Raw genomic sequence first — 56274 nt, 5'->3', positions numbered from 1 at the left:
CTATGTTTTCTTCACGAACCCCTCACGGGCCCGACGGCCCCTGGTCCCCCGCTACTCGCTGGCTCGGGTTGTGGAGCCCGCCAGGGGGTGAATACAAGCGCCAAGGGGACGACCACGAACCAGGCGAAGCAGAGAATGACCGGGAAACGGATCGCTCGGGCCAACTAACCGCGATGGGCGGGCAAGATGTGAGGCGGCACACATTTGGTTGACTTGTCAAGCATTAGTGGCGGACTATATGCATACGCATATAAATGCGCATCGCGGCGCCCGACAGGGCAGCGGCCGCAAAATCGCTTAGAGATTGGACTGACTCATGCAACTCGAGAACAAGGTCGCATTCATCACCGGCGGCGGATCGGGGCTCGGTCTCGCGACCGCAAAGACCTTCATCGCCGAAGGTGCGAAGGTCATGATCTTCGATTTCAACCCCAAGTCGCAGGAAGTCGCCGACGAGATCGGTGCGAAGTTTGTCCAGGGCGACGTCTCGAAGGCCGAGAGCGTTGAAGCCGCCGTCGCGAAGACGGTCCAGGAATTCGGCAGCCTTGACATTGCCGTCGCCTCTGCGGGTGTCGGCGGCGAGGGCGACGTCGTCACCTCGACCGTCGAAAACTGGGAGCGCACCAACGGCATCGACTACTCGGGCGTGTTCTACACCAACAAGTACGTCATCGAACAGCTCCTCAAACAGGGCAACGGCGGCGTCGTCGTCAACCTCGCTTCGATGTTTGGCCTCGTGGCCATCTCCAACAACATCGCCTACTCGGCCTCGAAGGGTGGCGTCGTGAACATGACCCGCGCCGCCGGGACGATGTACGCGAAGGAGGGCATCCGTGTGAACGCGGTGGCCCCGGGCGTCATCCGTACCCCGCTCATCGACGAGCCGACCCTGGAACAGTATGCAAAGCTGCACCCGGCCGGTCGCGTCGGCGAGGCGCAGGAAGTCGCCGACCTCATCACCTTCCTCGCAAGCGACAAGGCGAAGTTCATCACCGGCGCGACCATTCCGATCGACGGCGGCTACACGGCCGTCTGATCCGAAACCCGCAGCACCCGATAGGCGCCCCCTCCATCCGAGGGGGCGCACCTCGTTCCCGGGACGCGCGCGGGCGGCGTGCCGCCGCAGTGGGAGCCATCCGCGACTACCCGATCAGGCCCAGCACCGCTCCAGCAATAACCACGGCGCCGGCCTCCACGCGCAGGCCGGTCACGGTCCCGCCGCGGTGCGCGGACACCTGGGTTTCCATCTTCATCGCCTCCAGCACGACGACGGGGTCCCCCGCCAAGACTTCGGCGCCCGGTTCGACCAGCCACTTCACCACGGTCCCGGCCATGCCGGCGCGCAACTCCCCGGGGTCGTCGTCGGATGCCCCCTCCTCGGACGCCCTGCCCACGGAAACCCCCGCGGGCAGGACCCCGGCGGGCAGCGTCCCGCCGGAACGCGCCCAGCCGTCCAGAAGGTCCGCCGGCAGTCCGACCGCCATCCGGCGGCCGTCCACCTCGACGGTGATGGTGCGGCGTTCGCCGTCGGGCATGGCAGTGCTGTAGCCCGGATCGGCGGCGATGGAGTCCGCGAAGTCGGTTTCGATCCAGCGGGTGTGGATCCCAAGGCCGGTTTCGGAGCTGAAGTCCGGGGAATCCACCACGGCCCGGTGGAACGGCAGCACGGTGGCAACGCCGGTGATGCTGATTTCGGCGAGGGCGCGGCGGGCGCGGCGCAGCGCCTGCTGCCGGTCCGCGCCGGTGACGATCAGTTTGGCCAGCAGCGAGTCGAACTGCGGCGGGACGAAGGAGCCGGAACGGACGCCGGTGTCGAGCCGGACGCCGGGGCCGGTGGGGCCGTGGAATTCCGCGACGGTGCCGGGCGAGGGCAGGAAGCCGCGGCCCACATCCTCGGCGTTGAGCCGGAATTCGAAGGAGTGCCCGCGCGGCGCGGGGTCTTCCGTGATGCGCAGCGGCTCACCCGCGGCGATGCGGAACTGCTCCTGCACCAGGTCGATCCCGGTGGTTTCCTCGGTAATGGGGTGCTCCACCTGGAGCCGGGTGTTCACTTCGAGGAATGCCACGGTGCCGTCGGCGGCGACGAGGAATTCCACCGTGCCGGCGCCGGAGTAGCCGGCTGCGCGGCAGACGGCCTTGGCGGCGTCGTAAATCTGGCGGGTCTGCTCGTCGCTGAGGAAGGGCGCCGGCGCTTCCTCCACGAGCTTCTGGTGCCGGCGCTGCAGCGAGCAGTCGCGGGTTCCGACGACGACGACATTGCCGTGGACGTCCGCGAGGACCTGCGCCTCGACGTGCCGGGGACGGTCGAGGTAGCGCTCCACGAAGCATTCGCCGCGGCCGAAGGCGGCGACGGCCTCGCGGACCGCGGAGTCGAAGGCTTCCTCGACCTCATCAAGGGCCCGGACGACCTTCATGCCGCGGCCACCCCCGCCGAAGGCGGCTTTGATGGCGATCGGCAGCCCGTGCTGCTCGGCGAAGGCGCGGGCATCGACGGCGGACTCCACCGGGCCGTCGCTGCCGGCGACGAGCGGGGCGCCGGCCTCGACGGCGGTCTCGCGGGCGGTGATCTTGTTGCCGAGCAGCCGGATGGCGTCCGGGGTGGGCCCGATCCAGGTCAGGCCGGCGTCCAGGACGGCCTGCGCGAAGTCGGCGTTCTCGGAGAGGAAGCCGTAGCCCGGGTGGAGGGCGTCGGCGCCGGATTCCGCGGCGGCGGCAAGGAGTTTCGGGATGTTGAGATAGGTGTCCGCGGGCGAGTTGCCGCCCAGGGCGTAGGCCTCGTCCGCAGCAGAGACATGCAGGGCGTCGGCGTCGATGTCGGCGTACACGGCGACGGAGGCCAGCTGCGCGTCATCGCATGCCCGGGCGATCCGGACGGCGATTTCACCGCGGTTGGCGATCAGGACCTTGCGCATCAGTTACTCGCTTCTTCTTTGGGGGTGCTGGCGTGTTCGGCGGTGCCGGATCCGGGGGTTGCGGCGTGGGCAGTGGCGGCGGCGGTGTCGATTGCGGCCGGGACCCAGCGGAAGCGGATTTTGCCGCCGATCGGGATCTGGGCGGCCCGGTCCAGCTGGGAGTCGACCACCACGGCGATCACCGGATAGCCGCCGGTGAGCGGGTGGTCGGCCAGGAAGAGCACCGGGAGCCCGTCCGGCGGGACCTGCAGGGCGCCGGCGACGGTGCCCTCGCTGGCGAGTTCGCCCTGGCGGGTGCGCTGCAGCGGGGTTCCCTGCAGGCGCATGCCGACCCGGTTGGACTGAGGCGTCACGTCCCAGTCCTGGCCGGCGAAGGATGCCAGCGCCGCGGCGTCGAACCAATCGGCGCGCGGGCCGGGGACGACGTCGAGCACGGTGACCCCGGCGTCCGGGAAGTCCGGCTGCAGTTCAGGGTCCCCGACGACGCCGGATTCGGCCTCCCCGCCGGCGGCGAGAAGCCGGCCGGCCGCGAGCGGTGCGGGGCCGATCCCGGACATGGTGTCGGTGGAGCGGCTGCCGAGGACCGGGGCGGAGTCCACGCCGCCGCGGACGGCGAGGTAGCTGCGGAACCCGGCCTGCGGGGCGCCGAGGGTCAGAGTTTCGCCGTCGAGCAGCGCGAAGGGGGTAGCCATCGGGACAGTCCGCCGGGCCGGGCCGCCCTCGTCGTCGATACTGGACGGCGACGCGATGGTCAGCGCGGCGGGCGCCCCGGCGACGGCGAGGACCTGGTCCCCGACGGCCTGCACCGAGAGTCCGCCGGCGACGGTCTCCACCGCGGCGGCCGACGGCGCGTTCCCGACAAGGCGGTTGGCCCGGCGCAGTGAGGCGCGGTCCAGCGCCCCGGCGGCGGAGACGCCCAGGCCGGAGTGGCCGTGCCGGCCCAGGTCCTGGATCAGGCTCTGCATTCCCGCCGACACGACCCGCAGCCCGGACGTCACGGCCCGAGCAGGTTGCTGGGCAGGCTGGGTGGCGGGCTGCTGGGAAGGCTGCTCCGTGGCCAGCGCCACGACCTCCCGGACTGCACGGAACTGGACCCGGTGGCCGGGGGCTGCCAGCGCGGGCTGCTCCCGGTCCAGGTCCCACATCCGGGCGCCGGTGCGGCCGATCAGCTGCCAGCCGCCGGGCGAGCGGCGCGGATAGACGGCCGAGTAGTTCCCGGCCAGCGCCACCGAACCCGGTGGGACGGCGGTGCGCGGCGAGCTGCGCCGCGGCACTTCGAGGGCCTGGTTTTCCCCCACCATGTAGCCAAAGCCGGGGGCGAAACCGGCGAAGGCCACCGTCCAGATCTGGCCGGTGTGGGCGGCGATGACGCCCTCGGTCCCGAGGCCGGTCAGCTCCCCCGCCTCGGCGAGGTCCGCGCCGTCGTACACGGTGTCGATGACGACCAGCTGGCCGTCCCGCTGGACGGGGGCGTTGAGGTCGAGCTGGAGCAACTGCGCGGCGATCCGCCGCGCTGCCGCCGGCGAGTCGGCCGTGACCAGCACGGTCTCGGCTGCCGCGAGCACGTCCTGCTGGCCCGGCAGCGGGTTCTCGAGGAGCAGTGCCTGCAGTGCCAGCACGTCCTGGGTGGCGGAGAGCTCGGCGAGTACCGCCCGGGTTCCCACCGCCCGCACGGAGCGGACCTTTTGTCCTGCCAGGGTTTCCCCCGCTGTCTCAATCATCAGCTGCCTTTATCATTGCCGGTGCTTCGGGTGGATCCGCGCCGCTTAGGCGTGGGCTTCCTGCAGGAGGCGTTCTTCTTCCTTGGTCTGCGGATTCCGGCCCAGAGCCAGTCCGACGATGGTCACGACCGAGGCGAGGGCGAGGTAGCCGGCGATCAGGTACCAGTTGCCGGTGGCGCCGTAGAGGGCGGTGAAGATCAGCGGTGCGACCGCGCCGCCGACCACGCCGGCCAGGGTGTAGGCCAGCGAGCTGCCGGCGTAGCGCAGCCGGGCCGGGAACTGCTCGGTGATGTAGGCGGCCTGCGGGCCGTACATAAAGGCGTGGAAGGCCAGGCCGATCACGACGCCGACGGTCAGCATGGCAACCGACTTGCCCTGGATCATCCAGAAGAACACCGGGATGTAGAGTGCGGTGCCGAGGGCGGCGATGCCATAGACGAGGCGGCGGTTGAAGCGGTCCGTGAGGGCGCCGGCGGCGGGGATCAGAAACAGCTGGACCGCGGAGCCGATCAGGATGGCGGAGAGGACGTTGCCGGTGGTCATGCCCAGCGCCTTGGTGGCGTAGACGGCCACAAAGACGGTGAAGAGGGCGTAGAGCACGTCGGGGCAGACGCGGGACAGGGCGGCGGCGACCAGGGCGCGCGGTTCCTTGGTGAAGACCTCCTTGATCGGGGCCTTGGGCTGCTCGCCGTGGGCCTGGATGGCCTTGAAGACGGGGGTTTCCTCAAGCTTGAGCCGGATCAGCAGGCCGAAGACGACGAGCAGGGCGGAGGCGAGGAAGGCGACGCGCCAGCCCCAGGAGAGGAAGGCTTCGTTGCTGAGGGTTGCGGCGAGCAGGGCGAGGACGCCGTTGGCCATCAGGTTGCCGGCCGGCGGGCCGATCTGGGCGGCGGAGGACCAGAAGCCGCGCTTGTGCGCATCCCCGAATTCGCTGGAGAGCAGGACGGCACCGCCCCATTCGCCGCCGACGCCGATGCCCTGGGCCAGGCGCAGCAGCACCAGGATGATGGGGGCGGCGACGCCGATCACCGAGTAGTCCGGCAGCGCACCGATCAGCACGGTGGCGACGCCGATCAGCATCAGGGTGACAACGAGGACGTGCTTGCGCCCGATCTTGTCGCCGAGCCGGCCAAAGATCACGCCGCCGATCGGGCGGGCCAGGTAGCCCACCGCGAACGCGGAGAAGGACAGCAGCAGGCCGACGAACTCGTCGTTGCCCGGGAAGAAGATCTTCGGGAACACCAGGGCCGAGGCCACGGAGTAGATCGCGAAGTCGTAGTACTCAAGCGACGTGCCGGTGAGGCTCGCGACGTAGGCCTTGAGGGCGCCCGGCGGCAGCTTCCTCTTGCTGGCGGCCGGGGTGGCCTGGTGTGGTGCGGTCATGGTTTTCCTCCAGGGTGCGGGTGCTGCCTGTGCTGTGGGGTGGGATAGCTGCGCCGGGTGGATGTCGCGGCGCCGGCAGAGCTGGGCTGTTATGAACGGCCTGCGGGGCGGGACGGGCGGGCCGAAAAGGGGTCTGACGAAGGGGTCAGACGAACGCGGCCGTGCTGATGCCGGCGGCGCTGAGGGCCGCGCGGACTGCGGCGGCCATGCTGACGGCTCCCGGGGAGTCGCCGTGCACGCAGATGCTTTCTGCGCGGATCTTCAGGATAGACCCGTCGATCGTGCGGACGGCGGAATCCGAGGCCATCCGGAGGACATGCTCAGTGACCTCCGCATGGTCGTGCAGGACAGCGCCGGGCAGCGTGCGGGATACAAGGGTTCCGTCCGGGTTGTAGGCCCGGTCGGCGAAGGCTTCGGCCACGGCGCGGAGCCCGGCGGCTTCGGCCAGGCGGAGCACTTCCGAGCCCGGCAGGCCGAGGATGGGCAGGTTCGGATCGACGGACTTTACGGCGTCGACGACGGCCTTCGCCTGCGCCGTGTGCGCCACGATCGCGTTGTAGAGGCCGCCGTGCGGTTTCACATAGGTGACTTTGCCGCCTTCCGCAGCGGCCAGGGCCTGCAGTGCGCCGATCTGGTACACGACGTCGTCCGCGAGTTCGATCGGGTCGATGTCCATGAAGCGGCGGCCAAAGCCGGCGAGGTCGCGGTAGCCGACATGGGCGCCGATCACGACGCCGGCGGCCACGGCCTCGCGGCAGGTCTTACGGATCACGCTGGGGTCGCCGGCGTGGAATCCGCAGGCAACGTTGGCGCTGGAAACGGAGCGGAACATCGCGCTGTCGTCTCCCAGGGTCCAGCGTCCGTAGGACTCTCCTACGTCGCTGTTCAGGTCGATGGTTGCCATTTGTGATCCTCGTCTCATTGATGCCCCTCATCTAGGATGCCTCAAATTTACGGATTGTTCAACAATTCTTCGATTCCACGATGTGACGATCGTGTAAATTCTCAGGTATGACCAGCTCGCAAGCAGGATTACGTGGCATTTCCGGCTCGGCCGGCTCAAGCCTGGCCGGCGCCGGCGCGTCCCTCGGTGCGGCGGCCCGGTTGCGGGTTGCCATCCCCTCGGTCGCGGACCGGGTGGCGGCGGAGCTGCGGCTGCAGCTGGCGGAAGGTCTGCTGCTGCCGGGCGCGCGGCTGACAGAATCCACCATCTCCGAGGAGCTGGGTGTCTCGCGCAATACCGTGCGCGAGGCGTTCGCGGAGCTCGCCGCCGAGCGGCTGGTGGTCCGTCAGCCCAACCGGGGAGTGTTCGTCGCAAGCCTGGGTCCGGGCGACATCCATGACGTTTATACGGTGCGCCGGTTCATTGAAGTGACCGCCATCCGGGGCGGCGGAAGCCCCGAACGGGTCGCGGCCGTGCGCGCCGCAGTGGAGGAAGGCCGGGCCGCTGCGGCGGCGGACGACGAGGAAGCCCTGGGCAGCGCCAACCAGCATTTCCATGGCGCCATCGTGGCGCTGGCCGGGAGCCGCCGGCTGAACACAATGATGGCCCAGGTACTGGCCGAGATGCGGCTGTTCTTCCACAAGGCCACCGTCGATGCGCATTTCTACGGCAGCTACCTCGATGACAACGAGGAGATCTGCCGGGCACTCGAGTCCGGCGACCTGGACCGTGCCGGTGACCTGCTGCTGGCCTATCTGGACCGCTCGGAAGAGAAGCAGAGCGCGGTCCACGGCGACTGACCGACCGCACCGGACACCGGGACGGCGCTCCTGTCGGCTGACGCGGCCACACGCTGGCCTCCGGCACATGGAAGTATTCACTTATGACTATCAACAATGATGATGCCAACCTTCCGGCGTTCGTGGAGCCCCAGGGCACCGACGGCTCCACCGAAGAGAGCCGCGGTTGGGACCACATCGGGGCCATCATTGTCGATGCGACACTGCAGCGTCGGCAGAACTACCACGAGACCGTCAAGCCCCGCGTTGTCGCCCTGGTTGAGGCCTGGCCGGACGCCGACACGACCAGCGGTTTCCGCCGGCAGCTCGAGTCAGGGAAGCTCTCGGAAGTTATCGACTGGCCCTCGCCCGGCCGGCTGGCCCAGGTGGACGACATCACCCGGGTGTTCGAGCGGATGGGCATTGAGACAGTGACGGACCTCCGAGGCGCCCTCAGCGACCAGTTCAAAAGAACGAAGCTCAGGGAGGCCCTTGCTGCGGTGCGGCATGTCAGTCCCAAAACGCTGGATTACATCGACACCCTGAGCGGCATCGCTGGCGCGGCCGGAGCTTAGGCGGCCGCCCGTCGGGGCCGGCTGTTCAGCAGCCCCGGCGTGAGGCGGCCAGCCGTCCGCGCAGCGCCGCGGCGCCCCAGACGGTCAGCAGGGACGCGGCCAGCATCAGCCCGGCTTCGCCCAGGTCAATCCCGCCCAGCCAGCTGCTCACGGGATCGTTGAGGCCGAAGGCGGCATGGAAGACCCCGCCGAGGGTGATGAGCGAAATGAACAGAGCCGACGCTGCGGAAATGCCGGTGATAAGCGCGTTGAACCCCAGCTTCCGCTGGGGGTGGTGCAGGGCGGAGCTGTACATGCGCATCATGGCGACGCCGTTGGTGGTGTCGCATAGCGTCATGGCCGCGGTGAACGCCAGCGGAAGCGCCAGCAGCGCAAGCGGGGAGACGCCGGCCAGGGCAGCCGCCGTCGCCATGACCAGCAGCCCGATGGTTGTGGCGGTGTCGAACCCCAGCCCGAAGAGGAACCCGATCACGTAGATGTTCCGCGGCCGCCGCACCCCGGACAGGGGTTTCGCCAGCAGCCGGGCGATCAGGCCCGTGGCCTCAAGATCCTTGTCCTGCACCTGACCGCCGGCCCGCACGCTCCGGTAAGCCCGGGCCGCCCGGAGAAACGCGGACCCATTGAACAGCCCCATGGCGAGCAGGAAGATCCCCGAAACGCCACTGCCGACCAGTCCCAGCATGAGGTTTCCGGTTGTGCCGTCCGCCATCAAGTGGCCCACCATGCCCGCGCCGCCCACCACCAGGACCCCGGCCAGGATCACCACCGAGCTGTGGCCCAGGCTGAAGGCGAACCCGACGCTGACCGGGTCCTTACGCTGGGCGACAAACGTGCGGGTCGAGTTGTCGATCGCGGCGAGGTGGTCCCAGTCGTAGCTGTGTTTGACGCCGGCGCCGTAAGCGGTCAACACCAGGCCAATCGCGAGCTGCTCTCCGCCCGTCGCCAACCCGGCAATGAGGAAGCCGACGGCGGCAACGTGCAGGGCCACTACGGCACCGAACGTGACCGCCAGCCGGGTCCGCAGCGGGAGCTGCCCGCGCTGATGATAGAGCGCCGCGTAGTCGGCCAAGGTGCTCATCAGTATTTCCTGAGGTCCAGCGGCTCCGTGCCGTGCCACCGCTTCCGGAGTAGGGCACTGCAGGCGCCCAGGAGCCGGTTGAGTTCTTCGGTGCTGTTCGAAAGGGAGCGGAGGACAAGTCCGCGGATGCCATCAACTGCTGCAGTCAACGAGATCCCCGTGTAGGCGTCGTGTGCGTCGGTCAGTACGTGAAGTTCGTCCGCGAGGGCATGGTCAACCCGCGCATCCACCACGATCAGCGATCCCACGTGGCTGAAGCCCTCCATGAATCCTATCCCGGTGACGTCGTGCAGCGGCGGCCGGATCAGCACATTGTCCAGCGCCAGCAGTCGCCTCCCGGCGCCGGAATCGATCCCGATTTCAGTCCGGAGCCGCAGCTCCTGGTAACGGAACGACGCCCCGTCCGGTGACCAGCCGGGCGTGATGACCTCGGACATCACCAGGCTCGACGTCGGGTGCATGGTGAGGTGCGTGTTCTGCCGGTAGCTGGCCTCGCGGTAGGCGATCAGCTGGTCCGGGGCAAGCTCCAGCTGCGCGCCGGCGCCCAGCCGCAGCCGCATCCGCTGCTCGGCAAACGAGCCCGGCGTCCGGTAGATCTTGGTGGCCGACTGGGTCGTGAGCAGCAGCCTCGCCCCCGCGGCCACCTCAACATCAATGACATACAGATCAGCCCCCAAATAGGCCCCGCCGGGATTCACCACGACATAACAAACCTGCCCCGAGTCATCCAGGTAATGCGGCCGCAAAACCCGCAACGCGCCACGATGGTACTGATGCGACGCTACCGAGCGTCCGCCTCGCACGTCGATGCGCAAGGCGAGTTCCCCCATGGGTGCGACGACAGCAGGTGGAGCGAGAGCCGCCGTCGTGCTCATGGCGCCAGGTCGAGCATCAGGACATCCCGCCGCATCCACTCGATGACGCGCTCCAGCCCCTCGTCGGTCTTGAGGTTGGTGAAACAGAACGGCTTGTCGCCGCGGAATTCCCTGGAGTCCCGTTCCATCACTGCAAGGTCGGCTCCCACGTGCGGGGCGAGATCGGTCTTATTGATGATGAAGAGGTCGGCCTTGATCATGCCCTGGCCGGCTTTGCGCGGGATCTTCTCGCCCTGGGCGACGTCAATGATGTAGATCGAGAAGTCCACCAGTTCGGGACTGAACGTCGCGGAGAGATTGTCCCCGCCGGATTCCACGAAGATCACCTGCAGGTCCGGGTGCCGCTTCTTGAGCTCCTCGATGGCGGCCGTATTCATGGAGGTGTCCTCGCGGATGGCCGTGTGCGGGCAGCCTCCGGTTTCCACTCCGATGATCCGGTCGATCGGGAGGATACCGTTGGCCGCCAGGATCCTGGCGTCCTCGATCGTGTAGATGTCGTTGGTGATCGCGGCCATGGAGATTTCCCGGCTCATGTGGCGGGTGAGCCGCTCGACCAGCTGGGTCTTGCCGGCGCCCACCGGTCCGCCGATGCCGATTTTGATCGGTTCAGACATATTCTCCTCCAAGCATATTTCTCGAACGGTTCGGTTAGCTCATGAACATGCGGGCACGCTGGCGCTCGTGCCGCATCTGCGAAATTTCCAGGCCGGGGCTGACGGCACCGAAGTCGGACCGGTCGAGGCCGCCGGCCCGCCCAACCGCGGCAGCGACGTCGTCGGCCGCGTTCCGCAGCAGCCGCTGCCCGGCGTTCTGCCCCAGCGGAATGGCCCGGACGGCGTTCTGCGTCAGCGAGGTGACCGCCGCAAACAGATAGGCGGCGAGGGCCTCCGGCAGCGGGATCCCCAGGGACCGCGCGACGACGGCGAACGCCAGCGGCTGGTGGCCGGTGGCCCCGCCGGAGCCCACCAGTCCCCGGTAGTCCGCCAGCCCGGCGGACGGAAAGATTTCGGCGCCGATCTCGAGCAGCCTGGTCCCCATTTTGATGCTGGCCTCGCGCAGCTGCCGGGGCAACAGCTGGGCGGTCAGCAGCGCGTCCAGTTCGGCCACGGGAACGCCTTCGTAGAGGAACCGGATGGCCAGGGCGTCCGAGTAGGTGAGCTGCTGGGAGATGAACGCCGTCAGCCACATCCCGAAAGACTCCTCATCCCGCACCAGCCCGCGGTCGACGTAGGTTTCAAAGCCCAGCGAGTGCGCAAACGCCCCGGTCGGCAGCGCGGAATCACACAGCTGCTGCAACGCCAGCTGGTAGGACGCGGGCCTAGTGGGCGTGTCCGGCATGGCGGAAGGGGACGGGCAGCACGCGCTCCTGGCGGGCATAGGGCGCTCCGACGTGTTTCAGGTAGTCCTCAACGGTGTGGTCGTACTGGCAGACCATGACCTCGGCCCCGTATTCGGAGGAGGCATCGAAGAACTGGGCCTGCAGGTGCCGGTTGCCGAGGGAGTGGGCCACCACCCCCATTTCGTGGATGGTGCGCGGGGCAATCACGAGGACATCGGTGGGCAGCACCGACACCACAATCATGGTGGCCGCGGCCACGTGCAGGATGTCGCCGTCGCGCAGGTCCCCGGAGCCGGCGGACAGCCGGATGCCGAGTTCCTGGCCGTGGTCGGTGGTGACCCGCTGGATGCGCTTAACCAGCTGGGCGCTGGGGAGCACCACCTTTTCCCGGTGCAGCCCGAGGTACGGGTCCGGTCCGGGCGGCAGGTCGTGGGTGTTGCCGAGGACCTTAACGATGATCATGGTGGTCTCCTCTGGATGGCTAGAAAAGGAAGTAGCGCTGCGCCATCGGCAGCACGTCGGACGGCTCGCAGGTGACGTCCGCGCCGTCGACGCTCACCTGGTACGTTTCCGGGTCCACCTCGATCTTCGGGGTGGCGCCGTTGTACCGCAGATCCGCCTTGGTGAGGCTGCGGATGCCGGACACCGGCCGGATGACCTTCTGCAGTCCGAGCTCCGCCGGGACCCCGGCGTCGATCGCGGCCTGGGACAGGAAGGTGATGGAGGACTGCTGCAGGGCCTTGCCGTAGGTGGCGAACATGGGCCGCATGGTGCGCGGCTGCGGGGTGGGGATGGAGGCGTTCGCGTCGCCCATCAGCGCGTAGGCGATCTGGCCGCCCTTGAGCACCACTTCCGGCTTCACCCCGAAGAACGCCGGGTCCCAGAGCACCAGGTCGGCGAACTTTCCGACCTCCACCGAGCCGATCGAGTCGGCCATGCCCTGCGCGATGGCCGGATTGATGGTGTACTTCGCCACGTAGCGTTTCAGCCGGAAATTGTCGCTGTCCGCGCCCCGGCCGGTGGCGGCGCCGTGCACACCTCCCTCCGGGTCCTTAAGCACGCCGCGCTGCCGCTTCATCTTGTCGGCGACCTGCCAGGTGCGGATGATGACCTCGCCCACCCGGCCCATGGCCTGCGAGTCCGAGGAGGTGATCGCGAAGATCCCCAGGTCCTGCAGCACGTCCTCGGCGGCGATGGTTTCGGCGCGGATCCGGGAGTCGGCGAACGCCACATCCTCCGGGATGTCCGGGTTCAGGTGGTGGCAGACCATGAGCATGTCCAGATGCTCCTCGATCGTGTTGCGGGTGTACGGCAGGGTGGGGTTGGTGGAGGCCGGCAGGACGTTGGGCAGCCCGGCGATCTTGATAATGTCCGGGGCGTGCCCGCCACCGGCGCCCTCGGTGTGGAAGGTGTGGATCACGCGGCCGTCGATGGCCCGGATGGTGTCCTCCACGAAGCCGCACTCGTTCAGGGTGTCGGTGTGGATGGCCACCTGGACGTCGAACTGGTCCGCCACGCGCAGCGACATGTCGATTGAGGAGGTTGTAGCGCCCCAGTCCTCATGGACTTTGAGCCCGATCGCGCCGGCGCGGATCTGCTCGGCGAGGGGCTCGACGGCGGACGCGTGGCCCTTGCCGAACAGGCCGATGTTGATCGGGAGCCCTTCGACGGCCTGCAGCATCCGCTGGATGTGCCATTTGCCGGGGGTGACGGTGGTGGCCTTGGTGCCCTCGGCCGGGCCGGTGCCGCCGCCGATCATCGTGGTCACGCCGCTGCACAGGGCGGTGGGGACCTGGTCCGGGGAGATGAAGTGGATGTGGGAGTCCACGCCTCCGGCGGTCAGGATTTTCCGTTCGCCGGCGATGATCTCGGTGCTGGCGCCAATCACGATGTCCACGCCGTCGGTGATCTGCGGGTTGCCGGCTTTCCCGATCCGGAAAATGTGCCCGTCCCGGAGCGCGACGTCGGCCTTGTAGATTCCGCTGTAGTCCAGCACCACCACGTTGGTGATCACGGTGTCGGGAACTCCGCCGCCGGAACCGACACTGCCGAAACCAGTACTGCCGTCCCCGTCCCGGGTGACCTGGCCGTTCTGGCCCATGCCGTCGCGGATCACCTTGCCGCCGCCGAACACCACTTCCTCGCCGTAGACGGTGAGGTCCTTCTCGATCTCGAGGAACAGTTCGGTGTCGGCGAGACGGATGGCGTCGCCCGTCGTCGGGCCGTACAGGTCCGCGTACTGCCTGCGGGACAGTTCGAAGCTCATGTGGTGACTCCTTTAACAGGGGCAAGCGCGCCGTTGACCGCGTTGCTGAGACCGTAGACCTCACGCCGGCCGGCGAGTTCGATCAGCCGGACCGTCCTGCTGTCCCCCGGCTCGAACCGGGCCGCCGTGCCCGCCGGGATATCCAGCCGACGGCCGTAGGCGGACTGCCGGTCGAATGTCAGCGCGGCGTTCGCTTCGGCAAAGTGGAAGTGCGAGCCCACCTGCACGGGCCGGTCGCCGGTGTTGGTCACGACGACGTCGATCGCCTCACGGCCCGCGTTCAGCAGCACGGGACGGGGTCCGAGGGAGTATTCTCCGGGAATCATCTCCGCCGCCCTACCGGATCGGATCGTGGACGGTGACGAGCTTGGTGCCGTCCGGGAAAGTGGCTTCGATCTGGACGTCGTGGATCATCTCCGGCACGCCCTCCATCACGTCGTCGCGGCCGAGCAGCGTGGTGCCGTAGCTCATCAGCTCCGCGACGGTCCTGCCGTCCCGGGCGCCCTCGACCAGTTCATAGCTGATGATGGCCACTGCCTCCGGGAAGTTCAGTTTGAGCCCGCGCGACTGGCGGCGGCGGGCGAGGTCGGCCGCGATCACGATCATGAGCTTTTCCTGCTCACGGGGCAGAAGATGCATGATGGAATCCCTTCATCACCGGACGGCCGCGAGGCGGAAGGCGCCGCGGTGTTGCCAGCGTAGACGTGGAACGTTTCCTGCATGTTACCGGCGTCACAGATGAGGCAGTAGGGCCGGTCTCGGGGAAATGCCGGACGCCTTGCGTGCGCTGGTGCCCCCGGCGCCGGTGTCTCCGGCCACCCTCGAGGTCAGTGACGGGCAGGTCCCGGACTGCGGCCACTGGTCCAGGACCCCTATCGGCCCCCGGCAGCAGCCGCGATTGGTAGGCTTGACGGATGAAACTTCGCCTCACCGCCCTGTCCGCTGCCGCCCTCCTGATCGCCCTGACCGGCTGCGGCCAGGTGCAGGACGCCGCGAACAAGGCGGTCAGTGACGGGGCATCCCAGGTTGCCACCGCGGCCGCCGGTGAAGTGAAGAAGCAGGCCTGCACCCTGGTGGAGGACGGCCTGGTCAGCGTCCAGGACAAGGAACTCCTGGGCGGTCTGGTGGCCGGCGCGGAGACCGCTGGTGTTCCCACCGAGATCACCACGCCGCTGCGCCAGATCGCAGATTCCGGCGACCAGGCTCCGGCCGAATCCGTCAAGGCCCTGCAGGACGCCTGCGCCCAGTAACCCCTCGGCGGTTGGGCCCCTCGCGGGTCGGGCGGCGGTCTAGCGCTTGCCCTTCTTCCGTGACCCCTTGCCGCGGCCCTTGTCCGGGTTCGGCGCGTAGCGCTGCGCGACCTTCGGCTTCTTGACTGCGGGTCCCCGCCGGTCCGGTTTCGGTTCCTTCTTCGGCTTCCCCTGCTGGGCGGAGGGCTGGCGGGAGCTCGCCGCGGTGCGGCCGCGGACGATCCCGATGAACTCCTCGATCACTTCGTCGGTGCTGTCGCTGGGCCACGCCAGGGCGATTTCCGTGGTGGGCGCCCCGGTCAGCCTGCGGGCCACGGTGTCTTTGACGTTGAAGTGGCGGGCCACGGACATCGGCAGGATCACCAGGCCGGCCCCGGTGGCCACGAGCTGCAGGGCAAGTTCCGGGCCGCCGAGTTCCGCCACGTCCAGGAACGTCTCCTGGCCGAGGTCGGAGAGGTCCACTTCCTCGAACAGGGAGATCTCGTGTCCCTTGGGTGCCACCACCACGGGCTGCTCCTCGTAGAGCGGGATCACGTTCAGGCCCTCGCGCTCCACTGGCAGCCGGACGAAGCTCAGCTCCGCGGAGCCGTCGCGCAGCACGGTGAGTTGCGCGCCGTCGTCGGACATAAACGAGTGCAGCGGAACATCCGGCATCCGCTCTTCCCAGCGCCGGGTCCATTTGCCCGGTGTCACGCCGGGGACGTAGGCGAACCGCAACTCGCGCGCTGCTGCTTCGGCCGGGGCACCGGCGGTTTCGTCGGGGGTCTGGGGTGTTTCTTCTGCTGCGGACACATGTTCACAGTACCGCCCGGGCTGGCGTAGGCTTCCGCCCGGCGGGCTGTTTGGTGCTGATTTGGTGCCCCGCCGGATACCCTTGAAGCATGACCTCTGCAAACTCCCAGTCCATGAAGCCGGCCACCGTTGCCAAGAAGCTTGGCATCTACCTGCCCGCAACACCCCAGGAGTTCCAGGATTCGGAAATCAGCCGCGCCGACTTCGCCGAGCTCCAGGCCAACCCGCCGGAGTGGCTGGCGGAACTCCGCCGCAGCGGCCCGCACCCCCGTCCGGTGGTCGCGCAGAAGTTGAACGTCTCCATCAGCGGCCTCGCCCGCGGCGGCGTTGAGGAAGCGCTGACGACGGCGGAAATCACCGCGCTGCTGCAGGCTCCCCCGGCCTGGCTGGTCGCCGAACGCTCCACGCACGCCGCCGTCCGCGCCGAGGCGCAGCGGGTCAAGGACGATGCCGCGAAGAAGGACGCCAAGAAGGCACGCACCGCGGCCGAGTAGCCTGGCCGCCCGGCGGCGGACTCTTCACTTCCCGGAGCTGCAGGAGATCCCGATCCGGGACCTGCCGCTCTACAGCCCGGATTTCGACGCTGCCTACCCTCCCGAGGGACAGGCCCTCAAGGACGCTGTCGCGGCCTCGGACGGCATCCTGTTCGTCTCGCCGGAGTACAATCGCTCCATCCCGGGAGCGCTGAAGAACGCCATTGACTGGGGTTCAAGGCCCTGGGGCACCAACTCATTCGCGCGCAAACCCACCGGGATCATCGGTGCTTCCCCGGCGGCATCGGCACCGCCGTGATGCAGTCCTCGTTCCGCAGTGTGCTCAGCTTCCTCGATGCTCCGCAGCTGAACGCGCCCGAGGCCTACATCCGGTTCGTCCCGGAGATCTACGGGGAGAACGGCGAGATCAGCGACGCATCCACCGCGGATTTCCTGCGGCACTATATGGAGGAATACGGCGCGTTCGTCGCACGTGTCCTTGCGGCGAACGCCCCCGGCCATATCGGCGACGAGCACCCGGACGAGAAAAAGCTGACGCGTTAGGCCCTGTCCGCGGGCTGCCGACGTCGGTCGGCACCGGGCGCGGGTCAGACCCGGCTCAGTCCTGGTGGAGCTGGACGAAGTTCCCGCACCCGTCGTCGAACACCGCCGTCGTGCCGCCCGGGCCCGTCGAGGGCTCGCCCTGGAACATGACCCCCTTGGCTGTAAGCCGCTTGAACTCGGCCTGGACATCGGTCACCCCGAAGACGATCGCCGGCAGCCCGGCGTCGTGGCAGCCGTTCATATAGGCGGCCCCGATCGGGTTGTCGCTGGGCTCCAGCAGCAGCCCGACGGATCCGCCGCCGGCGCCGGCCGGGTCCTTCACGATGTACAGGTTGTGCTCCGGGAGGGCCATCAGGCTTTCGAAGCCCAGGGTTCCGGTGTAGAACTCGAAAGCAGCGGCGGGGTCCTTGACGTGGATGCTGCACATTTTCAATCGCATGGGCCCTAGGCTACGCCGGGACGGACCGTTCGAGAACCGGACCGGCTGGCGGCCGCCGCACGATTGGCTGCACCATTGACGGCCCGCTTCCGATGGATTCCAATGGAATCAGCGGAACCTCGCCCGCCCCGGGCAGGATCCCTGGAGGTGTTGGAATGCCGTCCCTGTTTGAACCCGTCCCATTCCCGGCAGTGCAATTTCTCGCCCTGGCCGCCGTGATCGTCTGCGCGGCGGGGGCCTCCGTCTATTTGCTCCGGAAGCATCTGGCCGACGACGACGGCCTGCCGGACGCCGTCTTCTGGGACGGGTTCGCCGGGTTCGCCATCGTTGCGCCGGCCGTGATCCTGCCCGCCCTGGTGGCCCCGTGGGCCGGGCTGCTCCTCGCTGTTGCCGCCGTGGGCGCGGCGGCTGCCTCGTATCTCTGGACCCCCCGGGTCTTCAGCTGGCAGGCGGACCGGCGCTTCTCCCGGGAGACGGCTGCCAGGAATGAGGAGGCAGCCGTCCGGCACCGCAGCGCCCTGGCCAGGTGGCAGCGCTATGAACTGGACCCCGCGCACACCATCGACTTTCCGGCCATGAGTGACCCGCGGCAGCCGGAGACGGCGGCCCTGATCCGGGCGATGAGGGCCGCGGAGCGGCTCCGCGCCGGTACCGACGCCGGCTACGCGCCGGCGGTTGACCGACTGGAACGGACCCTTGCCGACGCCGAGCGGGCGGCCGGTGTCCGCCGCGACGCCCCGGCCGGCACCGCCGCATTCGCCGCCCCGGATCCGGCCCTGGGCTGACGCATCCGGCACTCCACCGCGGCTTAGTTCCTGCACTCCACACCGGCCTGGTTTTGTCCCTGCGTTCCACAGTCACCCCTGGAAGGAAGCACCATGACAGACATCACCATCATCGGCAGCGGCAACATGGCACGGGCGATCGGAACCCGTGCTGTGGCGGCCGGACGGTCCCTCCAGATCCTGGACCGGACCCCTGACCATGCGGCCACCCTCGCAGCCGAACTGGGTGGTGACACGACGTCCGGAAGCCTGGGCGACATCCCGGACGGGGACATCGTGGTGCTGGCCCTCTACTACGGCCCGGCCAGGGAAGTTGCGACCCACTACGGCGACACCCTGAGCGGCAAGACCGTGGTGGACATCGGCAACCCGATCAACACGGACACTTTCGATTCCCTGCTGGTCGAACCGGGGACCTCGGGTGCCGAGGAGATCGCGGCCCTGCTGCCCGGGGCAAAAGTCGTCAAGGCGTTCAACACCACGTTCGCCGGCCCGCTGACCGCCGGAGTGACGGGCGGCCTGCCCCTGGACGTCTTCATCGCCTCCGACTCCGAGGAGGCCAGCAACCAGGTCGCCTCCTTCGCGGCGGCGGCCGGGCTCCGGCCCTTGCGGGTGGGCGGGCTGCGGCATGCCCGGGAGCTCGAGGGCTTCATGCTCCTCGTGATGGCCCTGCAGGCCAACCCGGTGTACGAGTCGTTCAACTGGGCCACCGGGCTGAAGATCATCGACTGACCGCCGCCTAAAGCTCGACCGTGCCGCTTTCGCCGACGCTCATCCGGCTGTTCAGGACCTTGGACTTGACCCACTGCAGCACCGTTGCGGCGGTTCCGCCGGGGCTGGTCCAGTATTCGGCGGAGTCCGAATCGACGCGGAGCAGCACCACTTCCGGGGTGTCCGGACCGTCCGGGAACCACGCCTCGACCATCTGGTTCCACAGCTCGTGGATCTTCTGCCGGTCGGTGACGACTTCTGCCGTTCCGGCCACCGACACCCACTCGGTGCGCTTGCCGAAGGAGACGTTCACGCCCGGGTGCGCCCGGACGTGGGCGACCTGGGAGGTGGTGGCCGAGGTGAAGAACCACATGTCGCCGTCGTCCTTCACGTCCTGGACCGCCAGCGGACGGCTGACCAGTGCGCCGTCTTCGTTGACGGTGGTGAACATCCCGATCCGCGAATCGTTGATGATGTCCGTAACTTTGCTGATGCCTTCTGCGTCCGACATGCTGTCACCTCGTTCTGGTACCAAACAGGGGAAGGTCCCCCTCCCGCCAGCCTATTGGTAAGTGTGCTTACTTTCCAGTGGCTGCCCGAAGAGGACCCTCCCCGGCCGGAGATCCCGGGCGCTAACCCTTCGGCAGGACCTGGCCCTTGAAGAACTCCGGGCGGATCCGGGCCATGACCAGCATGAGCACGACGCCCAGCAGGATCACGCCCATGCCGAGGATGAACACCAGGCCAACGCCGCCGACGGATGACCCGGAACCGTACGCCGGGTCCATGGAGTCGTAGGCGGTCTTGAAGAACATCACCAGCAGGATGACGCCGCCCAGCAGCGGGGACAGGAACTTGAAGAAGAACGCCTGTGCCCCGTTGAAAGCCTCGGCGCGGAAAAACCAGACGCAGGCCAGGGCGGTGATGCCGTAGTAGAAGCAGATCATCATGCCGAGCGCAGTGATGGTGTCCCACAGGGCGTTCTCGGACGTGGTCCGGGTGATCACATAGAACCCCGCGGCGGCGATGGCCGCAGCGATGGTCGCGTAGCTGGGGGACTTGTAGGTGGGGCTGATCCTGCCGAACTTCGACGGCAGTGCCCTGTAGTGGCCCATCGCCAGCAGCGTCCGGGCCGGCGAGACGAACGTCGATTGCAGGGACGCCGCAGAGCTGCTCAGGATGGACAGGGACATCAGGATGGCGAACGGTCCCATCACCGGTCCGGCGAGGACGGCAAAGATGCTGCCCTGGTTTTCCGGGTTTCCGGCGCCCAGCCCCTCCTGCCCGATGCCCGCGAATGCCAGCGTGGCCAGCGCGACGGTCATATAGATGATCACGATGACCAGCACGGTGACGGTGGCCGCGCGGCCCGGGGTCTTTTCCGGGTTGCGGGTCTCCTCGTTCATGGTCAGGGTGACGTCCCAGCCCCAGTAGATGAAGATCGAGAGCGAGACGCCGGCGGCGAAGGCCGAGAAGGATCCGACGGCGAACGGGTTGAACCACTCGGGTGTGATCGCGGTGGCGTCGAAGGCGCTGCCGTTGGCGACGTGGCTGAAAGCGGCGACGGCGAACCAGCCAAGGACGAAGAGCTGGAACGCGACCAGCACATACTGCACGCCTTTGGTGGTTTCCATGCCGCGATAGGAGATCCAGCACGCCAGCGCGATGAACACCAGCGTCGTAGCGATGTTCAGCGGCAGGTTCAGGGTCAGGTCAGCCAGTTCCGGATTGCCGAACAGCTGGGCCAGCATGAGGTAGAAGAAGTCCACCGCCACTGCCGCCAGGTTGGAGAGCACGATGATCGTCGCGGCGATCAGGCCCCAGCCTCCCATCCAGCCGATCCACGGGCCGAAGGCGCGCGATGCCCACGTGAAGGAGGTTCCGGCGTCGGGCATGGCGTTGTTCAGTTCCCGGTAACCGAAGGCCACCAGCAGCATCGGAATGAAGCCCACCAGGAAGATCGCGGGCAGCTGGACGCCGACCTGGGCGACCGTGGGCCCGAGTGCGGCTGTCAGGGTGTAAGCCGGCGCAATGCAGGACACGCCGATGACGACGGCGCCGATCAGGCCAACGGATCCGGCTTTGAGGCCCTTGGCGCTCAGTCCTGCGTGGTGGTCGTGTGGGGTCTTCGCCGTCACGTGTTCGGTGCTCATTGGGGTGCCTCTCGGGAAGTGTCAGTCGAGGTTGCGGGGTTTTCGGGCTTGAGCTCGTAGCCGTTGGGAACCACGAGCATTGGCACCGGGAGGGCGCGCAGGATCCGGTTCGCGGTGCTGCCCAGGAAGATGGAGCGCGCCTGGGCCAGCCGGCTGGAGCCGATCACCAGGATCTCGCCGTCTTCCCAGTCGAGGCCGTCCACGGTCTCCTCGATGCTGCGCCCCTGCGCGACGACGACTTCCGTGGCGGCCGCCAACGGGATGCCCGCCGGGCTGACCGGCGCGGCAGCCGCGACCGACTTCTCGGCGTGCTCGCGGGCGGCCCCAACCGCCGCGGCCGGGTCGCCGCCGTCGAGCGCCAGCAGGGAGACCACCCGCAACGGGACCTTCCGGTTCGCCGCCATGCCAAGGGCGAAGTCCAGCAGCTTCCCGGCTCCCGCCCGGGTGCCGAGTCCGCAACTGATCCGGGTCAGCGGCTCCATGCGGTGGTAGCCGTGCGGTGCCAGGGCAACCGGAACCGTGGAGGCGTGCAGCAGGGCGCTGGCCACCGACCCGATGGTGAAGCGCTTGAAAAGCCCTGTGCTGGTGGCGCCAATGACAAGAATGTCCGCGCCGAGCTCCTCGGCCGCCTCAATCAGCGCGTGGGCATCCGAGTCGCCGGTGCGGAGGTGCACCTGCGCCGGGACGTCGGCCGGGACGAGGGCGAGGGCCTCGTCGAGCCACTGGCGTGCCTGCTCGTTGAGGAGCTTCTCGAAACCGGCTTTGGGTGCATGGGCGGCGCCGAACTGCTGGACTTCCGGCACGACCAGCACCAGGTCCAGGCTCGCGCCGCGGCCGCGGGCCAGCGAGACGGCCAGATTTACCGCATCATGGCCCCTGTCATTGGCTGAATACCCCACTACATAACGCATCTGGCCGATCCTTTCTGAACTGTCGGGGGTTGGGTCGGGCGGCGGGATGGATCAGGTGTGCGCCAATCAGCTGGGTGCGACCGACACGCGGTCCGCCGCCGCCACGATCCGGGCTGCCGTGTGGCGTCCCATCCGGACGGCGCCGTCGACGTGCTGGTAGCCCTCGGCCGCCAGATCGGAGGAGGACCAGTAGATCGGGCCCACCGGCGCGTGCTGGTCCTTGCCGTAGCGGTGCAGTCCGCCGAGGTCATAGCTGGCGGCGTACGCGCCGCGGGTCCACTCCTCGGAGCCCCAGTCCGACTCGTAGTAGACCTCCGGCTCGAGGGCTTTCTCCCCCAGGAATCCGGCGATCGATCCGAGGATGGCGCGGCGGCGGTCCTCGGCACTGAGCTCGAACATGGCATCGGCCTTCTCGTCCGAGACAAAGCCGACCAGGGTGCCGCGGGGGTCCTCGTGGTTGGTGTTGTCGTAGACCTCCTGGACCAGGGCGCCGGCACCGAAGCAGGTTCCGGAGAGGCCGTCCTCCCGCCAGAACGGGGTGCTGTAAACGGCGTGCACCTTGATCACCAGGCCCAGTGACTGGTGCTGGTGCATCTGGTGCTGGCGCCGCGGCAGCGGCGGGTTGAAGGAGACCCGGGAGTAGAGGTTCGGCGGCACGGCCATGATCACGAACCGCGCGTTCACGGTGGCCCGATCCGAGACGGCGGTGACGCGGTGCCCGGCGTCGTTTCCGCCCGTTCCGCCTGTTCCGTCGCCGGATGCCGGCGCCCAGGCGGGGGCCCAGTTGATAGTCCGCACCGGGCTGTCCAGCACGACGTCGTCACCAAGTGCGGCGGCAAGCAGCTCGGAAACCTGCTGCATGCCGCCGATGACACGCTGGTCGAGGATGAAGTCCTCATCGGTGAGATGGCTGAAGGACCCGGCGGAGGCCGCCATCAGCACCGCCTGCAGGGCGGAGAAGGCATGGGCGGGTTTGGTCAGCATGCCGCCGGCGATGAAGAGGCCGATGTTGTTGCAGGCTTCCTCGTCCGTGGAGTTCTCCCGCAACCAGTGGTGGAAGGAGATGGTGTCCAGCTCACGGGCCTTGGGATGCGCCCACGGCTCGGTCGGGCCGATCTCGGCGGCGAGGGCGTCCAGCAGGACAGTGAGCTTGTCCATTTCGGCGGCGGTGGTTGCGCTGACCGGAAACGTGTCCCCGGTATATAGGGTGCGCTTGCCGTCGGAGCCAATGTAGACGGATTCCCCTTCGCGGTAGCGGGAGTAAGTTTTCAGGCCAAGTTCGTCGAGGAGCGCCAGCAGCTCGGACTGGTCCGGTGAGACCCACTGGCCGCCGATTTCCAGCAGGGCGCCGTCGATCGTGTCGGTCCAGGTGCGGCCGCCGACACGGCCGCGGGCCTCCAAAACGGCCACGCTCAGGCCGGCTTTCTCCAGTTCCCGGGCTGCGGTCAGCCCGGCGGGGCCGGCTCCGACGATGACGACGTCGCGGTCAAGTTCCAGCATGATGTCCTCTCTGTGCTCACGCAAGTGATGCGGACCACTAAATGAATGCCATTCATTTAGACACGACTATAGACCCTTCGGGTGCGCCATGGAAGACCTCACGTCCAGGAATTTTCATCGGTGAATTCGGGGCAGAATGGGAGGACCCCACCGACAGCAGAGAGGCCAGGAATGCCGGCATCAACCAGCGCCCCAGCGGATCCCGACGAGGACGCCAAACCGCGACGCCGGGTGGGCAGGCCCGCCGCAGCGGTCCTTGATCAGGGTGGCATTACCGTTGCGGCGCTGCAGCTGATCGGAAAGAACGGCTATGACGGCTTTACCATGGCGGCCCTGGCGCGGACGCTGAACGTGGCGCCGTCGGCCCTGTATAACCACGTATCGTCCAAACGGGATGTGCTGGTCCTGGTCCAGGACCACCTGACCTCGTTCGTTGACGTGTCCGCCTTCGCGTCCCAACCGTGGGACCGGGCGGTGCGCAGCTGGGCGTGGAGCTACCGCGATGTGTTTTCCAAGCACACTCCGCTGATCCCGGTGATCGCCGTTCTCCCGGTGGCCGACGCGCCAAAAACGCTGGCGATGTATGAGGCCGTCAGCGCCGGCTTCAGCCGCGCGGGTTTCCCGCGGGGCCGGATCGTCTCGGCGATCGTGGCCCTGGAGTCCTTCATCTTTGGCTCGGCCTATGACGTCACCGCCCCGGCGGACATTTTTGACTCCGGGAGCATGGCGGAGTCGACGCCGAACTTCACCGCCGCGGTCACGGAACAGGACCTGGAGGGCTATGAGATGCCCGCCGACGTCGCCTTCAACCTCGGCCTCGAGGCGATGATCGCGCACTTCGGTGCGCTGCGCGGCTAGCCGCGGTTGCCCACCCTGCCCCAGCCGCCCAGCCCAGCCCCAGCACCCGCAAGCCAGAAGCAACGCGGGGTCACCTCGAGCCCATAAAACCCCCAGGAATGGGCGCGTAGTGACCCCGCGTTGGTGTCTGGAGGCTGCGGGTACTCCTCCCCGCAACGGGCAGGATGATGGTTAGGGGCGTCTGTGAAGGAAGTCGGTTGCGGTTAAGAAAAAAGAACCCCGGTCTGAAGACCGGGGTTCTTTCATTTGCGTGCGCGAGGGGGGATTTGAACCCCCACGCCCTTTCGGACACTGGCACCTGAAGCCAGCGCGTCTGCCGTTCCGCCACTCGCGCGCAACTTCTTCCACTCAATTATTGGACCGGAATCCGGACCGCCAACCTTGTAAAAGCAGCGAGATCAAGCATAACGGACAACTGCGGCAAAACACCAATCGGCACCCGCAGCGACGGTATCCGTCCGCTGCCTGCGCTTAAATCCGGAGCCCTGCACCACCCGAATACCGCCTCTTCGCGCCAACTGGAGGCCCTCCCCGGCGGCGCGGGCTGGGCGATGTCAGCGCATGTCAGGGCGGATCGGCGGCAAATTTCCGGCACGGAGTGGCGATGCGAATTAAGGCCATTCCCAGACTCGCCCAGTAGTATCTGATGTAGGAGTGCCCGCTACCAGCGGGCTCCCGCAGATTTGGAAAACCGAGTTCCGGAACGAACGCTGTCCTGCAGCCGACACGAAAGGAGAAGGACCATGGGATTGCTGGACAAAGTCGAGCGCGGCATCGAAAAGGCCGTCCGCGGGGTCTTCTCCACCGGTTCTCGCGCCCAGGTTGAGCCCGTCGAGATCGCCAGTCACCTTCGCCGCCAGGTGGATCACAAGGCGATCACCATCGCCGCCGGGCGGACCCTCGCCCCCAATGTCTTCGATGTCCTCCTCAGCGACAGCGATTTCGAGCGGGCCCAGGAGTGGGGTACTCCGCTTGCCGAGGAACTGTGCGATGTCGTCATCAACCATGTGCGCAGCCAGGGCTACACGCTCCAAGGTCCGGTGCGGATCAGTTTCCGCCGCGACGAGGAACGCCGCGCCGGGGATTTCGAAATAAAGTCCCGGACCGAGAAGTCCTCTTCCCCTTCCGCGCCTGCACAGCCTGCGAATCCAGGCCTGCCGGCCGCGCCTACGCGCCTGCCCTCCCGGATGCAGCCGGTGCTGGACATCGATGGACAGCGGTACTCGCTGAATGCGCCCTCGATCATTCTGGGTCGGTCTTCCGACGCCGATATCCTTATTGACGACACCGGCGTTTCCCGCCGCCATCTGGAAATTCGGACGGGCCCGGGCGTGGCCCAGGCCTTCGATCTGGGTTCCACCAACGGCAGCTACGTCAACGGCCATAAGATCGTGGGCTCTTCTGAACTCACTGATGGCTCCACGATCACGATGGGACGTACCAAGATCATCTTCCGCCTTTTGTCCGCGAGCCCAGGTGGCCGCCGGTGAGTGAACTGACCATCACGGCCCTGCGCTTTGGTTTCCTCCTGCTCCTGTGGGTCATGATCTTCAGCATCGTGGCCGCCATGCGCCGGGACCTGATGATCGGCCGCAAGGCTGCTGCGGGCGCCCCGACGGCGCGCGAGGTGCGCAAAAATCCGGCGCTGGCCGAACCGGCGGCCCCTGTCAGGCAGCAGCCCCGCCAGCTGGTGGTGACCGAAGGCCCCCTCAAGGGCACCACGATCCCGCTGGCAGCGAGCCCCATTCTGCTTGGCCGCGCCCAGGAAGCCACCCTGGTGCTGGAGGACGACTATGCCTCCGGCCGCCACGCCCGCCTGTTCCCACAGGGCAGCCGCTGGTTTATTGAGGATCTTGGCTCGACGAACGGTACGTATCTGGCCGATCAGCAGCTCACCAGGGCACTGCCCGTTGAGCTGGGTGTCCCCGTGAGAATCGGCAAGACGGTCATTGAATTGAGGCCGTAGCCGTGGCTACCCCGGATGTTCCCGCCGACAAGGCCGGTGGCAAAACCCCGGCCCCGTTGCGCCCGCTGATCATGCGCTATGCTGCGCGTTCCGACGTCGGCCGTGTCCGCGCCAAGAACGACGACTCCGCCTACGTTGGCCGCCACCTCGCCGTCGTCGCCGACGGCATGGGCGGGCACGCCGGCGGCGATGTTGCCTCGGCGGCCACGGTGCTGGACATGATCCATCTCGACAAGGATGACTACGACGGCGACGCCGGCACCGTCCTTGCCGACGAGATTCAAACCGCGAACTCACTGCTTTCCGAACTTGTCCACATGAATCCCAAGCTGGCCGGGATGGGCACCACCGTCACGGCCCTCCTGCTGGCCGAAGGCAAGCTGCACTTCGCACACATCGGCGATTCCCGCGCCTACCGGCTCCGCAACGGCGAATTCGAACAGGTCAGTATCGACCACACCTTCGTGCAGCGCCTCATCGATGAAGGCCGGCTCCGCCCCGAAGAAGCGGAAACCCACCCGCACAAAAACGTCCTCATGCGCGTCCTCGGCGACGTGGACGCCAGCCCGGAGCTGGACCTGGCCACCCTCGACGTCGAACCGGGTGAGCGCTGGCTGCTCTGTTCCGACGGGCTGAATTACGTCGCCGGCCACGTCGTGGAACGCACCGTCAGGGAGACGCCCGACCTGCGCGAATGCGCGGAACTGCTGGTTGACCTCACTCTCGAGGCAGGCGCTCCGGACAACGTCACCGTTGTCCTGCTGGAAATCGCCGAGCAGACAACCGACGACGTGCGGACGGCCGCCGTCGAAATCGTTCCGCGCCCGTCGACGTCAACCGTGGCGGCCGTGGTTTCCGATAAACCGGCCCGCCAGGCCGGAAGCCCGCTTGGGGCAGCGAAGACTCCCGACGCCCAGGCGGCGGTCCACAATGGCGACGCGGACGACGAGCAGGCCGGCAGTGGCAGCGGGGATGGCGGTGTCGGCGGGAAATCAGAGCCAGCGTCCTCCACCGACCCGCACCTGGGCGAGCACCTGACCGCCGAAGTGCTCCGCGAGGACCTCGCCAGCCGTCCCCATGAACTCGTGGGCGCAGCCGCCACCGCCGCGGAAGCCGGATCGATCCCCACCATCGCCGGACGGACCCTGGCCCGCCGGGCGGCGACCGTCCTGACCCACAAGTCGGAGCAGGCAAGGGACGACTCAGAGGACTACAGGCCTGCCCGCCCGCCGCGCCGCTGGGTGACCGTCGCCATCGCTGCCGTCATCCTGGCGCTTCTCGCGCTGGGTCTGTGGCTGGGCTACGCCTGGACCCAGACGCGGTACTACATCGGCGAGAAAGACCAGCACGTCGCCATCTTCAACGGGGTCTCACAGCGACTGGGGCCCATCCAGCTCTCCACCCTCGAAACGGTAACCGATATCCGGATGTCAGATCTGCCCGAATTTTCCCAGCAGCGGGTGCGCCAGACAGTGCCGGCACGCGACCTGTATGACGCCCAGCGCATCGTCAAGAATCTAGAGCGCACCGGAACCACGTCCCCCGCGGAGGACTGCATCACACCGTCCCCGACACCGACGCCCGCGACACCGGGCGCAACAGCGACCCCCGACGCCTCGGCAGCCCCGGTGCCGCCAGCAACCCCGGCGGAAACGGCGAGTCCGGACGCCGGCGCTACGGCCACGCCGACGCTGCCCTTCTGCGAGGTCGGCAAATGACCCCCATCGATCCCACACCCAGGCCGCGGCGAAACGTTGAACTGGTGCTTCTGGTGCTCGCCCTCGCTGTCGGCATTGGTGCGAACGCCCTTGTCGGCGTGGATCAGCAGAAGGCTTTCGACGCCGACTTCTGGTTCCAGTCGAGCCTGCTTGCCGCAGCCGCCCTGGCATTTCACATCGTGCTTCGGATCCGCGCGAAATATGCTGATCCGGTAATACTTCCGCTGGTAGTGGCGCTCAACGGTCTCGGCCTCGCCATGATCCACCGGCTCGACCGCATTGGGGAGGACACGGGCAACAACCAGTTGCGCTGGACCCTGGTGGCGATGGCCGTCTCGATCGCGGTCATCTGGTTTCTCAAGGACCACCGGATCCTCCGCCGCTTCACCTACATTTCCCTGGCGGTCAGTGCAGTCCTCCTGATCCTTCCGCTGGTGCCGGGCATCTCCGCCGGTGAAATTCTCGGCGCCCGGGTCTGGATCCAGGTCGGCTCGATGACCTTCCAGCCCGGTGAGATCGCCAAGATCACGCTCGCTATATTCTTTGCCGGGTATCTTTCGTCCAACCGGGACCTGATCCTGCTGGCCGGGCGGAAAGTCGGTCCCCTCCAGTTCCCGCGGTTCAAGGACATGGGTCCCATGCTCGCCGCCTGGCTCGTAAGCATCGGGGTGCTCATCTTCCAGCGCGACCTGGGCTCCTCCATCCTGTTTTTCGGACTCTTCCTCGTGATGATCTACGTCGCCACCAGCCGCATCAGCTGGGTAATTATCGGCGTCGCACTCATGGCCGCCGGCGGCTTCGTTGCCTCGCGCGTCTTCTCCCACGTCGGCCTCCGGATCGACGGCTGGATCAACGCCTTCACCGACGAGGTCTACGGGCGGGAATTCGGTGGCAGCCTGCAGATCGTCGAGGGCCTGTTCGGGATGGCCAACGGGGGCCTGGTTGGCACCGGGCTCGGCCAGGGGCGTCCCAATCTGGTTCCCTTCGCGAACAGCGACATGATCATTGCCTCCTTCGGTGAGGAACTGGGGCTGATTGGCCTCTTCGCGATCGTCCTGATGTACCTGCTGCTCTTCACCCGCGGCTTCCGGGCGGCGCTCGGCACCCGGGACGCTTTCGGAAAGCTGCTCGCCACCGGACTGTCCTTCGCGGTAGCCCTGCAGTGCTTTGTTGTGATTGGCGGCGTCACCAGGCTCATCCCGCTCACCGGCCTCACCACCCCCTTCCTCGCTGCGGGTGGCTCCTCGCTGCTGGCCAACTGGATCATCGTGGGCCTGCTGCTGATGATCTCGCACGCGGCCCGCGGCCCGGTGGACACAACACCGTTGGCCCCCGGCGAAGAACCCGATCCACGGAAAGAAATTCCCGCCATGCCCTCGAAGCCGGCCGCCATCCCCGGAACCGGACGTAACAGTCCGGACGCCCCCACCGAGGCGGTGAAGCTGTGAACCAAGCCATTCGCAATGCCTGGATCGCCGCTATCTCGATGTTCGTGCTGATTTTCGGTGCCCTCAGCTACGTCCAGGTGGTCGGCGCGGACGAGCTGGAGGCCAATGCCTGGAACAAACGCACCCTGCTGCAGAACTACTGCAACGACCGTGGCGCGATCATTGTCGGCGGAACCCCGGTGGCCGAGTCCGTGGCCGCTGAGGAGAGCTGCATGTTCCAGCGCACCTACACGCAGCCGGAGCCCTACGCCGGGATCACGGGGTATTTCTCCCGGAGCTACGGCGTCACCGGGCTGGAGAAGACGATGAACAAAGAGCTGGCCGGCAGCTCGGACCAACAGTTCCTGGACCGGGTCGGCCAGCTCTTCCTGGGCAACCAGCCCAAGGGCGCCTCGGTGGAGCTCACGCTCGACCCCAAAATCCAGAAGCTGGCCTACGACCTCATCCCGGCCGGCCAGCGCGGATCGATCGTCGTGACCAACCCGAAAACCGGTGCGATCCTCGCGATGGTGTCCAGGCCCTCCTACGACCCCAATCTGATCGCCACCCAGGACCCCGCGGCGGAGGCCGAGAATTTCGCGGAGCTGAACCAGGTCCCCGGAATCAACCTGAACCAGAACGTCAGCGGACCCACCGGGGCGCTGCTGGCACCGGGCTCCGTCTTCAAACTCGTCGACACGGCAGCCGCCCTCAGCTCGGGCAAGTACAACAAGGACAGCACCCTGCCCAACCCGGCGGAAATGTCCTTCCCGGGGATCCAGTACAAGCTGCCCAACTACGCCGGCGGCAACTGCTACACCCGCGACACAGCGAGTTTTTCCTTCGCCCTGCAGCAGTCTTGCAACACGCCGTTTGCCAGCATCGCCCTTGATCTCGGGCAGCAGGCCATTGCGGACCAGGCCAAGAAGTTCGGTTTCGGCGCGGACTTTGGCGACCAGCTGAAATTGGACTCGGCCCCGAGTTTCTTCCCGGTCGAACCGCTGGATGAGGCCAGCCTCGCGCAGTCGTCGATCGGCCAGCGCGATGTCCGGGCCACACCGCTCCAGATCAACCAGATGACGGCTGCGATTGCCAACGGCGGAGTCCAGATGCAGCCGAACCTGATCAAGGCCGTCCGTTCGCCGGACCTGCGGCCCATCAGCGAGCCGAAGCCCCAGGTACTGCAGACCTCCACGACGCCGGAGATCGCCCGGCAGATCAACGAGTGGATGGTCAGCGTTGTCAGTGACGGCATCGGCCGCGGGGCGGCCGTATCCGGCGTCAAGGTGGCCGGCAAGACCGGTACCGCCGAACTTGGCAACGGTCTGAACAATTCATGGTTTACCGGGTTCGCCCCGGCGAATGACCCGCAGGTGGCTGTCACGATTGTCATGGAGAGCGTGGACATCACCACCGGCGCAAAGCTAACCAGTCCGAACGCAAAGAAGATTTTTGAGGCGGTGTTGAACAAGTGAGGCCTTCATCAGGAATCACCCTCGGCGGCAGGTTCCAGCTGACCACACGTATTGCGATCGGCGGTATGGGGGAAGTCTGGAAAGCCAAGGACCTGATCCTTGGCCGCATCGTCGCCATCAAGGTGCTTAAAGAGGAATACACCGGCGATCCCGGATTCCTCCAGCGCTTCCGCGCCGAAGCCCGCCACACCGCGCTGCTGAACCACGTAGGAATTGCCAATGTCTTTGACTACGGCGAGGAAGAAGGTTCCGCCTACCTCGTGATGGAGTTGGTCCCGGGCCAGCCGCTGAGCAGCATCATCGAACACGAACAGGTGCTTTCCCCGGACCGCACGCTGTCCATGATCGCCCAGACGGCGCGCGCTCTCTCGGCTGCCCACGCCCAGGGCCTGGTCCACCGCGACGTCAAGCCCGGCAACCTGCTGATCACGCCGGACGGCCGGGTCAAAGTGACGGACTTCGGCATCGCCCGCCTGGCGGACCAGGTCCCGCTCACCCAGACCGGCCAGGTGATGGGCACCGCCCAGTACCTGGCTCCGGAGCAGGCCACCGGACAGTTGGCCACCGGCGCTTCGGACATCTACGCTCTCGGCGTGATCGGCTACGAGTGCCTCACCGGACACCGCCCGTTCTCCGGCGAATCCCAGATCGCCATCGCGCTGGCCCAGGTCAATGACGCGCCGCCGCCACTGCCGGAAACACTGCCGAAGCCGGTCCGCGCCCTGCTGATGTCCATGCTGGCCAAGGACCCCAAGAACCGCCCGGCCGACGCCCTCAAACTCTCCGCAGCTGCCGAAGCCATCCGCAACGGTGATTTTGAAGCCGCGCACGCCGCCGTCCCGGGCATGCTCCTTTACGAGGCGGCCACCGGCCCCATCACCGCGCCGGTGGACATCCCCACCGCAGCGACCGGTGTCATCAGTGCGGCAGACCGCTCGACGTCGGCCACCTCGGCCCTGCCCGTGGTCGGAGCCGCCGGCGCGGGCGCCGCAGCGGGGCTCGCTGCCGGGGCGGCCGCCGCCAGCGCTTACGGTGCCCGCAACACCCTGTCGCGGGCCGACGCCCTCGCGGCGGAACGCAACTGGGTCCAGGAGGACGACGACTACGACGACGAGCCTGCCGATCAGCCCGAACGCCGCGGACGCAGCCCCTGGACCTGGCCGCTGATTGCCCTGATCCTGCTGGTGCTCTTTGCCCTGATTGGCTTTATGCTCAGCCAGGCCGGAATCCTGTCCCCCCAGACACCCGCGAGCAGCAGCTCTGTCGCCAGCAGCTCCAGCGCGGCGCCGACCAGTACCAGCGCCTCGCCGACCTCCTCGAGCGCCAGCCCCACCAGCAGTTCCGCGACCCCCACCCAGTCCACCCCGGCCGCGATCAATTTGATTCCGGACGCCTATAAGGGACGGGCCTTCAACGTCGTCCGCACCGAACTCAACAACATGGGCCTGCAGGTCAAGGGCGATCCCGTTTTTGACCCTTCCGCACCCAATACGGTCATCGACATCAACCCCTCGGGCCCTGTCGAAAAGGGTGCCCTGATCACCGTGTCCTACTCCAAGGGCCCGGAAATGGTCACCGTTCCGACACTGCAGTCCGGTGCCAGCGAATCCGCCGTTCGCCAGGCCATCGAGGCTGCGGGACTGCGCTGGGCCACGGGCGCGCCCGTCGACCCCACGAGCAAGAAGGAAAAGGCCGGCACGTTCGTCAGCTCCGAACCGGCGTCCGGCAGCAAGGTGCCCGCCGGTTCCCTCGTGACCTACCACCTGGCCAAGGACGCGGCCGTCGAATCAACGCCGAGTCCAACGGGATCGTAGGACACCATGCCAGAGTTACCCCGCACCCCGTCTCATCGGGAGGAGGGCGGCCCCGTGAACACCCAGCGCGTCCTCAGCGGGCGCTATGAGCTGGGTGAGCTGATCGGCCGCGGCGGCATGGCCGACGTTTTCCGCGGCATCGACACCCGGCTTGGACGCACGGTGGCCGTCAAGCTGCTGCGCCCTGACCTGGCCAGGGACCCCCAGTTCCAGGCCAGGTTCAAGCGCGAGGCGCAGGCGGTCGCCGCCCTGAACCATCCCTCGATCGTTGCCATCTATGACACCGGCGACCACGCGGTCCCCGGTGACCACGCGGACACAGTCCGGGTCCCGTACATCGTGATGGAGTTCGTCAAGGGAACGACGATCCGGGACCTGATCCGGGCCAAAGAAGTCGGCATCGACCACGCGATCGATTTCTCCCTGGGGGTGCTCGCCGCCCTGGATTACAGCCACAAGGCCGGCATCGTGCACCGCGACATCAAACCGGCCAATGTGATGTACTGCCCCGACTCCAACAGCGTGAAGGTCATGGACTTCGGGATAGCCCGCGCCATGGCCGACTCCGGAGCAACCATGACCCAAACCCAGGCCGTGGTTGGAACTGCCCAGTACCTGTCACCAGAGCAGGCCCGCGGCGAGACCGTGGACGCCCGCAGTGACCTCTACTCTGCCGGCTGCCTCCTGTATGAAATGCTCACGGGGCGACCTCCGTTCATCGGCGATAGTCCCGTTTCCGTGGCCTACCAGCATGTGCGCGAGATCCCCGAACTCGCCAGCAGCCTGAATCCGGACGTGTCCGAGGCTCTGGACAGTGTGCTGATGAAGGCCCTGCAGAAAAACCGTGCGGACCGCTTCCAGGACGCGGCAGCTTTCCGCCGCGCCCTGCGGGCAGCGCGCAGTGGTGTCGGCGTCACCGCCCCGCTTGCCAGCGAAGCTCCCACCGATCCCCACGACACGATCCCGACGCCGGACAGCGCACCGACGGCCGCTTTCTCGGTGACCGGTGCGAAGTTCCTAGACGACACCCCCTCGGGCCGGCTCCGGCCGGCCGACGACACCGTGGCGGAGGATGACAACAACACCCTGATGGCCCACGGCGGTGCCTATGGCGCCGAGGACACCGGCGACCTGCCCCTGGTGCTGCCGCCAGGCCGTGAGCACACCGCGCGCCAGCGGTCCCGCCGTCGTACCTGGACCACCGCGCTGGTGCTCGTCACGGTACTGGTCCTGGCGGGCGGTGGCCTGTGGCTCTACAACCTGATGAACCAGGCGCCACCGCCCGTCGCCAAGGTCCTGGTTCCATCGGTGACGTCGCTGACGGAGACTGAGGCCCTGCAGAAGCTCTACAACGCCGGGTTGAAACCCCAGCTCAACCGGATGCAGCACGAGACGATAGCCAAGGGCATCGCTGTCGGCACGGTCCCGGCAACAGGGACCTCACTGGACCCGGATTCGGCCATCACGCTCAATATCTCTGAAGGCCCCAGCGTCATTACTATCCCGGCCGACCTGCCGGGGCGCACCGAGGCTGCCGCGCGAGATGTCCTGCGCCAGAAGGGTCTTGCCGGAGCCCCGGGCACCACCATGGCCAATCACCCCACGGTTCCGGCGGGCATCGTGATTACTACCAACCCTGCGCCGGGCCAGAATGTGGCCGCGGGCAGCACCGTGGAGCTCATCGTTTCCACCGGCAAGGTGGCGGTTCCCCAGCTCGTCGGGCTCCCGCTGGCCGAAGCTGAGGCAGCGCTGAAGGCCCTTGGCCTCGGCCTCAACGCCACGGAAGTGGAAAACTCGCAGGTGGAGCCGGGAAAGGTCACCGGGCAGGCTGACGCTGCAGAGGCCCTCGTGGAGCAGGGAAAGACGGTCACCGTCACCGTGGCCAAGGCTCCGCCGCCCCCGCCGGAACCGACCCCGACCCCAACCCCGACGCCGACCCCCACCCCGACGTCCACTAAAAGCAACAGGTAAACGGGGCGTTCCCCGCGGGCTCCTGAGCTAGTGCTTAGCTCCGGGGCCAGTGACGAAACGCTTGCGCTAGTGCTTGATGAGCGGGCTGAGCGCCGCTGCACGCTGGGCCGCACCGGCCATGCCGAGGGATTCGAGCCAGTTCCCCAGCATCTGGTAGCCGCCTTCGGTCAGCACGGACTCCGGGTGGAACTGCACCCCGCAGAGCGGCGCGGTGCGGTGCTGCAGCCCCATCACCACCCCGGTCCCGGTTTCCGCGGTGATCTCCAGGACGTCAGGGATGCTCTCGCGGACGGCGGCCAGGGAATGGTAGCGGGTGGCCGTGAAGGGCGAGGGCAGTCCGGCGAAGACGCTGCCGCCGCGGTGCTCCACGAGGGACGTCTTGCCGTGCATCAGCTCCGGCGCGTGCGTGACTGTTCCCCCGTAGGCTTCGGCCAGTGCCTGGTGGCCCAGGCAGACACCCAGCATAGGTTTGCTGTGACTGCCGCACCACTTGATCAGCTCAATGCAGACCCCTGCGCCGGCGGGATTCCCGGGGCCCGGCGAGATGAGGACGCCGTCGCGCGCTTCCGCAAGATCGATCGCCTCGGCCAGGGTGACGTCATCGTTGCGGACCACTGTGGTCTCCGCACCGAGTTCCTGGAGATACCCGACCAGGGTGTAGACAAAGCTGTCGTAGTTGTCGACGACGAGGATCTTGGTTGTGCTCATGGGTGCCTTGCCGTACCAATCGTTGGTTCAGTGAATGACGGACACCCCTGCGGCCTGACGTACCGCTAGAATTGGCTCCGAATAAGAACTCAAACGTGACCAGGAGCGCGTTGACCGCCGGTGTATTCCTTCTTGCAGGATATCAAGCCAGGTCCCGCTCCTGTTCCAGCCGCCTAGGAGGACCCGTGCCCGAGTCAAAGCGACGCAAAAGCACCACCCCCGCGACGACGCAAACTTCCACCGCGCGCGCGAACAAGCCGAACCCGGTCTGGTTCAAGCCGGTGATGTTCGGCCTGATGATCATCGGCCTCCTGTGGATCATCACCTTCTACATCAGCGAAGGCGCCCTGCCTGTCGCCGCCTGGGGATCGGGGAACATAATCGCCGGCTTTGGCATCGCCATAATCGGATTCCTGATGACCACCCGCTGGCGCTCCTGACCCCGCCCGCAACTGACGAAAGACCGGTACACCTGTGTGCCGGTCTTTCGCGTTAACCCCGGAGCCGCCCGGCGGCGGTAATGCTGTAACGAAGACTATGAAGCGAGGGAGCCCGTATGGCCGCAGTAACCGGATCGGTGATCGGCGACGACGGCCTGGCCCGCCCGCCCTGGGCGGCCGTGGATCCGATGCTCCAGGCCTACTATGACACCGAGTGGGGAATCCCGGTACGCGACGAGCAGGGCCTCTATGAGCGCATCAGCCTCGAGGCGTTCCAGGCCGGACTGTCCTGGGCCACCATTCTCCGGAAGCGGCCGGCGTTCCGGACCGCCTTCCACGGCTTTCACCCCGAGACAGTCGCCGCTTTCACGGAAACGGATGTCGAGCGCCTGATGACGGATGCTGGCATCGTCCGCAACCGGCTTAAGATCCGGGCCGCCATTACGAATGCCCAGGCCACCATCGCCCTCAGGGACGACGGCGGACTGGTTGACTTCGTGTGGTCCTTCCAGCCGGCGTCCACTCCGGAGCCCTCCAACCACGGGGAAATCCCCACCACTTCGCCAGAGTCCGTCGCACTGTCCAAGGCGCTGCGGAAGCGTGGCTTCGCTTTCGTCGGGCCTACGACCACGTATGCCCTGATGGAAGCGATCGGCATCGTCGACACCCACCTGCTGGACAGCCACCGCCGCGGCAGCTCAGGCATCTGGCCCCACTGAGGCACCCGGGATTTCTGCCCCCTGCACCCTTCGGGTTCACGCGGTGCCCCTGGTTCTTCCCTGCTCTGCACAAGTCGGTCGAAGTTATCCACATTTGTTGATAACTTCTCGAAGGCTCACCTTTACAGCACCCATCTTCCGGGCATAGTGGCCTTCAAAGGGGTAAACCGGCAGCAGTTCCTGGCTAGAGAACACGTCGTGAGTTATTAACACTGTGGATTTGCCTGTGGATAAGTTCCCGGAAAGCGCCCTAATCCAGTTTTTGGGGTTCCGGTCCAGCACCTGTCAGTTATCTTCAGTTCAGTCCTGGTCCCGGGCAAGTTATCCACTTAACAACACGCGACTACCCACAAGTTATCCACAGGTGGGGATAACCCTGCCCGCCGGGCGTGATTTGACCGGTTTCAGGGCCACCAGCGGCAAGTTTCGATGGATCACTTCGAGCTACAAGTTATTAACACTGTGAATAACCCTGTTGAAATCAGATTTGATTCTTACCCAGGGATCCCTGTCTGGGCGGCTCAAGGCAGTGGTGCCCACGCCTTTTCACCGCCCTGATGGCTCCGGGATTACCGGTTCGGCCGGGTTTTCCACTTAACCACAGGACTGATCACCGGCGTTATCCACAATTGTGGAGATCCCCAGCACCTCCGGAACAAAATCGCCAGTGCTGGCGGTCAGATCGGAAAGGCCTGCACGAACTACAGCCGTGTAAGTTACCAACAGTGTGGATAACCTCTGTGGAAAACTTTTTCAGCGGGCGGAGGAACCCCTGTTTCGGTTGGCGGCAACCACAGCAGCGGCAAGCGGAATGGGCCCGGCGGGCGGACCGTGCTGTGGAAAGCATGCATCCTGCTGTGGACACCCGCATTTGTGCCACGCGGCTGCCCGTTGCGTGGTGGGCGTATCTACGCTCCCGCCCAGTTGCCTCCACCGCCTCAGCACCCGCTCGCTGGAACCTGCGACCTTCTGGCGTTGGACCGCGCTCCAGCGCCCGGTAACTGGGTCGGAGCGTCGTCACCGGGAGGCTGGGACGGACGAAGAAACCCCCGTCACTGAGCATGCTCAGTGGGGGGTTTTCTTGGTCGCGGTGCGTGGTTCAGCCGATCGTCGGGACACGCAGCAGATGATGCTGCCGCCATCTCATCGATCCGTCACAAATGGCCGCCCTGGAACGTTGAAAAGCGACCATATGTGGCGAATGGCGTCCCGGCAGGTTCTAGGCCATGACCGCACTGAAGGCGGTGGCGGCGGCCAGGAGGGCGAGCACGGCCACGAGTCCGCCCGCTTGGAGCAGGCCCTGCCGCGGGCCCCGGGGCGTGTACGCGATGACGGCAGCGCACAGGGCACCGGTGATCAGCCCGCCGAGGTGGGCCTGCCAGGCGATCTGGGGGACCATGAACCCGATGACAGCGTTGATGGCGATCAGGACCCAGAGTTGCCTGGTGTCCCCGCGGCGGTGGCGCTGGACCACAAGCATGGCGCCAAACAGCCCGAAGATGGCGCCGGAGGCACCGACCACACCGCTCAGCTGCTGACCGGGAAGGTAGCCGGGGGTCAACAGGAGGTAGCCGACGGAACCGCCGAGGGCGGAGATCAGGTAGACGGCCAGGAACCGGATGCGGCCCAGCAACGGTTCCAGCGCCTGACCGAAGATCCACAGCGTGTACATATTCAGGACAATGTGCAGAATGAAGCCCTGTGAATGAAGGAAGGCTGAGGTCAACATCCGCCACGGTTCGAACACGCCGTACTCCGGAGTGGCGTACACGGTGGCGAATGCCAGGTTCTGGTAGATCCCGTCATTGGGAATCAGCCACTGCAGCACGTAGAGCACTGCGCAGACAACGATGATTCCGTAGGTGACCATGGGCTTGCCGGGGGCCACGGCACCGCCGTAGACGGTCTTGACGTCCGGCGTCGTGCGTTTGGTTTCGTTCACACAGTCAACGCACTGGAATCCGACGGCGGCCGCCCGCTGGCAGTCGGGGCACGCAGGGCGCCCGCAGCGCTGGCAGCGCACATAGGCGGGCCGGTCCGGGTGCCGGGGGCACACCGGGATCTGCGCGGACGGCTCTGCCGCCGGAATTCCGTAGCTCATGCGTTGGGCTTAGAGCTTTTCTACGTCAATGCTGTTGATGGTGACGTCCTCGACCGGGCGGTCGCCCATGCCGGTGCGGACACCCTCGATGGCGTCAACAACCTTCTTGGAGTCCTCATCCGCCACCTCGCCGAAGATGCTGTGCTTGCCCTGCAGCCAGCCGGTGGGAATGGTGGTGATGAAGAACTGCGAGCCGTTGGTGCCGCGGCCCATCTGAATGCCGGCGTTCGCCATGGCCAGCTTGTACGGCTCGTTGAAGGTCAGTTCGGGGTGGATTTCATCGTCGAACTTGTAGCCCGGTCCGCCAACGCCGCGGCCCAACGGATCCCCGGCCTGGATCATGAAGTCCTTGATGATCCGGTGGAAGATGGTGCCGTCGTACAGCGGTGTCCCCGTCTTGTCCTCGCCGGATTCCGGGTGGGTCCAGGCCTTCTCGCCGGTGGCCAGCCCGACGAAGTTCTCGACGGTCTTGGGGGCGTGGTTGCCGAAGAGGTTGACGACGATGTCGCCCAGGCTCGTGTGGATGGTTGCTTTTGCAGTTGCGATGGCAGTCATACGCCCTATTCTTCCATGACGGCGCGCTGCAGACAGGGCCGGTCCGCCAGTTCCGCGCTGGGTGAAATCCGCCCAAAATCGGGCCCGGTGAATAGCAGGTGAGGTCTGGGACACGTAGGCTAACACCAGAACCGCCACATTAATCGGGAGGTAGTTGTGAAGAAATCGGATCGAATTGCCCGTGAGCTGGAGCAGTCAGTCAGCACCGGAGTAGAAAACGCCATGGAATGGGCCACCCCGCGGGTTGAAGCGGCAGTCAACTGGGCTGTTCCGCGCATCCAGCAGGGCCTGGATACTGCTTCTCCCAAGATCCAGGAAGGTCTCAAGTCGGCGGCCTACAATCTCGCCGACGGTGTTGCGACCGTAACGCCGCGCATCCAGGACGGGTTGGCGCACCTCGCGCCCAAGATCCACGACGCCGTTGAGGGTGCCGCGCCGCGCCTGCATGGTGCCCTGGACAAGGCGACGCCGGTCATCGCGAACGCACGCGACCGGGTCGTCGTTGAATACCTGCCGAGGCTCTCGGACCAGATCGGCCACGCCTCCGACGCTGTGCACCGGACGCTGGAAGGCGCGCCGGCCCATGTGGATGCGGTTGCGCAGAAGCTGGGCGACGTGGGAATTATCCATACCGTCCAGGAGCAGGCAAAGACGGCCGGGGGACGCCTGAAGGGTGCTGCTAACCAGGCCGGTAAGGCCGTCGGCGTCGAACTGGGCAAGCCGGAGAAGCCCAAGCACCGCGGATGGCTGGTCTTTGGGGTCATTGCCGCGGCCGTGGCTGCCGGTGTGGCCGCCTGGAAGGCTTCCCAGCCGGTCGAGGATCCGTGGAAAACGCCGGCTCCGGTGACCCCGGCCCCCGTGCCGGCCACGACCGTCAACGAAGTCAAGGATTCCGTTGAGGAATCCGTCAAGGGCACCGCTGACACGGCCGGCGCAGCGACGGTGGCAGCCGCGGACAGCGCAGCGGACGCTTCGGCCGAGGTCGCCGAGTCTGCAGCCGATACCGCGGACACCGCCAAGCACGCAGCGACGGACGCTGTCGAGGACATCCAGGACACGTCCGCCAAGGTTGCCACCGACGCGAAAACTGCGGTCCGGAACATCGCCGCCAGCCGCAACAACGGCACGGACAAGAACACCGGCATCTAAGACAGCCAGTTGCCTGCCCGCGGGCAGCATTGAGGGAGGGATTCCGCTTTTGCGGGGTCCCTTCTTTTTTGCAAGCACGATTTTGCACGCACGATGTTTACCAGTTCGTAGCCGGGGCGCTGCCCGGCACCGGGCCGGAGAAACGCCGTTGATGCTAAATTTGAGGGGATGTCACCCGAAAAATCCGCTGAGGATGCCTTACACGAAGCCGTGCAGACCCCGGCTGTGTCCATTGTCATCCCGGCCTACAACGAGGAAAGCGTCATCCGGCAGTGCCTCATTGCTGCCGTGTACCAGTCTGTCCCGGCCCACGAGATCATCGTGGTGGACAACATGTCGAAGGACCGCACCTCCGATATCGTCCGGCAGATGCAAATGGAATATCCCGAGAGCCCCATCATCCTGCTCCGCCAGGACGTGGACCAGGGCCTGATTCCCACCCGGAACTTCGGCCTCGACCACGCCACGGGTGACATCCTGGGCCGGATCGATGCTGATTCCGTGCTTGAGCCCGACTGGGTCGAACAGGTGCAGAAGGCCTTCCGAGACAAGGCCGTACACGCCGCGACCGGTCCGGTGGTCTACTACGACATGCCGATGCGGCGCTTCGGTCTCAAGGCCGACGACAAGATGCGCCAACTGATGCTCAAGCTCGCCAAGCACCAGTACCACTTCCTCTTTGGCTCCAACATGGCCCTTCGCCGCTCAGCCTGGGAAATCATCCGGACCGAGACGTGCCGGGACGAAAAGGACGAGATGCACGAGGACATCGATTTGTCCCTGCATTTGGCCGACCACGAGCTCCGGATCCAGTACTGGCCGCAGATGGTCTCCGGGATGTCCGCCCGCCGGCTGGAAGATTCTCCCCGGGACTACCGCTACTACGTGACGCGCTTCGACCGAACGTACAAAGCGCACAACGTCAAGAAAATGGCGCTGAAGGCCCCCATGGTCGTGTTCTTCTCGGTGTACTTCCCGGCGAAGCTGCTCCGCGCGATCCACACGGTCAACACGGCCCAGCCCGTCCGCCGCGGCGGCCAATAGTACTCTGGCGCCCGAGTTCGAAAGTCAGTCGGTGCCCAGCTCGGCCAGCGTCGCCGCACGGCGCCGCACGGAACGGGAGCTGCGCTGCCCCAGGACGACGACGGCGAGCCCCACCAGGATCAGCGCCAGGCCGGCATAGGTGCCCGCCGGCAGGATCTCGGAGAGGAATGCCGCAGCGAGCAGCGCGGCACCGGGGATCTCCAGCAGAATAATCATCGATACCAGCAGCGGACTCATCGTGGCGAGCAGGTGGTTGAAGGCCGTGTGCCCGATCAGCTGCGCGCACACCGTAATCGCCAGGATGCCCAGCCAGCCCGCAGCTTCGAATCCGGCCAGGGGCTGCTGGGAGACCAGTGCCAGCACCGCGACGATGGCCGCGCACATCCCGTAACAGAGGGTGGTGTAGGTGCCCGTCCCCATGGTCTGGCGCGCCTTTCCGCCTGCCAGGGTATAAACGCCCGCGAGGGCCCCACCTGCAACCGCCAGGAGGTCGCCCAGCAGTGCTTCCGGGGAACTGCCCATGTCGAAACCGGTGATCACCACCACGCCGCCGAAGGCGAGCCCGAGGCCTGCCAGGACCGGCCAGCGGTGCCGGACGCCCCGGAAGAGCTGGAAGATGGCGATCCAGCCGGACTGCAGGCAGACCAGCGCGGTGGCCGCCGCAACCGAGGTCAGCTGGAGGGAGGTGATAAAGCAGGCGAAGTGCAGCGCCAGGGCGACAGCCGCAGCCAGCGACCAGCGGAATTCCACGCCGGTGACCCGGCCGAACTGCCGCGGGTTCCGCACCAGAACGGGCCCGGCCATGACGACCGCCCCGATCGCGTTGCGCCAAAAGGCGATCGCCAGGGCACTGACCGAGGTGGCCCCCAGTGTTGCGGCAATGAGGGGCCCGGAGGAGGCCACACCAAGAACGCCCAAGGCGGCAAGGAAGAAGTTCACGGTCCCACACTAGTGGGGCGGGCGGGGAGCCGTCGCACGCGCAGTCTTGACCGTCCCCAGCGGCGGTGCCAGTCTTAAATCCGGTCTCACCATCATCCACAAAGGAGACCATCATGGCTTCAACCATCCGCAAGAGCCTGGACCATCCTGAGGAAACCCGACCCGTCAAAGACGGGATGGGCCAGGTGGAACTCGTTAATCTCGACGCCGGTGCCGTGTCACGGGTGACGTTCCTGCCTGGCTGGAAGTGGTCCCAGCACGTCAAACCGATCGCCCAGACGGACAGCTGCATGGTTGCCCACAAGGGCTACACGGTTTCGGGCCATCTCAAGGTCGTGATGGACGACGGCGAGGAGAACGAGTTCGGCCCCGGTGACTTCGGTATCATCCCGCCGGGTCACGATGCCTGGGTTGTCGGCGACGAGCCCTACGTCTATATCGACTGGCAGGGCATGGACGACTACGCCAAGCCCAAGGAGTGATGCCGGGCGTCTACTCCCGGGCCTGGGAGCTCCCGGGCGAGCCTGAAGTACCCGGGCATGCAAAAGGCCCCGGACCGCGTTTCCGCCGTCCGGGGCCTGTCTTATGGTGGAGGCACGGGGACTCGAACCCCGAACCCCCTGCTTGCAAAGCAGGTGCGCTACCAATTGCGCCATGCCCCCATAAGAAGCAACCCGACAATCATACCCTAGTTCGATGAGCCGTTTCCGGCTCCCGATCCGGGGACATCCTGGCTAGTCAACCGTGTCGGTCGATTCGCTCCAGACCGTTTTCCGGGCCTCGGATTCCTGCACTTTCTTGTAGAGCAGGACGCCTGCGATTGTGGCTGCAATAACCAGCAACTTCTTCACATGCACCCCGTTCTGGTTCAGCGATAAACGAATATCTACCAAACCTCCACTTGAATCCGTACAGATTCCGTGGGCGTACCAGGACTTGAACCTGGGACCTCTTCGTTATCAGCGAAGCGCTCTAACCGCCTGAGCTATACGCCCCGATGCCTCATCGGGCCGAGATATGACTGTACAGCACATCCCGACCCGATCTCAAATCGAGGCATTTCCCCGGAGATAATCCGGAAAAACTGCGGGTTTTTAGTCGTCCGTAAGGGTGACACCGATGCCGCCCACGAGGGTGGCTGAGATGTTGTACAGCACCGCCGAGAGCATCGAGAGCGCCGTCAGCAGCACGACGTTGATGACGGCGATGATGGTGGCGAACGATGCCACCTGACCGAGCGAGGCAACCTTCTTCAATTCGAAGCCACCACCCTCTGAGCCGGCCAGGGTTCCCAACAGGCCATCAACCTGATCAAAAATCCCGGTCAGGTCCAGGACCGTCCAGAGCACGATTGCGGCCACGACGGTCACGATGCCCAGAGCCACGGAAAGCAGGAAGGCCATCTTCAGTACCGACCAGGGGTCAACCTTGCTCACCAGCAGGCGGGCTCGGCGGACTTTGGCCTTGGGTGCCGGCTTGATCAGCCCGGCCGTTCCCTGGCCCTGGCGCTGGGCCGGTGCCACCGGCCGCTGGCCCGGTGTCACGGGGCGTCCCTGTGCGGGACGCTGGCCGGGAGCGGGAGGCCGCTGATCCGCGCCGTTGACGCTCCCCGGTACCCCGGGACGCTGCTCGGGGCGCGATGGCGCACCTACCCGCGGGGCGGCGGTGGGCTGCCGCACGCCGCCGGGAACGCCGCTGTTCGACTTGGGATATGAGTCGGAATTACTCACTCGTTACCTCCGGTATTGTCTTCGTCCAGCTCGGCATTGCCTGATGACTCATCTGACTCCGGGGCCGGTGCTGATTCTTCCGCTGCGGACCCCTCATGTGATCCGGTATCTTCAGCCAACGTTACGTCATCCGGCGCGGATGCCTGACTTTCGACAGCCTCGCCGGTAACTTCGGCGATCCCCTCGCCGGTACCTTCGCCTTCGGCCGAGTCGTCCGTTTCCAGTCCGCGTTCGCTGTTGCGCGCCACCTCGATGATGCGGTCATTCTTGTCCGGCTTGGCGAAGATGACCCCCATGGTGTCGCGGCCCTTGGCGGGCACCCCGGTCACGGAGGAACGGACGACCTTGCCGCCTTCCATGACCACCAGGACCTCATCTTCTTCCTGGACGATCAGGGCGCCCACGAGGTGGCCGCGCTCCTCCTGGTACTTGCCCACCTTGATACCCAGGCCGCCACGGCCCTGCAGGCGGTATTCCTCAACGGCGGTGCGCTTGGCGTAGCCACCCTCGGTCACGACAAATACGAACGAACCGTCCGTGACGACGTCGGCCGCCAGCAGCTCGTCGTCTTCACGGAATTTCATTCCGGTAACACCGGACGTGGCCCGGCCCATCGGACGCAGGGCCTCATCCGTGGCGGTGAAGCGGATCGACTGTCCCATCCGGGAGACGAGCATCAGGTCATCCGTCTCGGAGACCAGCTGGGCCGAGACCAGCTCGTCGCCGTCGCGCAGGTTGATCGCGATGACGCCCGCGGAACGGTTGGTGTCGTAGTCCTCCAGCCGGGTCTTCTTCACGAGGCCGCGTTTGGTGGCCAGGACCAGATACGGCGACTGCTGGTAATCCCTCAGGTCCAGCACCTGGGCGATGTGTTCGTCCGGCTGGAATGCGAGCAGGTTCGCCACGTGCTGTCCCTTGGCGTCGCGCCCGGCCTCCACGAGTTCGTACGCCTTGGCCCGGTATACCCGGCCAAGGTTCGTGAAGAACAGCAGCCAGTGGTGGGTCGTGGTCACGAAGAAGTGCTCGACGACGTCGTCGCCGCGCAGCTGCGCACCCTTGATGCCCTTGCCGCCGCGCTGCTGCGACCGGTAGTTGTCGCTGCGGGTGCGCTTGACGTAGCCGCCGCGGGTAATCGTGACGACCATTTCCTCTTCAGGAATCAGGTCCTCCATCGACATGTCGCCATCGAAGCCCAGCAGGACCTTGGTGCGGCGGTCATCGCCGTGCTTGTCCACGATTTCGGCCAGCTCGGTGCTGATGATCTCGCGCTGGCGCACCTCGGAGGCCAGGATCGAGTTGAACTCGGTGATCATGGCTTCGAGTTCGGCATGCTTGTCCTGGATCTTTTGACGTTCCAGCGCTGCGAGCCGGCGCAGCTGCATGTCCAGGATGGCCCGGGCCTGAAGGTCGTCGATGTCCAGGAGCTGCATCAGTCCGTCGCGGGCTGCGTCGGTGGTGTTCGATGCCCGGATCAGCGCGATGACTTCATCGAGCGCGTCGAGCGCCTTGAGGAGGGCGCGCAGGATGTGTGCCTCTTCTTCGGCCTTGCGGAGGCGATAGCGGGTCCGGCGGGCGATGACGTCCATCTGGTGCGTGACCCAGTGCCGGATGAAGGCGTCCAGGCTCAGGGTGCGGGGCACCCCGTCGACGATCGCGAGCATGTTGGCCGCGAAGTTGTCCTGCAGCTGGGTGTGCTTGTAGAGGTTGTTCAGCACAACCTTGGCGACGGCGTCGCGCTTGAGCACGATAACGAGGCGCTGGCCGGTGCGTCCCGAGGTTTCGTCGCGCAGGTCGGCGATGCCCGAGACCTTCCCGTCCTTGACGAGCTCGGCAATTTTGATCGCCAGGTTATCCGGGTTGGCCTGGTAGGGCAGCTCGGTGACCACCAGGCAGGTGCGTCCCTGGAGTTCCTCCACATTGACCACAGCGCGCATGGTGATCGAGCCACGCCCAGTGCGGTAGGCGTCCTCGATCCCCTTGTGCCCCAGGATGGTGGCGCCGGTCGGAAAATCGGGTCCCTTGATGCGGACGATCAGCTCTTCGAGCAGCTCTTCGCGGCTCACGGTCGGGTTGGCCAGGTACCACTGGACGCCGTCGGCGACCTCGCGGAGGTTGTGCGGCGGAATGTTGGTGGCCATGCCGACGGCGATACCCGAGGAGCCGTTGACCAGGAGGTTCGGGAAACGCGCCGGCAGGATGGTGGGTTCCTGGTTCTTGCCGTCGTAGTTGTCCTGGAAATCGACGGTTTCCTCGTCGATGTCGCGGACCATCTCCATGGCCAGCGGGGCCATCTTCGTTTCGGTGTACCGCGGCGCTGCAGCGCCGTCGTTGCCGGGAGAACCGAAGTTGCCCTGTCCCAGCGCCAGCGGATACCGCATGGTCCAGTCCTGGATCAGCCGGACCAGCGCATCGTAGATCGCGGTGTCGCCGTGCGGGTGGTACTGGCCCATGACTTCGCCGACCACACGGGCACACTTGTTGAAGGACCGCTCCGGGCGGTAGCCGCCGTCGAACATCGCGTACAGGACCCGGCGGTGGACCGGCTTGAGTCCGTCGCGGACGTCCGGGAGGGCACGGCCCACAATCACGGCCATCGCATAGTCGAGGTAGGAACGCTGCATTTCCGTCTGCAGGTCCACCTGTTCGACGCGGTCGGTCAGCACATCGGTGTCGAGGACCAGGCCCTCAACGACGGACTCAGCATCGGCCGGTCCGGCCGGAACATCAGGAGTTTCGTCACTCATAGTCTATATTTTCCGTTTCAGGTATATATCAGTCCAGGAATATTCAGGGCTCAAGAAAACCGCTAGATATCGAGGAACCGAACGTCCTTGGCGTTCTGCTGAATGAAGTTTCGGCGGGATTCGACGTCTTCGCCCATCAGGGTGGAGAAGGTCTGGTCCGCGGCCAGCGCGTCGTCCATGGTGACCTGCAGCAGGGTGCGGTGGTCGGGGTCCATGGTGGTGTCCCACAGCTCGGTGTAGTCCATTTCGCCCAGGCCCTTGTAGCGCTGGATGCCGTTGTCCTTGGGGATGCGGCGGCCGGCGGCCTGGCCGGAAAGCAGCCGCGCGTCCCGTTCCCGGTCGCTGTAGACGTAGTCGTGCGGGGCGTTGGACCACTTGATCCGGTAGAGCGGCGGCTGTGCGAGATAGACATAGCCGTTCTCGATCAGCGGCCTCATGTAGCGGAACAGCAGGGTCATCAGCAGCGTGGTGATGTGCTGGCCGTCGACGTCGGCATCGGCCATCAGGACGATCTTGTGATAGCGGAGCTTGCTCAGGTCAAAGTCCTCGCCAATGCCGGTGCCGAAGGCGGTGATCATGGACTGCACTTCGGTGTTGCCCAGGGCCTTGTCCAGCCGGGCGCGCTCCACGTTCAGGATCTTGCCGCGCAGCGGAAGGATGGCCTGGGTCTCCGGGTTGCGGCCGCGCTTGGCGGAACCGCCGGCGGAGTCGCCCTCCACGATGTAGACCTCGCACTTCTCCGGGTTCTTCGAGGAGCAGTCGGAGAGTTTGCCGGGCATCCCAAAGGATTCCAGCGGGCTCTTGCGGCGCGCGTTGTCGCGGGCCTTGCGCGCCGCCATCCGGGCCTGGGCCGCGGAGATGGCCTTGCGGATGACATCGCGGGCCGGCCCGGGGTTCCGTTCCAGCCAGTCGCCAAGTCCGTCGGTGACAACGCGCTGCACAAAACCCTTGACCTCGGAGTTTCCGAGCTTGGTTTTGGTCTGGCCTTCGAACTGCGGTTCGGCCAGCTTGACCGAAATGACGGCGGTCAGTCCTTCGCGGATGTCGTCGCCGGTCAGGTTGTCATCCTTTTCCTTGATGATGCTCTTCTCGCGCGCATAGCGGTTAATAAGTGAGGTCATCGCGGCGCGGAAGCCCTCTTCGTGGGTGCCGCCTTCGTGGGTGTTGATCGTGTTGGCGTAGGTGTGGACGCTTTCGGAATACGCGTTGGTCCACTGCATCGCCATTTCCAAGGCGATGTGCCGTTCGGTGTCCTCGGTTTCGAAGGCGATGACGTCCTCGTGGACTACCTCGACCTTCTTGCCGGAGTTCAGGTGCTTCACGTAGTCCAGCAAGCCATCGTTGTACTGGTACACCACGGTGTGGAATTCGGCCGCGACTTCACCGTCAGTGGGGACCACGTCGAGGTCCAGGTCCTCGTCCTCTGAGGGTTCCTCCGCAGCGCGGCGCTCATCCGTCAGCGTGATGCGCAGCCCCTTGTTAAGGAAGGCCATCTGCTGGAAGCGGGCGCGGAGCGTTTCGAAATCGAAATGCGTGGATTCGAAGATGCTGGCATCCGGGTAGAACGTCTGGGTGGTGCCGGTTTCGGACGTCGCTTCACCCTGGATCAGGCCACCTTGTGGCTTGCCGCCGTCAACGAAGGACATTTTCCAGACGTGGCCCTGCCGGCGGATTTCGGTGTTAACGCGGCTAGACAGTGCGTTGACCACGGAGATGCCCACGCCGTGCAGGCCGCCGGAGACGGCATAGCCGCCGCCGCCGAATTTGCCGCCGGCGTGGAGTATGGTCATCACAACTTCAACGGTGGGTTTGTGCTCCGTCGGGTGCATGTCGACCGGGATTCCGCGGCCGTCGTCGACCACTTTGACCCCGCCGTCGGCCTGCAAAACGATTTCGATGTGGGTGCAGTATCCGGCCAGGGCCTCGTCGACCGAGTTGTCCACGACTTCATAGACCAGGTGGTGCAAACCGCGCGGTCCCGTGGAACCGATGTACATGCCGGGACGTTTCCGGACTGCTTCGAGGCCTTCGAGCACCGTGATGTCGCTGGCGCCGTAGCCGTGGGTGGTTGTGGTCCCCGATGGGGTGTCCGCCGCCTCGCCCGATGCTGGTTCCACTGCCGGGATCACTGCATTGTCGTTAGCCACAGGCGCTTTCGACTCCTCTTTTTCAATAATGGCCGGCCGTTGCTCTTCCCGGAGGAAACAGCTACTGCCCGCGGGCACGTCACTGGTCGCGCCGGATGGACCGCTGGCCAGAAGATCCGTTTACCGCACGTGGATATCGCGTCGGAAACGGACTCAGTCAACGTTTCACCGGCGCCCAGTTATCTACCACGATTCTAGCGTGTTATAGGGCCGGAACCCGCATTCCAGGGGGTCAAACGGGAAGGAATGTGCCGCTGGGAGGCCACCGGCTCCGCCTGCAAGGCCCGAGGAGTGCGGGGATGGGGTTCCTATACGACTCCGGGGCGCCCGAGCGGCCTACACGCCGTTTATGCATTTTTCAAGAGTTTTGCAAGGACTGCTTCAGATCCAGTGGGCGGGGAGGTGCGGGAGCTACCCGTAGGTGTCCCTCGGACCGCGGCCGTTGACGGTACGGCTGCCCTTCCGCCAGTTGGGGGCCGCGGGTCCGAGCACCTGGATCTTGGTCACGACGCCGTCGCCGAGTTCAGTGCGGAATTTCTCCAGCAGGCTGAGGCTTAGCAGCCGTAGCTGCGTGGCCCAGGCGGTGGAGTCACAGCGGACATGAAGGGTGGTGTCAGTGAAACTTTCCGGCGTGCAGTGGGCGGAAATCTCCGGACCGACGAGTGTTGCCCACTCGGCCATCACCGAGCCGACCGCAACGGGCGAACTCCAGCCGCGCTCCGCGACGAGCCGCCCCACAACCTTGCCCAGCCCCATTGGATCCCGGCCTGCCCCGTGGAATTGTCCGAAGCCTCGGGTGGCACCGGAACGACGGCCCGTTTTTTGCGGGGTACTGCCGGGCCGCGGCGGGGCCTTGCGCCGGATTTCACCACGCGAGGCGGCCGCGTCGCGCATCCTGTTCAAAGCTGACTGGGCAGCGTCGATGTCGTCCGGATCGCGGCCCGGCTGCAGGCCGCCGTCGGTATCCTTATTCATCGGTCTGCCCGCTCATCGATTCCTCCCGGGACCACCTTCACCCGGCGCCCGGCCAGTTCCGCAGGGATATCGTCCTCGACGGCGGCGGTCACGAGCACCTGCTCGGCGCTGGTTACTATTGCCGCAAGTTTACGCCGCCGCTGGACATCAAGTTCGGCAAAAACATCGTCCAGGATCAGGATGGGGGCGGATCCGCCGGTACGGGCGTCATCGAGCATGACGTAGTACGAAGCCAACCGCAGGGACAGGCACATGGACCAGGTTTCACCGTGCGAGGCGTAGCCTTTGGCGGGGGCGGTGCCCAGGACCAGCTCGAGCTCGTCGCGGTGCGGCCCCACCAGGGAAATCCCACGTTCGAGTTCCCTGCGCCGTGACGATGCGAACGCCCGCACGTAGCGCTCGGTAAGTTCGTCGACGGACAGCAGGCGCAGGTCCTCGGCCGGCCCGGTGGTTTCCGAGCCGCCGTCGTCATCCACAACACCCTGCAGCGTGGAGCGGTAGATGGCTCCCGCGTCCTTGGACCCATCAGTGAGTTGCGCGTAGGCGTTTCTCAGGTGGGGGCGGAGCCGTTCCAACAGTTCCAGCCGGGCGTGCAGCAGTTCGGCACCGGCCCGGGCCATGTGCTGGTCCCAGACATCCAGGGTTGCCTCATGGCCGCTCGTGAATTTTCCGGCGCGCGCGGATTTCAACAAAGCGTTGCGCTGTTTCAGCACCCGATCATAGTCGCTGCGGGTGGCTGCGTGCCGCGGGATGAGGCTCACCAGGAGCTCATCCAGGAAGCGGCGCCGGCTGGACGGATCACCTTTGACCAAGGCCAGATCCTCCGGGGCGAACAGAACGGTTTGGCAGATGCCCAGAATGTCCCGGGCCCGAAGCGGATTGCTGCGGTTGATCCGGGCCCGGTTGGCGCGGGAGCCGTTGATTTCCAGTTCCAGTACGGTGGACTGCTCGCCGCGGACCAGTTTCGCGCGGATCAACGCCTGTTCGGTGCCGAACCGGAGCAGCGGGGCATCCGAACTGACCCGGTGGGAGCTGAGGGTGGCCAGGTATCCGATAGCTTCCATCAGATTGGTTTTTCCGATGCCATTGGAACCGACCAGCACTGTGATGCCTGGCTCGAAGCTTAGGTCCACCTGGGCGTAGCTGCGGAAATCCGTGAGTGAAAGTTGTTGGAGGTACACGCGGGGTTCAGGATTTCAGGGCAGGGCTATTTGGACGGGCGGGTCGCATGTCCGCCGAACTGGTGGCGCAGGGCGGAGACCATCCTCATCGCCGGCGAGTTGTCCTCGCGGGAGGAGAAGCGGGCAAAAAGTGCCGCCGTGATGGCCGGGGCGGGAACGGCATTGGCGATTGCCTCTTCCACGGTCCAGCGTCCTTCACCGGAGTCCTCGACATAGTCGTCGATGGAAGCCAGGCCGGGATCCTCGTCGAGGGCCTTGACCATGAGGTCCAGCAGCCAGGACCGCACGACGGTTCCTTTCTGCCAGGCCCGGAAAGTGCCGGGAAGGTCCGTGACGATGTCCTTGGCGGCCAGGAGTTCATAGCCTTCGGCGTAGGCCTGCATGAGTCCGTATTCGATGCCGTTGTGAACCATCTTGGCGTAGTGGCCCGCGCCGATCCCGCCGACGTGGACAAAGCTGTCCGCACGTTCACCCTCGGGACGCAACACATCGAACACCGGCATCGCACGTTCAATATCGTCGGCGTCCCCGCCGGCCATCAGACCGTAGCCGTTCTGCAGGCCCCAGACTCCGCCGGACACACCGCAGTCTGCGAAACGGATGTCCTTTTCCGCCAGCACGGCACCATGTTTCTGGTCCTCGGTGTAACGGGAGTTGCCGCCGTCGATCACAAGGTCGCCGGCGTCGAGTTTGTCGCCGAGTTCGGAGATCACGGCGTCGGTGATCTCACCGGAGGGGACCATTACCCAGAGCAGGCGCGGTGCGGGCAGGGCGGCGATGAGTTCGTCCATGCTGGCGACGTCGGTGATGTCCGGGTTCCGGTCATAACCGGTGACTTCGATTCCAGCCTTGCGCAGCCGTTCGCGCATGTTGAAACCCATTTTGCCAAGGCCGATCAGTCCGATGTGCACGGTATGAACTCTCTTCTGCGATGGGTGCTTCAGGTGATGGCATCAGCCCAACTGACTGCCAGGTGCGACCGTTTTGGTCCCGTACAACGGCCGTAACTGTCAGCTAGTTGGGCAGCCGGACCGGCATGACCAGGTAACGGTAGTCGCCCTGGTCCTCGCCGTCGGCGTCGTTCTGGGCCGTGATCATGGCCGGCTTGGGCGCACTGGTGAAGGAGAAGCGCACAAACTTGGACTCAATAACGCTCAGACCCTCGATCAGGTAGTGCGGGTTGAAGGCCACGGTGATGTCCTCGCCGGTGAGCTGCGCCTCGAGCTCTTCCGAGGCCTGGGCATCTTCGCCGGTGCCGGCGTCGAGGTGCAGCTGGCCCTGGGTGAAGGCGAGCCGAACGGGGGTGTTGCGTTCGGCGACGAGCGAGACGCGGCGCACCGCCTCAACGAGTTCCGAGGTCTGCACGGTCGCGTGGATCGGCGTGGACTCCGGAAAGAGTGAGCGGATCTTGGGGTAGTCGCCATCCACCAGCAGCGATGTTGTGGTGCGGCCGCCGCTTTCGAATCCGATGAGGCGGCTGTCGTCGTCGGCGAGGGCAATGTTGATGTCGCCGCTGCCGCCAAGGGTTTTTGCCACTTCGTTCAATGTCTTGGCCTTGACCAGCGCGCTGGTGGAAATACCGGGAGTGACCGGCTTCCACGGGACTTCACGCATCGCCAGACGGTAGCGGTCGGTTGCCAGCAGTGTGATCAGGTCGTCCTCGATCTCCATCCGGACACCGGTGAGGATCGGCAGGGTGTCGTCCTTGCTGGCAGCGATGATCACCTGCGAGACGGCCAGGGCGAAGGCATCGCCGGGGACGGTTCCGCTGATCGTGGGCAGCGCCGGCAGCGGCGGGTACTCCGCTTCCGGCATCGTGGCCAGGTGGAAGCTGCTTCGCCGGCAGCTCAGGGTGACCTTGTGGCCGTCGGTTTCGATCTCGACGGGAGCGGACGGCAGGCTGCGGCAGATGTCGGCAAGCAGCCGTCCGGACACCAGAATCGTGCCTTCGGTGGTGATGTCAGCGGGGATTTCGAGCCGGGCGGAGGTCTCGTAGTCGAAGCTCGAGAGGCTGACGGTACCGGCTTCCGCCTTGAGGAGCAGGCCGGAAAGTACGGGTACTGGCGGCCGCGGAGACAACGACCGGGCGGTCCAGGTCACGGCTTCTGCCAGGACGTCCCGTTCGACTCTGAACTTCACGGAAGGGTGCCGCCTTTCATTGCTGCTGACATCGCTGGTGGCCGGGCCACCGGCCCGGCAGGGAATTACAGAAGATGTCCAGTCGGACACACTGCAGTCAGCTTAGCCGCAAGAAGTGTGATTCTCCCATCCCCGGGTTACATCAGTGTGGTTCGGACCGGGCCGGTGGGAGTCGTTCCCGGCCGCGGTCCGGAACGGTCCGGGGCGGGTGTGGGGGTCCGGAAGGAAGTTGTTATTTGAGGGAATTTCATTTTCTAGGGATTAGTAGTGTTAATAACTGCTGTGGATACTGTGGATAACCCTGTTTGGCGGTGCGGTTCCGCGGTTAAGCCCTGTTCATAGATTGTGGGCGGAGCAGGTTTTAAACAGGGTGTGGATGGGGATAACATTTTTGTCCCCAGCGCTGATCCACAGGCGCCTTAAGGGTTTTAAGCCCATTAACCGCGGTTGTCCCCTTAAGTATCCACAGGCTTGTCCACAGGTGCCTGTTAATAAGGTAAGAGTCCGGTCCTGGACAGTTCAGGAATTGCGCTGTTGCTGCTTGATCCGGTTGGTCAGTTCGGTCACCTGGTTGTAGATGACCCGGCGTTCGGCCATCAGCTCGCGGATCTTGCGGTCAGCGTGAATGACGGTGGTGTGGTCGCGGCCGCCGAGCTCCTGCCCGATCTTGGGTAGGGACATGTCCGTCAGTTCGCGGCACAGGTACATCGCGATCTGACGGGCGGTCACCAGGGTCCGGGTCCGGGACTTGCTGCAGAGCTCTTCCATGCTGAGCTTGAAGTAGTCGGCCGTCTGGGTGAGGATCTGCGCGGAAGTGATTTCCTGGGCGCCGTCATCGGTGATGAGGTCCTTGAGAACCATCTCGGCCAGGGCAACGTCGACCGGCTGGCGGTTAAGGCTGGCAAAGGCGGTAACGCGGATCAGGGCCCCCTCCAGTTCCCGGATGTTGCTGGAGATCTTCGAGGCGATGTACTCCAGGGCATCATCGGGGGCGGACAGACCCTCGCTGAGAGCCTTCTTCCGGAGAATCGCGATCCGGGTTTCCAGTTCGGGCGGCTGGATGTCAGTCAGCAGGCCCCACTCGAACCGGGACTTCATCCGGTCCTCAAAACCGGCGAGCAGCTTGGGCGGCTGATCGGAGGTGATGACCACCTGTTTGTTGTTGTTGTGCAGCGCATTGAACGTGTGGAAGAACTCCTCCAGCGTCCGGTCCTTGCCGGCCAGGAACTGGATGTCATCGATCAGGAGGACGTCAACGTTGCGGTAGGTGGTCTTGAAGCTGGTACCTTCGTCATCGCGGATGGAGTTGATGAAGTCGTTGGTGAATTCCTCGGAGTTCACATAGCGGACCCGGATCCCGCTGTAGAGCCGGCGGGCGTAATGGCCGATTGCGTGGAGCAGGTGGGTTTTGCCCAGTCCGGAATCGCCGTAAATGAAGAGCGGGTTGTAGGCCTTGGCCGGGGCTTCAGCCACCGCGACGGCGGCGGCATGGGCGAAGCGGTTCGAGGAACCGATCACGAAGGTGTCGAAGACATACTTCGGATTGAGGCGGCCAAATTCGTGGGACGTGCTGGGCAGCATCGGCTGCGGTTTCAGTTCGACCGAGGGATCGGCCGAGAGGGACAGCTCGACGGCGGGTTCCGGTTCCGTGTAGAGCGGCACGAGATCGGTGTCGACGTCGATCGCGCAGCGGATTTCGTCGGAGAAGACGTTGCGCAGGGCGTCGTCGAGGGCTTCCTTCACCTGCGTCTGCAGCACTTCGCGGGTGAGCTCATTCGGCACCGCCACCAGCAGGGTGGACCCGATCAGGCCCTGCGCCTGGGCGAGGATGACGAAGCCGCGCTGCCGGGGTGAAACACGGTGGTCATTCTCCAGCAGGCTCACGACCCGCCGCCAGGAACTTCCGACAGTGTTGGCTTGGTTGGCTTCGTCTACTGTCATCAATCAGTTCCTCAAACTTGCTTGCCTGCATTACCTGCAGCCCCGCGGGTCGTTCCAGTGCACTGGACCCCGGATAATCCACAGGGTTATGCACAGTCCGTGGATAATGGGCTACTGAGCCACTGTAGGGGATCAAAACGCCAGAAGATAGCTGGGTTCTGTCCTGTGGATAATCACACCGTTGTAGTTCGAAATGGGGGTCCGTGACGCACTTCATCCACAGGCAGGAGCGGCACTTAGCCACACCTGTGGAAACTCTGCGCCGCGGTCCCCGGTTTGACCCGGGAGGGCAGCAACCTCTAATGTTGTGAAGTCCCATGTGTACGCTTTTTGCCTCATTTGAATCTCTCCCGACGTTCCGCGTTGTGCGAGTCGAGGGAAAGCGGCACATACAAAACTTCGCGTCGACCAGTTCTTCCCCTTGATCGGGTGGGCGCACCTTTGATCCCACTGGAGTAACTAACGTGAGCAAGCGGACTTTTCAGCCGAATAACCGCCGTCGAGCCAAGAAGCACGGCTTCCGCCTTCGTATGCGTACCCGTGCCGGCCGTGCCATCCTGGCAGCCCGTCGTGGCAAGGGTCGCATCGAGCTGTCGGCCTAAATAACTGACTCGTCGGTCCACATCCCTGTGCGAGTGTAAAGGTGCTGGCCACCCGCAACCGTCTGAGGACACCAACCGATTTTTCAACAACCGTACGTTCCGGTGTCCGCAATGGACGCCGGAACGTAGTGTTATATACGGCAGCCCTCGCTGCCGATGAACCAAGCCGGATCGGATTCATCGTTTCCAAGGGTGTCGGGAACGCAGTTGTCAGGAACCTCGTTAAGAGGAGACTGAGAGAAGTCGGCGCCATGTCGTTGCAGAAATACGGCAGCGGGTTCGCGATCGTGGTCCGGGCCCTGCCCGCCGCGGCCGGTGCCGGCTGGGACCAGCTGCGCACGGACTATGACGCCGCCTTGGAAAGCAACATGAAACGACTGGGCAGCCGCCTTCCGAAGGCTGCTTCTTCAGTTTCTAACGGAACAACACAGGAAGGGACCCCGCGTGCGTAACTCAACTGCCGCCGTCGTCCCTCCTGCAAA

At 65.8% G+C, this 56274-nt stretch carries 54 protein-coding genes, 3 tRNA genes and 1 pseudogene (1 of these 58 cut by a window edge); 24 read left to right on the top strand and 34 right to left on the bottom strand.

Annotation, left to right across the window (positions count from 1 at the left end):
* The first annotated feature begins 316 nt into the window (after positions 1-316).
* On the top strand, positions 317-1036 hold the full coding sequence (locus AC50YM_RS05975; protein WP_494956052.1) for an SDR family NAD(P)-dependent oxidoreductase: 720 nt from the start codon (positions 317-319) through the stop codon (positions 1034-1036).
* Positions 1037-1142: 106 nt separating this feature from the next.
* Here AC50YM_RS05975 and AC50YM_RS05970 read toward each other — a convergent pair whose 3' ends face one another.
* The 4 genes from AC50YM_RS05970 to AC50YM_RS05955 all read right to left on the bottom strand — a co-directional run bounded on the left by AC50YM_RS05970 (position 1143) and on the right by AC50YM_RS05955 (position 6920).
* On the bottom strand, positions 1143-2912 hold the full coding sequence (locus tag AC50YM_RS05970; RefSeq protein WP_494956051.1) for an acetyl/propionyl/methylcrotonyl-CoA carboxylase subunit alpha: 1770 nt from the start codon (positions 2910-2912) through the stop codon (positions 1143-1145).
* Positions 2912-4633, bottom strand: coding sequence for a 5-oxoprolinase subunit B/C family protein (locus AC50YM_RS05965; RefSeq protein WP_494956050.1), 1722 nt, complete (start codon positions 4631-4633; stop codon positions 2912-2914). The genes AC50YM_RS05970 and AC50YM_RS05965 overlap by 1 nt, the downstream gene beginning before the upstream one ends.
* A gap of 45 nt (positions 4634-4678) precedes the next feature.
* On the bottom strand, positions 4679-6016 hold the full coding sequence (locus AC50YM_RS05960; protein WP_494891025.1) for an MFS transporter: 1338 nt from the start codon (positions 6014-6016) through the stop codon (positions 4679-4681).
* A gap of 145 nt (positions 6017-6161) precedes the next feature.
* Positions 6162-6920: a LamB/YcsF family protein gene (locus AC50YM_RS05955; RefSeq protein WP_494956049.1), complete on the bottom strand. Its 759-nt coding sequence runs from the start codon at positions 6918-6920 to the stop codon at positions 6162-6164.
* A gap of 107 nt (positions 6921-7027) precedes the next feature.
* Here AC50YM_RS05955 and AC50YM_RS05950 point away from each other — a divergent pair, with 107 nt between their 5' ends.
* Positions 7028-7759 (top strand): GntR family transcriptional regulator, encoded by a 732-nt coding sequence (locus AC50YM_RS05950; RefSeq protein WP_494956048.1) that lies wholly within the window; start codon positions 7028-7030, stop codon positions 7757-7759.
* Positions 7760-7842: 83 nt separating this feature from the next.
* Positions 7843-8313, top strand: coding sequence for a hypothetical protein (locus tag AC50YM_RS05945; protein ID WP_494956047.1), 471 nt, complete (start codon positions 7843-7845; stop codon positions 8311-8313).
* 25 nt (positions 8314-8338) lie between these two features.
* Here the strand turns inward: AC50YM_RS05945 and AC50YM_RS05940 are convergent, their stop codons facing one another.
* Genes AC50YM_RS05940 through AC50YM_RS05905 form a run of 8 tightly spaced genes read right to left on the bottom strand, consistent with a single transcriptional unit; the run spans position 8339 to position 14510 of the window.
* The gene (locus AC50YM_RS05940; RefSeq protein WP_494956046.1) at positions 8339-9391 is read right to left on the bottom strand and encodes a HoxN/HupN/NixA family nickel/cobalt transporter; all 1053 of its coding nucleotides are present in this window, start codon (positions 9389-9391) and stop codon (positions 8339-8341) included.
* Complete coding sequence (locus AC50YM_RS05935; RefSeq protein WP_494956045.1) at positions 9391-10266, bottom strand: urease accessory protein UreD; 876 nt, start codon at positions 10264-10266, stop codon at positions 9391-9393. The genes AC50YM_RS05940 and AC50YM_RS05935 overlap by 1 nt, the downstream gene beginning before the upstream one ends.
* A complete protein-coding gene (ureG, locus tag AC50YM_RS05930; RefSeq protein ID WP_494956044.1) occupies positions 10263-10880 on the bottom strand; it encodes an urease accessory protein UreG in 618 nt (205 codons plus the stop codon). The genes AC50YM_RS05935 and ureG overlap by 4 nt, the downstream gene beginning before the upstream one ends.
* A 34-nt stretch (positions 10881-10914) precedes the next feature.
* Positions 10915-11604: an urease accessory protein UreF gene (locus tag AC50YM_RS05925; protein WP_494956043.1), complete on the bottom strand. Its 690-nt coding sequence runs from the start codon at positions 11602-11604 to the stop codon at positions 10915-10917.
* Positions 11585-12067: an urease accessory protein UreE gene (gene ureE, locus AC50YM_RS05920; RefSeq protein WP_494956042.1), complete on the bottom strand. Its 483-nt coding sequence runs from the start codon at positions 12065-12067 to the stop codon at positions 11585-11587. Before ureE ends, AC50YM_RS05925 begins: the two co-directional genes overlap by 20 nt.
* Positions 12068-12086: 19 nt before the next feature.
* Positions 12087-13871, bottom strand: a complete 1785-nt coding sequence (ureC, locus tag AC50YM_RS05915; protein ID WP_494956041.1) for an urease subunit alpha — start codon at positions 13869-13871, stop codon at positions 12087-12089.
* A complete protein-coding gene (locus AC50YM_RS05910; RefSeq protein ID WP_494956040.1) occupies positions 13868-14197 on the bottom strand; it encodes an urease subunit beta in 330 nt (109 codons plus the stop codon). Before AC50YM_RS05910 ends, ureC begins: the two co-directional genes overlap by 4 nt.
* A 10-nt stretch (positions 14198-14207) precedes the next feature.
* Entirely contained in the window at positions 14208-14510 is a 303-nt protein-coding gene (locus AC50YM_RS05905) for an urease subunit gamma (RefSeq protein WP_494956039.1), read from the bottom strand.
* A gap of 275 nt (positions 14511-14785) precedes the next feature.
* On the opposite strand from AC50YM_RS05905, the gene AC50YM_RS05900 reads away from it, so the two are divergent.
* The gene (locus AC50YM_RS05900; protein WP_494956038.1) at positions 14786-15121 is read left to right on the top strand and encodes a hypothetical protein; all 336 of its coding nucleotides are present in this window, start codon (positions 14786-14788) and stop codon (positions 15119-15121) included.
* A 39-nt stretch (positions 15122-15160) separates the two neighbouring features.
* Here AC50YM_RS05900 and AC50YM_RS05895 read toward each other — a convergent pair whose 3' ends face one another.
* Positions 15161-15913, bottom strand: a complete 753-nt coding sequence (locus tag AC50YM_RS05895; protein WP_494956037.1) for a LysR family transcriptional regulator substrate-binding protein — start codon at positions 15911-15913, stop codon at positions 15161-15163.
* A gap of 89 nt (positions 15914-16002) precedes the next feature.
* Here AC50YM_RS05895 and AC50YM_RS05890 point away from each other — a divergent pair, with 89 nt between their 5' ends.
* Together AC50YM_RS05890 and AC50YM_RS05885 are read left to right on the top strand one after the other, a co-directional pair.
* The gene (locus AC50YM_RS05890; RefSeq protein WP_494956036.1) at positions 16003-16407 is read left to right on the top strand and encodes a DUF5997 family protein; all 405 of its coding nucleotides are present in this window, start codon (positions 16003-16005) and stop codon (positions 16405-16407) included.
* Positions 16408-16441: 34 nt separating this feature from the next.
* Positions 16442-16950, top strand: a pseudogene (locus tag AC50YM_RS05885) (NADPH-dependent FMN reductase); the annotation flags it as partial.
* Between the two features lie 55 nt (positions 16951-17005).
* On the opposite strand, the gene AC50YM_RS05880 reads toward AC50YM_RS05885, so the two are convergent.
* Positions 17006-17389, bottom strand: coding sequence for a VOC family protein (locus AC50YM_RS05880; RefSeq protein WP_494956035.1), 384 nt, complete (start codon positions 17387-17389; stop codon positions 17006-17008).
* A 191-nt stretch (positions 17390-17580) separates the two neighbouring features.
* Between AC50YM_RS05880 and AC50YM_RS05875 the strand changes: the two genes are divergently transcribed.
* Positions 17581-18174: a hypothetical protein gene (locus AC50YM_RS05875; protein WP_494956034.1), complete on the top strand. Its 594-nt coding sequence runs from the start codon at positions 17581-17583 to the stop codon at positions 18172-18174.
* Positions 18175-18267: 93 nt separating this feature from the next.
* Positions 18268-18906, top strand: coding sequence for an NADPH-dependent F420 reductase (locus AC50YM_RS05870; RefSeq protein ID WP_494956033.1), 639 nt, complete (start codon positions 18268-18270; stop codon positions 18904-18906).
* A gap of 7 nt (positions 18907-18913) precedes the next feature.
* Here AC50YM_RS05870 and AC50YM_RS05865 read toward each other — a convergent pair whose 3' ends face one another.
* From AC50YM_RS05865 to AC50YM_RS05850, 4 genes are all read right to left on the bottom strand, one after another.
* Positions 18914-19396 (bottom strand): pyridoxamine 5'-phosphate oxidase family protein, encoded by a 483-nt coding sequence (locus AC50YM_RS05865; RefSeq protein WP_494956032.1) that lies wholly within the window; start codon positions 19394-19396, stop codon positions 18914-18916.
* A gap of 121 nt (positions 19397-19517) precedes the next feature.
* Positions 19518-21038: an APC family permease gene (locus tag AC50YM_RS05860; RefSeq protein ID WP_494956031.1), complete on the bottom strand. Its 1521-nt coding sequence runs from the start codon at positions 21036-21038 to the stop codon at positions 19518-19520.
* Positions 21035-21949, bottom strand: coding sequence for a universal stress protein (locus AC50YM_RS05855; protein ID WP_494956030.1), 915 nt, complete (start codon positions 21947-21949; stop codon positions 21035-21037). Before AC50YM_RS05855 ends, AC50YM_RS05860 begins: the two co-directional genes overlap by 4 nt.
* A gap of 66 nt (positions 21950-22015) precedes the next feature.
* Positions 22016-23449 carry a flavin monoamine oxidase family protein gene (locus AC50YM_RS05850; RefSeq protein ID WP_494956095.1) on the bottom strand — a complete coding sequence of 478 codons (1434 nt, stop codon included), beginning with the start codon at positions 23447-23449 and terminating at the stop codon, positions 22016-22018.
* Between the two features lie 171 nt (positions 23450-23620).
* On the opposite strand from AC50YM_RS05850, the gene AC50YM_RS05845 reads away from it, so the two are divergent.
* Positions 23621-24307, top strand: a complete 687-nt coding sequence (locus AC50YM_RS05845) for a TetR/AcrR family transcriptional regulator (protein ID WP_494956029.1) — start codon at positions 23621-23623, stop codon at positions 24305-24307.
* A 251-nt stretch (positions 24308-24558) separates the two neighbouring features.
* On the opposite strand, the gene AC50YM_RS05840 is transcribed toward AC50YM_RS05845, so the two are convergent.
* Positions 24559-24641: transfer RNA gene (locus AC50YM_RS05840), tRNA-Leu, on the bottom strand.
* 409 nt (positions 24642-25050) lie between these two features.
* Here AC50YM_RS05840 and AC50YM_RS05835 point away from each other — a divergent pair.
* Genes AC50YM_RS05835 through pknB form a run of 7 tightly spaced genes read left to right on the top strand, consistent with a single transcriptional unit; the run spans position 25051 to position 34678 of the window.
* Complete coding sequence (locus AC50YM_RS05835; RefSeq protein WP_494956028.1) at positions 25051-25797, top strand: FHA domain-containing protein; 747 nt, start codon at positions 25051-25053, stop codon at positions 25795-25797.
* Entirely contained in the window at positions 25794-26273 is a 480-nt protein-coding gene (locus tag AC50YM_RS05830) for an FHA domain-containing protein FhaB/FipA (RefSeq protein WP_494956027.1), read from the top strand. Before AC50YM_RS05835 ends, AC50YM_RS05830 begins: the two co-directional genes overlap by 4 nt.
* 2 nt (positions 26274-26275) lie before the next feature.
* A complete protein-coding gene (locus tag AC50YM_RS05825) occupies positions 26276-27991 on the top strand; it encodes a PP2C family protein-serine/threonine phosphatase (protein WP_494956026.1) in 1716 nt (571 codons plus the stop codon).
* Positions 27988-29439, top strand: coding sequence for an FtsW/RodA/SpoVE family cell cycle protein (locus AC50YM_RS05820; protein ID WP_494956025.1), 1452 nt, complete (start codon positions 27988-27990; stop codon positions 29437-29439). Before AC50YM_RS05825 ends, AC50YM_RS05820 begins: the two co-directional genes overlap by 4 nt.
* On the top strand, positions 29436-30893 hold the full coding sequence (locus tag AC50YM_RS05815; RefSeq protein ID WP_494956024.1) for a peptidoglycan D,D-transpeptidase FtsI family protein: 1458 nt from the start codon (positions 29436-29438) through the stop codon (positions 30891-30893). The genes AC50YM_RS05820 and AC50YM_RS05815 overlap by 4 nt, the downstream gene beginning before the upstream one ends.
* Positions 30890-32707, top strand: coding sequence for a protein kinase domain-containing protein (locus AC50YM_RS05810; protein ID WP_494956023.1), 1818 nt, complete (start codon positions 30890-30892; stop codon positions 32705-32707). Before AC50YM_RS05815 ends, AC50YM_RS05810 begins: the two co-directional genes overlap by 4 nt.
* 6 nt (positions 32708-32713) lie before the next feature.
* Positions 32714-34678 (top strand): Stk1 family PASTA domain-containing Ser/Thr kinase, encoded by a 1965-nt coding sequence (gene pknB, locus AC50YM_RS05805; RefSeq protein WP_494956022.1) that lies wholly within the window; start codon positions 32714-32716, stop codon positions 34676-34678.
* Between the two features lie 66 nt (positions 34679-34744).
* On the opposite strand, the gene AC50YM_RS05800 is transcribed toward pknB, so the two are convergent.
* On the bottom strand, positions 34745-35386 hold the full coding sequence (locus AC50YM_RS05800) for an anthranilate synthase component II (RefSeq protein ID WP_494956021.1): 642 nt from the start codon (positions 35384-35386) through the stop codon (positions 34745-34747).
* Between the two features lie 185 nt (positions 35387-35571).
* Between AC50YM_RS05800 and AC50YM_RS05795 the strand changes: the two genes are divergently transcribed.
* The gene (locus AC50YM_RS05795) at positions 35572-35826 is read left to right on the top strand and encodes a cell division protein CrgA (RefSeq protein WP_494956020.1); all 255 of its coding nucleotides are present in this window, start codon (positions 35572-35574) and stop codon (positions 35824-35826) included.
* A 116-nt stretch (positions 35827-35942) separates the two neighbouring features.
* Complete coding sequence (locus AC50YM_RS05790; RefSeq protein WP_494956019.1) at positions 35943-36545, top strand: DNA-3-methyladenine glycosylase I; 603 nt, start codon at positions 35943-35945, stop codon at positions 36543-36545.
* Between the two features lie 1219 nt (positions 36546-37764).
* Here the strand turns inward: AC50YM_RS05790 and AC50YM_RS05785 are convergent.
* Both AC50YM_RS05785 and AC50YM_RS05780 read right to left on the bottom strand, forming a co-directional pair.
* On the bottom strand, positions 37765-38646 hold the full coding sequence (locus tag AC50YM_RS05785) for a rhomboid family intramembrane serine protease (RefSeq protein WP_494956018.1): 882 nt from the start codon (positions 38644-38646) through the stop codon (positions 37765-37767).
* A gap of 9 nt (positions 38647-38655) precedes the next feature.
* Positions 38656-39201, bottom strand: a complete 546-nt coding sequence (locus AC50YM_RS05780) for a peptidylprolyl isomerase (protein ID WP_494956017.1) — start codon at positions 39199-39201, stop codon at positions 38656-38658.
* A gap of 156 nt (positions 39202-39357) precedes the next feature.
* On the opposite strand from AC50YM_RS05780, the gene AC50YM_RS05775 reads away from it, so the two are divergent.
* Positions 39358-40350: a hypothetical protein gene (locus AC50YM_RS05775; RefSeq protein WP_494956016.1), complete on the top strand. Its 993-nt coding sequence runs from the start codon at positions 39358-39360 to the stop codon at positions 40348-40350.
* Positions 40351-40518: 168 nt separating this feature from the next.
* Entirely contained in the window at positions 40519-41394 is an 876-nt protein-coding gene (locus AC50YM_RS05770; protein ID WP_494956015.1) for a glycosyltransferase family 2 protein, read from the top strand.
* 24 nt (positions 41395-41418) lie between these two features.
* On the opposite strand, the gene AC50YM_RS05765 is transcribed toward AC50YM_RS05770, so the two are convergent.
* Positions 41419-42333, bottom strand: a complete 915-nt coding sequence (locus AC50YM_RS05765; RefSeq protein ID WP_494956014.1) for a DMT family transporter — start codon at positions 42331-42333, stop codon at positions 41419-41421.
* Between the two features lie 113 nt (positions 42334-42446).
* Between AC50YM_RS05765 and AC50YM_RS05760 the strand changes: the two genes are divergently transcribed.
* Positions 42447-42815, top strand: a complete 369-nt coding sequence (locus AC50YM_RS05760; protein ID WP_494956013.1) for a cupin domain-containing protein — start codon at positions 42447-42449, stop codon at positions 42813-42815.
* A gap of 104 nt (positions 42816-42919) precedes the next feature.
* Here the strand turns inward: AC50YM_RS05760 and AC50YM_RS05755 are convergent.
* From AC50YM_RS05755 to dnaA, 11 genes are all read right to left on the bottom strand, one after another.
* Positions 42920-42995 (bottom strand) — tRNA-Ala (locus AC50YM_RS05755).
* Between the two features lie 72 nt (positions 42996-43067).
* A complete protein-coding gene (locus AC50YM_RS05750; protein ID WP_494956012.1) occupies positions 43068-43184 on the bottom strand; it encodes a DLW-39 family protein in 117 nt (38 codons plus the stop codon).
* A gap of 70 nt (positions 43185-43254) precedes the next feature.
* Positions 43255-43328: transfer RNA gene (locus AC50YM_RS05745), tRNA-Ile, on the bottom strand.
* A 99-nt stretch (positions 43329-43427) separates the two neighbouring features.
* The gene (locus AC50YM_RS05740; protein ID WP_494956011.1) at positions 43428-44063 is read right to left on the bottom strand and encodes a DUF3566 domain-containing protein; all 636 of its coding nucleotides are present in this window, start codon (positions 44061-44063) and stop codon (positions 43428-43430) included.
* Positions 44060-46807, bottom strand: a complete 2748-nt coding sequence (gene gyrA, locus AC50YM_RS05735) for a DNA gyrase subunit A (protein ID WP_494956010.1) — start codon at positions 46805-46807, stop codon at positions 44060-44062. The genes AC50YM_RS05740 and gyrA overlap by 4 nt, the downstream gene beginning before the upstream one ends.
* Positions 46808-46869: 62 nt before the next feature.
* Entirely contained in the window at positions 46870-48954 is a 2085-nt protein-coding gene (gene gyrB, locus AC50YM_RS05730; RefSeq protein WP_494956009.1) for a DNA topoisomerase (ATP-hydrolyzing) subunit B, read from the bottom strand.
* 411 nt (positions 48955-49365) lie between these two features.
* Positions 49366-49929: a DciA family protein gene (locus tag AC50YM_RS05725; RefSeq protein WP_494956008.1), complete on the bottom strand. Its 564-nt coding sequence runs from the start codon at positions 49927-49929 to the stop codon at positions 49366-49368.
* The gene (gene recF, locus AC50YM_RS05720) at positions 49926-51110 is read right to left on the bottom strand and encodes a DNA replication/repair protein RecF (protein ID WP_494956007.1); all 1185 of its coding nucleotides are present in this window, start codon (positions 51108-51110) and stop codon (positions 49926-49928) included. Before recF ends, AC50YM_RS05725 begins: the two co-directional genes overlap by 4 nt.
* 26 nt (positions 51111-51136) lie before the next feature.
* On the bottom strand, positions 51137-52054 hold the full coding sequence (gene gnd / locus AC50YM_RS05715; protein WP_494956094.1) for a phosphogluconate dehydrogenase (NAD(+)-dependent, decarboxylating): 918 nt from the start codon (positions 52052-52054) through the stop codon (positions 51137-51139).
* Between the two features lie 70 nt (positions 52055-52124).
* Complete coding sequence (gene dnaN / locus AC50YM_RS05710) at positions 52125-53249, bottom strand: DNA polymerase III subunit beta (RefSeq protein WP_494956006.1); 1125 nt, start codon at positions 53247-53249, stop codon at positions 52125-52127.
* A gap of 519 nt (positions 53250-53768) precedes the next feature.
* Positions 53769-55190 (bottom strand): chromosomal replication initiator protein DnaA, encoded by a 1422-nt coding sequence (gene dnaA, locus AC50YM_RS05705; protein WP_494956005.1) that lies wholly within the window; start codon positions 55188-55190, stop codon positions 53769-53771.
* A gap of 464 nt (positions 55191-55654) precedes the next feature.
* On the opposite strand from dnaA, the gene rpmH reads away from it, so the two are divergent.
* The 3 genes in view from rpmH to yidD are tightly spaced (at most 41 nt apart) and all read left to right on the top strand, a layout consistent with a single transcriptional unit that may run on beyond the window.
* On the top strand, positions 55655-55792 hold the full coding sequence (gene rpmH / locus AC50YM_RS05700) for a 50S ribosomal protein L34 (RefSeq protein WP_062008104.1): 138 nt from the start codon (positions 55655-55657) through the stop codon (positions 55790-55792).
* Positions 55793-55833: 41 nt separating this feature from the next.
* Positions 55834-56244, top strand: coding sequence for a ribonuclease P protein component (gene rnpA, locus AC50YM_RS05695; RefSeq protein ID WP_494956004.1), 411 nt, complete (start codon positions 55834-55836; stop codon positions 56242-56244).
* A protein-coding gene (gene yidD, locus AC50YM_RS05690; RefSeq protein WP_494956003.1) for a membrane protein insertion efficiency factor YidD crosses the window boundary here: on the top strand, positions 56237-56274 show its 5' portion. 358 nt of this gene lie beyond the right edge of the window; the window shows 38 of its 396 coding nt (coding positions 1-38); the start codon lies at positions 56237-56239; its stop codon lies off the right edge, out of view. Before rnpA ends, yidD begins: the two co-directional genes overlap by 8 nt.

It is taken from the genome of Pseudarthrobacter sp. RHLT1-30-1 (assembly GCF_059383415.1).
Note: the sequence above shows the minus strand (reverse complement) of the source record. Positions and strands in the feature narration are given on the sequence as shown.

Bases quoted from the DNA above. Each gene is read 5' to 3' on its own strand.
- AC50YM_RS05955 (WP_494956049.1), bottom strand. From the start codon at position 6,920: ATGGCAACCATCGACCTGAACAGCGACGTAGGAGAGTCCTACGGACGC.
- AC50YM_RS05975 (WP_494956052.1), top strand. From the start codon at position 317: ATGCAACTCGAGAACAAGGTCGCATTCATCACCGGCGGCGGATCGGGG.
- AC50YM_RS05845 (WP_494956029.1), top strand. From the start codon at position 23,621: ATGCCGGCATCAACCAGCGCCCCAGCGGATCCCGACGAGGACGCCAAA.
- AC50YM_RS05870 (WP_494956033.1), top strand. From the start codon at position 18,268: ATGACAGACATCACCATCATCGGCAGCGGCAACATGGCACGGGCGATC.
- AC50YM_RS05780 (WP_494956017.1), bottom strand. From the start codon at position 39,201: ATGACTGCCATCGCAACTGCAAAAGCAACCATCCACACGAGCCTGGGC.
- AC50YM_RS05945 (WP_494956047.1), top strand. From the start codon at position 7,843: ATGACTATCAACAATGATGATGCCAACCTTCCGGCGTTCGTGGAGCCC.
- AC50YM_RS05960 (WP_494891025.1), bottom strand. From the start codon at position 6,016: ATGACCGCACCACACCAGGCCACCCCGGCCGCCAGCAAGAGGAAGCTG.
- AC50YM_RS05820 (WP_494956025.1), top strand. From the start codon at position 27,988: ATGACCCCCATCGATCCCACACCCAGGCCGCGGCGAAACGTTGAACTG.
- AC50YM_RS05860 (WP_494956031.1), bottom strand. From the start codon at position 21,038: ATGAGCACCGAACACGTGACGGCGAAGACCCCACACGACCACCACGCA.
- AC50YM_RS05785 (WP_494956018.1), bottom strand. From the start codon at position 38,646: ATGAGCTACGGAATTCCGGCGGCAGAGCCGTCCGCGCAGATCCCGGTG.
- AC50YM_RS05835 (WP_494956028.1), top strand. From the start codon at position 25,051: ATGGGATTGCTGGACAAAGTCGAGCGCGGCATCGAAAAGGCCGTCCGC.
- AC50YM_RS05965 (WP_494956050.1), bottom strand. From the start codon at position 4,633: ATGATTGAGACAGCGGGGGAAACCCTGGCAGGACAAAAGGTCCGCTCC.
- AC50YM_RS05880 (WP_494956035.1), bottom strand. From the start codon at position 17,389: ATGCGATTGAAAATGTGCAGCATCCACGTCAAGGACCCCGCCGCTGCT.
- AC50YM_RS05935 (WP_494956045.1), bottom strand. From the start codon at position 10,266: ATGAGCACGACGGCGGCTCTCGCTCCACCTGCTGTCGTCGCACCCATG.
- AC50YM_RS05970 (WP_494956051.1), bottom strand. From the start codon at position 2,912: ATGCGCAAGGTCCTGATCGCCAACCGCGGTGAAATCGCCGTCCGGATC.
- AC50YM_RS05760 (WP_494956013.1), top strand. From the start codon at position 42,447: ATGGCTTCAACCATCCGCAAGAGCCTGGACCATCCTGAGGAAACCCGA.
- AC50YM_RS05725 (WP_494956008.1), bottom strand. From the start codon at position 49,929: ATGAATAAGGATACCGACGGCGGCCTGCAGCCGGGCCGCGATCCGGAC.
- AC50YM_RS05890 (WP_494956036.1), top strand. From the start codon at position 16,003: ATGACCTCTGCAAACTCCCAGTCCATGAAGCCGGCCACCGTTGCCAAG.
- ureE (WP_494956042.1), bottom strand. From the start codon at position 12,067: ATGATCATCGTTAAGGTCCTCGGCAACACCCACGACCTGCCGCCCGGA.
- AC50YM_RS05865 (WP_494956032.1), bottom strand. From the start codon at position 19,396: ATGTCGGACGCAGAAGGCATCAGCAAAGTTACGGACATCATCAACGAT.
- gyrA (WP_494956010.1), bottom strand. From the start codon at position 46,807: ATGAGTGACGAAACTCCTGATGTTCCGGCCGGACCGGCCGATGCTGAG.
- AC50YM_RS05905 (WP_494956039.1), bottom strand. From the start codon at position 14,510: ATGCATCTTCTGCCCCGTGAGCAGGAAAAGCTCATGATCGTGATCGCG.
- AC50YM_RS05790 (WP_494956019.1), top strand. From the start codon at position 35,943: ATGGCCGCAGTAACCGGATCGGTGATCGGCGACGACGGCCTGGCCCGC.
- AC50YM_RS05925 (WP_494956043.1), bottom strand. From the start codon at position 11,604: ATGCCGGACACGCCCACTAGGCCCGCGTCCTACCAGCTGGCGTTGCAG.
- ureC (WP_494956041.1), bottom strand. From the start codon at position 13,871: ATGAGCTTCGAACTGTCCCGCAGGCAGTACGCGGACCTGTACGGCCCG.
- AC50YM_RS05770 (WP_494956015.1), top strand. From the start codon at position 40,519: ATGTCACCCGAAAAATCCGCTGAGGATGCCTTACACGAAGCCGTGCAG.
- AC50YM_RS05855 (WP_494956030.1), bottom strand. From the start codon at position 21,949: ATGCGTTATGTAGTGGGGTATTCAGCCAATGACAGGGGCCATGATGCG.
- AC50YM_RS05910 (WP_494956040.1), bottom strand. From the start codon at position 14,197: ATGATTCCCGGAGAATACTCCCTCGGACCCCGTCCCGTGCTGCTGAAC.
- pknB (WP_494956022.1), top strand. From the start codon at position 32,714: ATGCCAGAGTTACCCCGCACCCCGTCTCATCGGGAGGAGGGCGGCCCC.
- AC50YM_RS05940 (WP_494956046.1), bottom strand. From the start codon at position 9,391: ATGAGCACCTTGGCCGACTACGCGGCGCTCTATCATCAGCGCGGGCAG.
- dnaA (WP_494956005.1), bottom strand. From the start codon at position 55,190: ATGACAGTAGACGAAGCCAACCAAGCCAACACTGTCGGAAGTTCCTGG.
- AC50YM_RS05950 (WP_494956048.1), top strand. From the start codon at position 7,028: ATGACCAGCTCGCAAGCAGGATTACGTGGCATTTCCGGCTCGGCCGGC.
- AC50YM_RS05800 (WP_494956021.1), bottom strand. From the start codon at position 35,386: ATGAGCACAACCAAGATCCTCGTCGTCGACAACTACGACAGCTTTGTC.
- AC50YM_RS05900 (WP_494956038.1), top strand. From the start codon at position 14,786: ATGAAACTTCGCCTCACCGCCCTGTCCGCTGCCGCCCTCCTGATCGCC.
- ureG (WP_494956044.1), bottom strand. From the start codon at position 10,880: ATGTCTGAACCGATCAAAATCGGCATCGGCGGACCGGTGGGCGCCGGC.
- AC50YM_RS05850 (WP_494956095.1), bottom strand. From the start codon at position 23,449: ATGCTGGAACTTGACCGCGACGTCGTCATCGTCGGAGCCGGCCCCGCC.